General features: G+C 42.2%; 52 protein-coding genes, 1 tRNA gene and 1 other RNA gene (1 of these 54 running past the window's edge). 12 read left to right on the top strand and 42 right to left on the bottom strand.

Features of this window, described 5'->3' with window-relative positions:
* An RNA gene (gene ffs / locus LI074_RS08280) (signal recognition particle sRNA large type) lies at window positions 1-174 on the top strand (it extends 88 nt beyond the left edge of the window).
* Window positions 175-335: 161 nt separating this feature from the next.
* On the opposite strand, the gene LI074_RS08275 is transcribed toward ffs, so the two are convergent.
* The 3 genes from LI074_RS08275 to LI074_RS08265 all read right to left on the bottom strand — a co-directional run bounded on the left by LI074_RS08275 (window position 336) and on the right by LI074_RS08265 (window position 2,490).
* Window positions 336-1,703 (bottom strand): MATE family efflux transporter, encoded by a 1,368-nt coding sequence (locus tag LI074_RS08275; protein WP_173698080.1) that lies wholly within the window; start codon window positions 1,701-1,703, stop codon window positions 336-338.
* Window positions 1,704-1,811: 108 nt separating this feature from the next.
* Entirely contained in the window at window positions 1,812-2,327 is a 516-nt protein-coding gene (gene tadA, locus LI074_RS08270) for a tRNA adenosine(34) deaminase TadA (RefSeq protein ID WP_025578592.1), read from the bottom strand.
* 89 nt (window positions 2,328-2,416) lie between these two features.
* A tRNA-Pro gene (locus LI074_RS08265) sits at window positions 2,417-2,490 on the bottom strand.
* Between the two features lie 132 nt (window positions 2,491-2,622).
* On the opposite strand from LI074_RS08265, the gene LI074_RS08260 reads away from it, so the two are divergent.
* Window positions 2,623-3,666 carry a DUF6128 domain-containing protein gene (locus tag LI074_RS08260; protein ID WP_118574024.1) on the top strand — a complete coding sequence of 348 codons (1,044 nt, stop codon included), beginning with the start codon at window positions 2,623-2,625 and terminating at the stop codon, window positions 3,664-3,666.
* Here LI074_RS08260 and LI074_RS08255 read toward each other — a convergent pair.
* The 5 genes from LI074_RS08255 to LI074_RS08235 all read right to left on the bottom strand — a co-directional run bounded on the left by LI074_RS08255 (window position 3,637) and on the right by LI074_RS08235 (window position 8,910).
* On the bottom strand, window positions 3,637-4,332 hold the full coding sequence (locus LI074_RS08255; RefSeq protein ID WP_118593407.1) for an anaerobic ribonucleoside-triphosphate reductase activating protein: 696 nt from the start codon (window positions 4,330-4,332) through the stop codon (window positions 3,637-3,639). The genes LI074_RS08260 and LI074_RS08255 overlap by 30 nt on opposite strands.
* A gap of 171 nt (window positions 4,333-4,503) precedes the next feature.
* On the bottom strand, window positions 4,504-5,832 hold the full coding sequence (locus LI074_RS08250; protein WP_055152036.1) for a PcsB-like coiled-coil domain-containing protein: 1,329 nt from the start codon (window positions 5,830-5,832) through the stop codon (window positions 4,504-4,506).
* 348 nt (window positions 5,833-6,180) lie between these two features.
* Window positions 6,181-6,468: a septation regulator SpoVG gene (gene spoVG / locus LI074_RS08245; RefSeq protein WP_008706939.1), complete on the bottom strand. Its 288-nt coding sequence runs from the start codon at window positions 6,466-6,468 to the stop codon at window positions 6,181-6,183.
* Between the two features lie 49 nt (window positions 6,469-6,517).
* Window positions 6,518-7,636 carry a glucose-1-phosphate adenylyltransferase subunit GlgD gene (glgD, locus tag LI074_RS08240; RefSeq protein WP_161276135.1) on the bottom strand — a complete coding sequence of 373 codons (1,119 nt, stop codon included), beginning with the start codon at window positions 7,634-7,636 and terminating at the stop codon, window positions 6,518-6,520.
* Complete coding sequence (locus LI074_RS08235; protein ID WP_008706943.1) at window positions 7,636-8,910, bottom strand: glucose-1-phosphate adenylyltransferase; 1,275 nt, start codon at window positions 8,908-8,910, stop codon at window positions 7,636-7,638. Before LI074_RS08235 ends, glgD begins: the two co-directional genes overlap by 1 nt.
* A gap of 393 nt (window positions 8,911-9,303) precedes the next feature.
* Here LI074_RS08235 and murC point away from each other — a divergent pair, with 393 nt between their 5' ends.
* The 4 genes from murC to LI074_RS08215 all read left to right on the top strand — a co-directional run bounded on the left by murC (window position 9,304) and on the right by LI074_RS08215 (window position 14,772).
* The gene (gene murC / locus LI074_RS08230; RefSeq protein WP_020993254.1) at window positions 9,304-10,683 is read left to right on the top strand and encodes a UDP-N-acetylmuramate--L-alanine ligase; all 1,380 of its coding nucleotides are present in this window, start codon (window positions 9,304-9,306) and stop codon (window positions 10,681-10,683) included.
* A gap of 763 nt (window positions 10,684-11,446) precedes the next feature.
* Window positions 11,447-12,529, top strand: a complete 1,083-nt coding sequence (locus LI074_RS08225; RefSeq protein WP_173698081.1) for a DnaD domain protein — start codon at window positions 11,447-11,449, stop codon at window positions 12,527-12,529.
* 68 nt (window positions 12,530-12,597) lie between these two features.
* The gene (locus LI074_RS08220; RefSeq protein ID WP_173698082.1) at window positions 12,598-13,581 is read left to right on the top strand and encodes an ATP-binding protein; all 984 of its coding nucleotides are present in this window, start codon (window positions 12,598-12,600) and stop codon (window positions 13,579-13,581) included.
* Between the two features lie 3 nt (window positions 13,582-13,584).
* A complete protein-coding gene (locus LI074_RS08215; RefSeq protein WP_008706950.1) occupies window positions 13,585-14,772 on the top strand; it encodes a ribose-phosphate pyrophosphokinase in 1,188 nt (395 codons plus the stop codon).
* 163 nt (window positions 14,773-14,935) lie between these two features.
* Here LI074_RS08215 and LI074_RS08210 read toward each other — a convergent pair whose 3' ends face one another.
* The 9 genes from LI074_RS08210 to LI074_RS08170 all read right to left on the bottom strand — a co-directional run bounded on the left by LI074_RS08210 (window position 14,936) and on the right by LI074_RS08170 (window position 28,192).
* On the bottom strand, window positions 14,936-16,261 hold the full coding sequence (locus LI074_RS08210) for a hypothetical protein (protein ID WP_173698083.1): 1,326 nt from the start codon (window positions 16,259-16,261) through the stop codon (window positions 14,936-14,938).
* Between the two features lie 10 nt (window positions 16,262-16,271).
* Entirely contained in the window at window positions 16,272-17,324 is a 1,053-nt protein-coding gene (locus LI074_RS08205; RefSeq protein ID WP_055152030.1) for a metallophosphoesterase family protein, read from the bottom strand.
* 84 nt (window positions 17,325-17,408) lie between these two features.
* Window positions 17,409-18,800, bottom strand: coding sequence for an asparagine--tRNA ligase (gene asnS / locus LI074_RS08200; RefSeq protein WP_173679386.1), 1,392 nt, complete (start codon window positions 18,798-18,800; stop codon window positions 17,409-17,411).
* Between the two features lie 211 nt (window positions 18,801-19,011).
* Window positions 19,012-21,417: an InlB B-repeat-containing protein gene (locus tag LI074_RS08195; RefSeq protein WP_173698084.1), complete on the bottom strand. Its 2,406-nt coding sequence runs from the start codon at window positions 21,415-21,417 to the stop codon at window positions 19,012-19,014.
* A 193-nt stretch (window positions 21,418-21,610) separates the two neighbouring features.
* Window positions 21,611-23,101, bottom strand: coding sequence for a UDP-glucose--hexose-1-phosphate uridylyltransferase (gene galT, locus LI074_RS08190; RefSeq protein ID WP_008706957.1), 1,491 nt, complete (start codon window positions 23,099-23,101; stop codon window positions 21,611-21,613).
* A gap of 213 nt (window positions 23,102-23,314) precedes the next feature.
* Window positions 23,315-25,768 carry a hypothetical protein gene (locus tag LI074_RS08185; RefSeq protein ID WP_173698085.1) on the bottom strand — a complete coding sequence of 818 codons (2,454 nt, stop codon included), beginning with the start codon at window positions 25,766-25,768 and terminating at the stop codon, window positions 23,315-23,317.
* On the bottom strand, window positions 25,765-26,928 hold the full coding sequence (locus tag LI074_RS08180; RefSeq protein WP_008706963.1) for a class I SAM-dependent methyltransferase: 1,164 nt from the start codon (window positions 26,926-26,928) through the stop codon (window positions 25,765-25,767). The genes LI074_RS08185 and LI074_RS08180 overlap by 4 nt, the downstream gene beginning before the upstream one ends.
* An 87-nt stretch (window positions 26,929-27,015) precedes the next feature.
* Window positions 27,016-27,384 carry a hypothetical protein gene (locus tag LI074_RS08175; protein ID WP_022379846.1) on the bottom strand — a complete coding sequence of 123 codons (369 nt, stop codon included), beginning with the start codon at window positions 27,382-27,384 and terminating at the stop codon, window positions 27,016-27,018.
* Between the two features lie 109 nt (window positions 27,385-27,493).
* Window positions 27,494-28,192, bottom strand: coding sequence for a 5'-methylthioadenosine/adenosylhomocysteine nucleosidase (locus LI074_RS08170; protein WP_008706966.1), 699 nt, complete (start codon window positions 28,190-28,192; stop codon window positions 27,494-27,496).
* Between the two features lie 368 nt (window positions 28,193-28,560).
* Here LI074_RS08170 and LI074_RS08165 point away from each other — a divergent pair, with 368 nt between their 5' ends.
* Window positions 28,561-28,806, top strand: coding sequence for a TIGR03905 family TSCPD domain-containing protein (locus LI074_RS08165; RefSeq protein WP_008706968.1), 246 nt, complete (start codon window positions 28,561-28,563; stop codon window positions 28,804-28,806).
* 149 nt (window positions 28,807-28,955) lie between these two features.
* On the opposite strand, the gene LI074_RS08160 is transcribed toward LI074_RS08165, so the two are convergent.
* The gene (locus LI074_RS08160; protein WP_055057657.1) at window positions 28,956-30,572 is read right to left on the bottom strand and encodes an MBL fold metallo-hydrolase RNA specificity domain-containing protein; all 1,617 of its coding nucleotides are present in this window, start codon (window positions 30,570-30,572) and stop codon (window positions 28,956-28,958) included.
* Between the two features lie 425 nt (window positions 30,573-30,997).
* Window positions 30,998-31,438: a hypothetical protein gene (locus tag LI074_RS08155; protein WP_118569164.1), complete on the bottom strand. Its 441-nt coding sequence runs from the start codon at window positions 31,436-31,438 to the stop codon at window positions 30,998-31,000.
* A gap of 176 nt (window positions 31,439-31,614) precedes the next feature.
* On the opposite strand from LI074_RS08155, the gene LI074_RS08150 reads away from it, so the two are divergent.
* On the top strand, window positions 31,615-32,685 hold the full coding sequence (locus LI074_RS08150; protein WP_008706972.1) for an undecaprenyldiphospho-muramoylpentapeptide beta-N-acetylglucosaminyltransferase: 1,071 nt from the start codon (window positions 31,615-31,617) through the stop codon (window positions 32,683-32,685).
* On the opposite strand, the gene LI074_RS08145 is transcribed toward LI074_RS08150, so the two are convergent.
* Both LI074_RS08145 and LI074_RS08140 read right to left on the bottom strand, forming a co-directional pair.
* Window positions 32,686-33,219: an RNA polymerase sigma factor gene (locus LI074_RS08145; protein WP_008706973.1), complete on the bottom strand. Its 534-nt coding sequence runs from the start codon at window positions 33,217-33,219 to the stop codon at window positions 32,686-32,688.
* Between the two features lie 26 nt (window positions 33,220-33,245).
* Window positions 33,246-33,659, bottom strand: coding sequence for an HIT family protein (locus LI074_RS08140; protein ID WP_025578568.1), 414 nt, complete (start codon window positions 33,657-33,659; stop codon window positions 33,246-33,248).
* Between the two features lie 139 nt (window positions 33,660-33,798).
* Between LI074_RS08140 and LI074_RS08135 the strand changes: the two genes are divergently transcribed.
* Window positions 33,799-34,482, top strand: a complete 684-nt coding sequence (locus LI074_RS08135) for a sensor histidine kinase (protein WP_265107663.1) — start codon at window positions 33,799-33,801, stop codon at window positions 34,480-34,482.
* 7 nt (window positions 34,483-34,489) lie between these two features.
* Here LI074_RS08135 and LI074_RS08130 read toward each other — a convergent pair whose 3' ends face one another.
* The 13 genes from LI074_RS08130 to yicI all read right to left on the bottom strand — a co-directional run bounded on the left by LI074_RS08130 (window position 34,490) and on the right by yicI (window position 47,482).
* Window positions 34,490-35,080 carry a rhomboid family intramembrane serine protease gene (locus LI074_RS08130; RefSeq protein ID WP_020993258.1) on the bottom strand — a complete coding sequence of 197 codons (591 nt, stop codon included), beginning with the start codon at window positions 35,078-35,080 and terminating at the stop codon, window positions 34,490-34,492.
* A gap of 84 nt (window positions 35,081-35,164) precedes the next feature.
* On the bottom strand, window positions 35,165-36,634 hold the full coding sequence (locus LI074_RS08125) for a DUF6382 domain-containing protein (RefSeq protein WP_167338128.1): 1,470 nt from the start codon (window positions 36,632-36,634) through the stop codon (window positions 35,165-35,167).
* 30 nt (window positions 36,635-36,664) lie between these two features.
* Window positions 36,665-37,126: a TadE family protein gene (locus LI074_RS08120; protein ID WP_025578565.1), complete on the bottom strand. Its 462-nt coding sequence runs from the start codon at window positions 37,124-37,126 to the stop codon at window positions 36,665-36,667.
* The gene (locus LI074_RS08115) at window positions 37,123-37,548 is read right to left on the bottom strand and encodes a prepilin peptidase (RefSeq protein ID WP_226840026.1); all 426 of its coding nucleotides are present in this window, start codon (window positions 37,546-37,548) and stop codon (window positions 37,123-37,125) included. Before LI074_RS08115 ends, LI074_RS08120 begins: the two co-directional genes overlap by 4 nt.
* A 20-nt stretch (window positions 37,549-37,568) precedes the next feature.
* On the bottom strand, window positions 37,569-38,408 hold the full coding sequence (locus tag LI074_RS08110; protein ID WP_055053365.1) for a TadE family protein: 840 nt from the start codon (window positions 38,406-38,408) through the stop codon (window positions 37,569-37,571).
* A 24-nt stretch (window positions 38,409-38,432) separates the two neighbouring features.
* The gene (locus tag LI074_RS08105) at window positions 38,433-39,914 is read right to left on the bottom strand and encodes a DUF5702 domain-containing protein (RefSeq protein WP_173679383.1); all 1,482 of its coding nucleotides are present in this window, start codon (window positions 39,912-39,914) and stop codon (window positions 38,433-38,435) included.
* A 30-nt stretch (window positions 39,915-39,944) separates the two neighbouring features.
* A complete protein-coding gene (locus tag LI074_RS08100; RefSeq protein WP_020993262.1) occupies window positions 39,945-40,145 on the bottom strand; it encodes a Flp1 family type IVb pilin in 201 nt (66 codons plus the stop codon).
* Window positions 40,146-40,205: 60 nt separating this feature from the next.
* Window positions 40,206-41,240: a type II secretion system F family protein gene (locus tag LI074_RS08095; RefSeq protein WP_020993263.1), complete on the bottom strand. Its 1,035-nt coding sequence runs from the start codon at window positions 41,238-41,240 to the stop codon at window positions 40,206-40,208.
* Window positions 41,241-41,248: 8 nt separating this feature from the next.
* The gene (locus tag LI074_RS08090) at window positions 41,249-42,022 is read right to left on the bottom strand and encodes a type II secretion system F family protein (protein ID WP_055152002.1); all 774 of its coding nucleotides are present in this window, start codon (window positions 42,020-42,022) and stop codon (window positions 41,249-41,251) included.
* Window positions 42,019-43,209: a CpaF family protein gene (locus tag LI074_RS08085; RefSeq protein ID WP_055199838.1), complete on the bottom strand. Its 1,191-nt coding sequence runs from the start codon at window positions 43,207-43,209 to the stop codon at window positions 42,019-42,021. The genes LI074_RS08090 and LI074_RS08085 overlap by 4 nt, the downstream gene beginning before the upstream one ends.
* Window positions 43,210-43,244: 35 nt before the next feature.
* Window positions 43,245-44,270 (bottom strand): hypothetical protein, encoded by a 1,026-nt coding sequence (locus LI074_RS08080; protein WP_022380463.1) that lies wholly within the window; start codon window positions 44,268-44,270, stop codon window positions 43,245-43,247.
* Complete coding sequence (locus LI074_RS08075; protein WP_055199896.1) at window positions 44,267-44,782, bottom strand: prepilin peptidase; 516 nt, start codon at window positions 44,780-44,782, stop codon at window positions 44,267-44,269. Before LI074_RS08075 ends, LI074_RS08080 begins: the two co-directional genes overlap by 4 nt.
* 345 nt (window positions 44,783-45,127) lie before the next feature.
* Entirely contained in the window at window positions 45,128-47,482 is a 2,355-nt protein-coding gene (gene yicI, locus LI074_RS08070) for an alpha-xylosidase (protein WP_173698086.1), read from the bottom strand.
* Window positions 47,483-47,774: 292 nt separating this feature from the next.
* On the opposite strand from yicI, the gene bsh reads away from it, so the two are divergent.
* Complete coding sequence (bsh, locus tag LI074_RS08065; RefSeq protein ID WP_173698087.1) at window positions 47,775-48,752, top strand: choloylglycine hydrolase; 978 nt, start codon at window positions 47,775-47,777, stop codon at window positions 48,750-48,752.
* Window positions 48,753-48,981: 229 nt separating this feature from the next.
* Here bsh and atpC read toward each other — a convergent pair whose 3' ends face one another.
* From atpC to LI074_RS08025, 8 genes are all read right to left on the bottom strand, one after another.
* Window positions 48,982-49,395 carry an ATP synthase F1 subunit epsilon gene (gene atpC, locus LI074_RS08060; RefSeq protein WP_055053358.1) on the bottom strand — a complete coding sequence of 138 codons (414 nt, stop codon included), beginning with the start codon at window positions 49,393-49,395 and terminating at the stop codon, window positions 48,982-48,984.
* A 12-nt stretch (window positions 49,396-49,407) separates the two neighbouring features.
* Window positions 49,408-50,805 (bottom strand): F0F1 ATP synthase subunit beta, encoded by a 1,398-nt coding sequence (atpD, locus tag LI074_RS08055; protein WP_008706999.1) that lies wholly within the window; start codon window positions 50,803-50,805, stop codon window positions 49,408-49,410.
* A 5-nt stretch (window positions 50,806-50,810) separates the two neighbouring features.
* Entirely contained in the window at window positions 50,811-51,701 is an 891-nt protein-coding gene (atpG, locus tag LI074_RS08050; protein WP_008707001.1) for an ATP synthase F1 subunit gamma, read from the bottom strand.
* Window positions 51,702-51,709: 8 nt separating this feature from the next.
* Window positions 51,710-53,209: a F0F1 ATP synthase subunit alpha gene (gene atpA, locus LI074_RS08045; protein WP_044996912.1), complete on the bottom strand. Its 1,500-nt coding sequence runs from the start codon at window positions 53,207-53,209 to the stop codon at window positions 51,710-51,712.
* 16 nt (window positions 53,210-53,225) lie between these two features.
* Window positions 53,226-53,729, bottom strand: a complete 504-nt coding sequence (atpH, locus tag LI074_RS08040) for an ATP synthase F1 subunit delta (RefSeq protein ID WP_022380458.1) — start codon at window positions 53,727-53,729, stop codon at window positions 53,226-53,228.
* Window positions 53,710-54,210, bottom strand: coding sequence for a F0F1 ATP synthase subunit B (gene atpF / locus LI074_RS08035; protein WP_020993266.1), 501 nt, complete (start codon window positions 54,208-54,210; stop codon window positions 53,710-53,712). The genes atpH and atpF overlap by 20 nt, the downstream gene beginning before the upstream one ends.
* Before the next feature lie 40 nt (window positions 54,211-54,250).
* The gene (atpE, locus tag LI074_RS08030) at window positions 54,251-54,469 is read right to left on the bottom strand and encodes an ATP synthase F0 subunit C (protein WP_008707007.1); all 219 of its coding nucleotides are present in this window, start codon (window positions 54,467-54,469) and stop codon (window positions 54,251-54,253) included.
* A 262-nt stretch (window positions 54,470-54,731) separates the two neighbouring features.
* Window positions 54,732-55,394: a F0F1 ATP synthase subunit A gene (locus LI074_RS08025; protein ID WP_008707008.1), complete on the bottom strand. Its 663-nt coding sequence runs from the start codon at window positions 55,392-55,394 to the stop codon at window positions 54,732-54,734.
* 431 nt (window positions 55,395-55,825) lie between these two features.
* On the opposite strand from LI074_RS08025, the gene LI074_RS08020 reads away from it, so the two are divergent.
* Together LI074_RS08020 and LI074_RS08015 are read left to right on the top strand one after the other, a co-directional pair.
* Window positions 55,826-56,524 carry an SGNH/GDSL hydrolase family protein gene (locus LI074_RS08020; RefSeq protein WP_173698088.1) on the top strand — a complete coding sequence of 233 codons (699 nt, stop codon included), beginning with the start codon at window positions 55,826-55,828 and terminating at the stop codon, window positions 56,522-56,524.
* 100 nt (window positions 56,525-56,624) lie between these two features.
* Complete coding sequence (locus LI074_RS08015) at window positions 56,625-57,401, top strand: GNAT family N-acetyltransferase (protein ID WP_008707010.1); 777 nt, start codon at window positions 56,625-56,627, stop codon at window positions 57,399-57,401.
* Window positions 57,402-57,671 lie beyond the last annotated feature (270 nt).

Genomic DNA, 57,671 nt, shown 5'->3' with positions numbered 1-57,671 from the left:
TGCCCTCTATAAGTGGCGTTGACGTTTGGGTCTTACGCAACAGGAATCTGTGAACCGTGTCAGGACAGGAATGTAGCAGCACTAAGCAGAAGCTCTCGTGTGCCGTAAGGGTGCCTGGGCTGAGTTAACTGTAGAGGTAACGTCTGTGGGACCATTCCGAAGTGCGGCGCGCAAAAAAGAATATTCTTGATGTAGCTCATCATATAAAAAAGCATTCAGAATTTTATCTGTTGATAATTTTCTGAATGCTTTTCTTATTTTTGTGGTTTACAAAAGTCCATATATTAACAGAAGCGGGAAAGAGCCTTATACAATTTCCATCAGATAAAGAATAATTAATCCTCTACTACCTGTACCTGACTTTTGTTCTTATATTTCTTCATCACATGAAAATAATAAGGAATCAGTGGGATCAGTGCGGCGATCCATGCGGTCGGGTCAGCCATACAGACACCGGCAAAGGAAGTATGTCCCGCAATCAATACGACAATTCCGGTTCTCGCCACCAGTTCAAATACCCCGCCAAGCATTGGTACAAGTCCATATCCCATTCCCTGCAGAGTATTTCGATAGAGGAAAATACTTCCGAGAAACGGATATGCCCAGAATACTGTCCGGAAATAAGTAACAGACACATTTACTACGTCCTGTTCCGATGGATCTACGAAAAGATATGTCAGATATTTTCCGAAGAAAAACATCAGGAACATAACAAAAACGCTCCATCCCAGGACCATCATCTGCGTGTAACGGACTCCCTGTTTCACACGATCCATTTTTCCTGCGCCCCTGTTCTGACCTACATAGGTTGCTATGGTTGCACCGAAGGCTGTAAATACTGTGGCAAAAATATTCTGGATCTTACCGGCAGCAGAGAATCCGGCCATATGTACAGGTCCGTAAATATTGACCGCGCTCTGTACAATAATGGTTCCGATTGCTGTAATTGAAAACTGCAGTCCCATAGGAATTCCAAGCTTCAGAAGTCTGCCGAAACTGTCCCAGCATATCTCAAAATCCTTCTGTTCCAGATGAAGGATCGGAAATCTTTTTACAATATAAATCAGGCAACACACTGCCGAAATTCCCTGTGCGATCACTGTGGCATATCCGCATCCTTCTACACCCATTCCAAAGACTACAATAAAAACTACATCCAGAATAACATTGATCACAGCCGAAATGATCAGGAAATACAATGGCGACTTGGAGTCACCCAGCGCACGCAGGAAAGCCGCAAGTGCATTATATGCACCTGTGATAATAAGACCTGCATAAATAATTCCCATATATGCAGTTACGTCACCAAATACCTCTTCCGGCGAATTCATCAGATGCAGAATTGGTTTGTTCGCAAGACTGAAACCTATTGTCATGACAATGGAAAATGCAGCCATAAGGTAAATGGACATGGCAACATAATGGCGCATCCTGTCAAACTTTTTCGCTCCGAACATCTGGGCTACGATAATCGCAAATCCACTGCTGAGTCCATTCAGCCAGCCAGTCACAAAAAACATCAGTGAACCGGTGCTTCCGATAGCTGCAAGGGCATTTACTCCGATAAATTTTCCGGCAACAATGGAATCTGCAATATTATAAAACTGCTGAAAAAGATTTCCCAGGCACATTGGGATCATAAATTTTATTATCAGGCTCACCGGACTGCCGACGGTCATGTCGTTTGTTGTATCTTTTTTCATTCTTTTTATTCGCCTCTTTTTATTTCTACCTGTAACATTACTTCTGTTATTTTTATTACTCTTATTGCCTTTAAGATTCTTCCTGTTTTTATCTGTCTTTTACTTTTATTATTCCGGTTCTCCCTCTGGATTTTCCTGTGCAGCTTTAAGGGCTGCCTTTTCCTGCTTCTTTTTCTCACGAAGCTTTCTGAAAAACTCGGATAACATAGAAGAACATTCCTCTTCCAGAACTCCCTGTGTAATCTTTACCTGATGATTAAATCCATCCACCTGTAAAAGATTCATCACAGAACCTGCGCAGCCCGCTTTGGCATTCATACAGCCGATCACTACTTCATCTATTCTGGACTGGACAAGTGCCCCGGAGCACATCTGGCATGGTTCCAGCGTCACATACATAGTGCATCCCTCCAGCCGCCAGTCTCCAAGTTTTTTACTGGCTTTGCGGATTGCATTCAGTTCTGCATGGGAGAGTGTATTTTTATCTGTGTTTCTTCTGTTATATCCACGTGCGATGATCTTACCCTCATGCACGATCACACAGCCGATTGGCACTTCTTCCAGAGCTTCTGCCTTCTTCGCCTGACGGATAGCTTCTTTCATAAAACGTTCCTGATCTGTCAACTTTTCTTTTCCTTTCTGCTGTTGCATCACTACCAGAATAGCAAAAAGAAAGCCTGAAAACCAATTGGTTTCAGACTTCCTATGCGTAGTCGAAGCGACGGGATTCGAACCCACGACCTCTGCGTCCCGAACGCAGCGCTCTACCAAACTGAGCCACGCTTCGTCAATGCAAGTGCTATTATATTAATAAAATTACAGTTTGTCAATAGATTTTTTCAAATTTTTTTAATTTTTTCGAATATTTTCTTCTGATGGTCATATACATTATTGAATCTGGTTTTACGGAGGAAGGATTTTGGCTGGATATCGGCGTTTTATCGCATATGTATATGACTATGAAAGCGGAAAGAAAGGCAGCAATTGCGGATTTATTAAAGTTGAAGTAAAAGATCAGCAATGTTCTGTTGAGATTCATCTGCATTGTCCGGGGCTGCCTGAAAATGTAAAATGCAATATTTATGGATTTACACGAAAGGATGGCCTGATCAACGGAATTCTTCTGGATACCTGCGAGACAGAAAAAGAAACTGTAGAATGCCTGATCATAACAGATGCAACAGATATGAATGACTCCGGCGTTGCAATGGGTAAGTTGGGCGGAATGATCATTACTTCAGATACTGGCGGATTCTTTGGTACTGAATGGGACGATCAGCCTATACGTCCGGAGAATTTCCATGAAATAAAAGCTATGCCTGACGCAGATATTCCTGAATCTGCGAAAATCACTTCACAGAAACCCGAAGTTCCGGCAGGTATGGTATTACAGGAAATGCCCGAAGAACTTGAAGATATTTCAGAAAAACCCGAAGATATCTCGCTTACAAAAGTTCCTGACGATTCTTTATCAATTGAACCGTCTGCCAACATTCCGGCTCAGGGAACATCTGATAACAAGCCAGGAACAGAGTCATCCTATATCTCAGATAATACTGTTGAAGATTCCAATAGTTCTGAAAATGCCGGCAATCCTGTCCCGGAAAGAAATGCAGAAAACAGAAAAACCTCTGCCGAATTTTCCCCCTTCTCCGATGGCGAACTGATTTCTGCATGGAAGATACACCTTGATGACCTGAAGCATTTTCCGCGGCATTACTGTGCACTGCGCAATAACCGTTTTCTCCAGTATGGGCATTATAATTTCGGATATTTGCTTTTAGGACAAAGAAATAACGGACAGTATATCCTCGGCGTTCCCGGCGTTTATAATCAGCAGGAACGCTTTATGGCAAATATGTTTGGCTTTCCTTACTTCAAAGAAAGCAGCTATATAGAGATTCCAAAAATGCGCGGCGGTTACTGGTATCGTTTAATCGATGCCCCGGATTCCCACAGATAAAATCGTCTTTTGAAGGATCTTCTGAAAATTCTGAAGTTCTTCAAAAGTATAGCTTCCATATCCAGGCCTGAGGACTCCATCTGAGTCCTTATAAGCCTGCAGATAATATTCTTTCGCTCCTGCCAGCCACCCGGCGATTTCTTCAAAATCCTTTTGCGTATGCAGTTCCCGTACTACTGTTGTTCTGAATTCATAGTCCAGATTCCCATGCAGCAGAAAATCTGCTGTCTCAAAAATACTGTCCATATCAGGCTTTTCTATTCCGGTCAGATTTCCATAGTTATCCGGACAGGCTTTGATATCCATAGCTACTTTATCGATCAGTCCGGCTTCTGCCAGATGTTTTACAATCTTCGGACGTGAGCCATTGGTGTCCAGTTTAACAGCATAGCCCAGCTCTTTGATTTTTCCCAGAAATTCCTCCAGACCATCTGACAGTGTAGGTTCCCCTCCTGAAATGCAGACCCCGTCCAGAATCCCCTTTCTTTTTTTCAAAAAAGTCAAAAGTTCCTCCTGACTGTAATTCGGCTGTTCTCCGGGAGCCACAACCAATATACCATTCTGACAGAACGGACAGCGGAAATTGCATCCACCCAGAAATATAGTACTGGCTACCTTTCCCGGATAGTCCAGCAATGTCGTTTTATTAAAGCCACAGATTCTCATTGTTTATCTCCATTCCAATTATATTTTACCGTATATAAATCTGATATATCATTTTATCATCAGGCATCTGAATCCTCAAGTTAAACCACCTATGTTATAGCAATCCGGGCAAAAATCCGAAAAAAAGAACCCTGTTTTACCAGAGTTCTTAATCACATTATTGTTTTGTTATCAGTTCAACTGATAAACCTCAGCAGACTGAAGTCCGAAGCTTAATGCTTCTGAATGGCTGTCACAATAAATATCAACATGTCCATAAGGTGTTCCCAGATCCTCTACTGTGTATACATTTCCGTTGATCAGAAGCTGTGTTCCAAAGGGTACTCCCGCCATAGCTACAGTACGTCCTGCTGTCGGAACTGTTCCGCTGGCTGTCAGGTTACCTGCTGTACCGCAGCACTGTGCACAGTTGCAATATGCAGTCAGTGTAAAGTTGCCAAGGTATTTTCCCTGACCGGAAGAACTGTCTGAGGATGCCTGGCTGTCAGATGTATCTTCTGATTCATTGCTGTCAGAGTCTCCCTCATAGAAATCTGCATCGTTCTCTTCGTATGTATCTTCATCATCAGAATCCCCTGAATCTTCAGAAGTATCCTCAGATCCTTCAGTCTCCGAAGAATCCTGACTGTCCGAAGAGTCTTCCTCATAGGAATCTGTATCTTCTTCATAATCATCAGAACTCTCTTCTGCATCCTGTTCCTGTTCCTGTGCCGCTGCCGCCTCTGCTTCGGCCTGTGCCTGCGCTGCCTCTCTGGCTGCTTTTTCCTCTTCTGCCTGCTGCACAAGCTGAGCAATGCTGTTATCTGCATTGTTGATTTCTGCAGTCAGTGCTGCTGCTTCTTCCTGGCTTGCGCTGATCTGGCTTACATAGGAAGAGATGTTATCACTTGTGCTTGCTGCAAGATTCTGAACCTCCTGCTGTTTGGCCGCTCTCTCTTCAAGAAGCTGATCAATAGCAGCCTTCTCTTCCTCAGCAGTTGTTTCCTGATCTTTGATAGTGTTCTGAAGGTTCTCGCATTTCTCCAGCATAGTCCTGTCATACTGGGAAATCTTCGCAACACTCTCTGCATTGTTGAGGAACTCAGAAAGATCCTTAGATGACAGCAAAGTCTCTAATGCAGATGTACCACCATTCTCATACATATACTGGATGCGGAGTTTCATATCATCGTACTGTTTATTTAATGCTTTCTTAGCTTTCTTTAATTCTGTGTGAAGCTGTTTCAGCTCATTCTCTTTCTCTCCGGCCTGTATGCTGAGTTCAGAAATCGCATTAGTCAGGTCTTCATACTGTGTATTCAAATCAGACAGATAGTTCTCCAGCTCCTGCTTCTTGCTCTGAAGGCTGTCAATATTCGCCTGTGTCTGGGCAAGTCCGGCTTCTGCCTGCTGTTTCTGAGCCTGCATGTCAGCGATCGCATCTTCTGTTGCATATGCAGTTGTTCCCATAGAAAAAGTAAGCATTCCGGCCAGCAGTAATGAAAAAACTTTTTTCTTCATAAATTAATCACCTTTCTCGTTAATCTGAAACCCAGTATATCATATTTCGTAAAAAAATCAACACTTTTTATTAATTTATGTAATAATTATGTAACATTTTGTCGCTGTTCACTCCGTTCTCAGTAACACGCTTCGCGATGCACAGACTTTATGCTAATCGCATAAAGTCGCGCGGTATGTCTCGGGTTTTCTGTGACCTTCGCTCACAAAAAACACCTCGCGGGATACTGCCAGTGAACAGTAACAACATTTTATCTTCACTAATGCTCAGCAAAAACAGGCACTGCCCCTTTTTCAGAGACAGTGCCTGTGCTTCTTCTTATTTGTTTACAGTTCTTTATTCACCGGTTATTCCGCAGCTGCAGCTTCTTCCGGTTCCGCATCCATAACTTCCTGGAACTTGTCCAGAATGATCGTCTGGATCCTGTCACGTGTTGCAGAATTGATCGGATGTGCAATATCACGATATTCTCCGTCTGTTGCCTTACGGCTTGGCATAGCGATAAATAACCCTTTTTCTCCTTCAATCACCTTGATATCATGTACTACAAATTCATCATCGATCGTTATGGAAACAACCGCTTTCATCTTTCCTTCTTTTGCTACCTTCCTCACACGCACGTCAGTAATATTCATGATACAAATTTACTCCTTTCGATTTACCGAATCTATCCGGCTGTTTTATTTACAGTATATATCTGTCATTTTTCTCCACGACGATCTTCACTTCACCGTCGCCACAGTAATACGAATTTGCACGAATAGTATCCCGGCTTTCAACAATGCAGTTCTCAATATGAGTATTATCTCCCAGATATACATTGTTTAAAATCACAGAGTTCTTGATCACGCAGTTATTTCCTACAAATACGTCTTTAAAAAGAACGGAATTCTCCACCGTACCATTGATAATACATCCGCTGGCAACCAGGCTGTTCTTCACCTGTGCTCCCGGATTGTATTTTGCAGGAGGCAGATCATCAATCTTTGTCTTAATTGTCGGTTCCTGTTTAAAGAAATAGTTTCTGATCTCCGGTTTCAGGAAATCCATATTTGTCTTATAATATGCTTCTGCTGTGGAGATATTGCTCCAGTATGTGTCAATCTTATATCCATAGATTCTCTTAAGATTCTTGTAGCGGATCAGAATATCCTTTACAAAATCATGTCTGCCTTCCAGTGCAGCTCTCTCGATCAGTTCGATCAACTGTCTTCTTCGGATAACATAGATACCTGTTGAAATTGTATTATAAGAAGAAACCATTGGCTTCTCTTCAAATTCCTCAATCCTGCAGTCCTCATTCATACGGAGAACACCAAATCTCTCAATCTCACTGGGATTATCGCAGGTAGTGCATACTACCGTAACATCTGCACGTTTCGCAATATGATATTCAAGAACCTTGTTGTAATCCATCTTATAAATGCAGTCGCCGGATGCGATCACTACATATGGTTCATGACTGCTTTTAAGGAATTCCAGATTCTGATAAATAGCATCTGCTGTTCCCTGATACCACAGACTGTTCTCTTTTGTGATCGTAGGTGTAAATACAAAGAGACCACCCTGTTTTCTTCCGAAATCCCACCATTTGGAAGAGCTTAAATGTTCATTCAGAGAACGGGCATTGTACTGTGTCAGAACAGCAACTCTCTGAATATGAGAACTCGCCATGTTGCTCAGTGCGAAGTCGATACTTCTGTAGCTTCCGGCGATCGGCATTGCTGCGATTGCCCTCTTATTTGATAATTCTCTCATGCGGTTATTATTACCGCCAGCCAAAATAATACCTATCGCTCTCATTATTCGTCACCGTCCTTTGCTGTAATTACCTGTCCGCCGGCCAGCTCACCATCAGGATAATCCTCAGGAACAGTTATACCTGAGATTGCTGTATTCTTTCCGATCCTTACATTATCCGGGATCACGCTGCGTTCACCAACCGTAGCAATTCCAAATGCATAAACTGCAGGTTTCAGCACATTCGGAGCTTCCTCACCACATCCCAGTACAACATTGTTTCCAATAGTAACATCCTCGGCAATAATAGCCTTATCCATCTGTACGCCCTCACCAATGGTAGAATTGCGCATGATAATGGAATCACGGATCACGCTGCCTTTTCCGATCACAACATTTGGTCCGATCACAGAATTATGTATTTCCCCGTAAATTTCTGCACCCTCACCGATCAGACATCTGTCTGTAACCGCATCTGCTGAAATATACTGAGGCGGGATAATATCTCCCTTTGTGTAAATCTTCCAGAATTCTTCATAGAGATTAAATTCCGGAATAATATCGATCAGTTCCATATTGGCCTCCCAATAAGAACCCAGTGTTCCTACATCCTTCCAGTATCCATTGTATTCGTAGGCGAAAAGTCTCTCACCTTTCTCCTTGCAGTATGGGAGAACATGTTTGCCAAAATCACAGCTGTTCTGATCCTTCAGAGACATCAGTGCTTCCTTTAAAGCAGGCCAGCTGAAAATATAAATTCCCATGGACGCCAGATTGCTGCTTGGATGCTCCGGTTTCTCCTCAAACTCCGTAATGCGTCCTATGTCATCTGTTACCATGATACCAAAACGGCTTGCTTCCTCAATAGGTACCGGCATACAGGCAATCGTCACATCCGCTTTATTCGCTTTATGGAAATCAAGCATTACTTCATAATCCATCTTATAGATATGGTCACCGGATAAGATCAGGACATAATCCGGATTATACTGTTCCATGTAATCCATATTCTGGAAAATTGCATTGGCTGTTCCTGTGTACCACTCACTGCTGGTACTCTTCTCGTAAGGCGGCAGTACTGTTACACCACCTTCGTTTCTGTCAAGATCCCATGGAATACCAATTCCGATATGTGTATTAAGTCGCAATGGCTGATACTGTGTCAATACACCTACTGTATCGATGCCTGAATTAATACAGTTACTTAAAGGAAAATCTATGATACGATATTTCCCGCCAAAAGCAACTGCAGGTTTCGCTACTTTTTCTGTCAGTACACCCAGTCTGCTGCCCTGACCGCCGGCCAGAAGCATAGCTATCATTTCTTTCTTAATCATGCAATCACCTCTTGTTGTAGTTATGGTAACTATTCGTCAGTCTGCTGTTTCGCGAGGCACTGAACAGTTACAGGTTATGATTATTTAATTATAACACACTTTTATCTGTTAGTGAACATTATTTACAATTTTTGTTTCTCATTTTTTGTTTTTTTATGATTTTTGCACACATTTTTTATTGAGTCTGTATTTCCGCCGATATATTATTAGGCATTTTTTATATATCCAATGTCGTTTTTTGTAATTTTTTATCAACCAAAAGAAGTCCTTTTCATTTTAAGGCACAGGGAGTATAATAAACAGACAGATAAAACAGTTCCAGTAACTATGCGAATATGTTACAGTTACCGGATTTATAAAGATTTGTAAATAATTAATCAAGGAGAACATACTATGTATCAGATAGATTTTCACAAACCACTTCATATACATTTTATCGGTATCGGCGGCATCAGCATGAGCGGACTGGCCGAGATTCTTCTCGGCGAGGATTTTGTCATTTCCGGTTCCGATTCCAAATCCAGTCCTCTTACCCAGGCACTAGAGAAAAAAGGAGCCACCATCTATTACGGACAGCGTGCCACAAACATTACCGATGACGTAGATGTTGTGGTATATACCGCAGCTATCCATCCTGACAACCCGGAATTTGCCTGTGCAAAGGAAAAAGGACTTCCAATGCTCACACGTGCAGAGCTTCTCGGACAGATCATGAGGAATTATGATACTCCTGTTGCCATTTCCGGAACTCATGGAAAAACAACCACGACATCTATGGTATCTCACATTCTTCTTGCAGGAGACTGTGACCCGACCATCAGTGTGGGAGGTATTCTTCCTGCTATCGGCGGAAACATCCGCGTAGGCAATTCTGAGACTTTTGTCACAGAAGCCTGCGAATACACAAACAGCTTTCTGAGCTTTTTCCCGAAGATCAGTATTATCCTGAATATGGATGCAGACCATCTGGATTTCTTTAAGGATATTGACGATATCCGTCATTCCTTCCGCCGCTTTGCAGAGCTTCTTCCTGCTGACGGTACACTGATCATCAATGCAGATACTCCGAAATATGAAGATATCATCCGGGATCTTCCATGTAATGTGATCACTTATGGTCTGGAACATGATGCAGATTATCAGGCAGCAGATATCACTTATGACAAATATGGACATGCTTCCTTCTCCGTTCTGCGCAATGGCGTTAAGGTTGGCAGCTATTATCTGAAAGTGCCGGGCATCCACAATGTTTCCAATGCACTGGCAGCAATTGCCCTCGGTCATCTTCTTGGTCTTTCCGAAGAAGTGATCATCAAGGGACTTGGAAGTTTCACAGGAACAGACCGCCGTTTCCAGTATAAAGGAGAAGTTGCAGGGGTTACGATCGTAGACGATTATGCACATCATCCTACAGAAATTGAAGCAACTCTTCATGCCGCACACAATTATCCCCATAAGAAATTATGGTGTGTATTCCAGCCACATACATATACCCGTACCAAAGCTCTGCTTCCGGAGTTTGCCAAAGCACTCAGCCTGGCAGATCATGTGGTAGTTGCGGATATTTATGCAGCAAGAGAAACCGATACTCTGGGAATTTCTTCTGAAGATCTGCAGAAGCGTATTCAGGAACTGGGAACTCCCTGCGAGTATTTCCCTACCTTTGATGAGATTGAGAATTATCTGCTCTCCAACTGCCAGGAGGGTGATCTGCTCATCACCATGGGAGCCGGAGATGTTGTAAATATCGGGGAGCATCTGCTGGGTAAATAATGTTTCTGTCTGACATAAATATCAGCAATTTACACAGGACAATTCGGAAAATAATTTTTCAGAATTGTCCTGTTTTTTACAACCGCCCAATTTATAGCACTTATAGCAATAGAAGATACTGAACACTTGTGTCTCTGTCGACAATTTCCATTAAAAAGTTATAAACATTTTATCCCCCTCAATTCTTCCTTTATTTATAACAGTTTAGATCACTTATCCACATTTTCCACATCGTTATACACATTTTCATCTGCCTGCATATGTGGATGTGTATGTGCATAAATCACTTAACATAATTCGACATTATTCGTCCCCGTAATACTCCGTTTTTCCCTGAAATTCAACATTTTTCAGGTTTCCAATAATATATACCACATTTCACCTTTCCACATTATCCACATTATCCACATTCAAATGTGGATGAAATCTTCGACAAAAATCCCCTATTCTCTTTTAAAAAATGTTGTGCTATAATTCATAGATATCAAGTCAGAGGAAAAATATCTTTTTTTACTCTGACATCTTATTATTATGATATCAGGGTCAAAAGGTCAAAAAGTCGTTCGTGCTTGCACGATAAGACTTTTGAACTTGGGACCCGCCAAACATGAGAAAGTAGCGATTTACGCAGTAAATCAGCGGATTTCGAATGTTTGAGAATTGTGGGAGCTGCTTTGCAGCGGAGCAATTCGTGGATATCAGGTTAGGGGCAAAATACCTTTTGACCCTAACATCTTATTATTATGAAAGAGAGTGGAAATTCATGGCTATGATCACTTTACAGAATTCCCGCAATGCGGAAGTAACTGTATTAACCAACAATTTCATAGACAACTATATGCCTGGGGCCAATGGAGAATTTGTGAAAGTATATATCTATCTTCTGAGGCTTCTTTCTGACACCTCTGTACCCTTCAGTCTGGAGCAGATGGCTGATCATTTCTTCTGTACAGAACGTGACATTATCCGCGCTCTGAAATACTGGGAGAAAGAAAAACTCCTTACTTTAACCTACAGAAATAACGAAGATATAGCAGATATCATATTGAATGTACCACCTGTAAAATCTGCTGCTTCCGACACACCTGTTTTGGCAGCCCCTGTTACAAAAACAGAAACCCAGACTTCTTCTGCGCCGGCACAGCCTGTGAAGCAGACCACCAGATCAGCCACTGCACTGTCTCCTGACCGTGTAAAAGAATTAAAGCAAAATGATGAGATCGTACAGCTCCTCTATATCGCAGAACAGTATCTCGGCAAAACGCTCACTCCTACCGAGATGAAAAAGATCCTGTTTTTCTATGATGAGCTGAAATTCTCGCCTGATCTGATCGAGTACCTGATCGAATACAGTGTCAGCCGCGGGCATAAGAGTATGCGTTACATAGAAACCGTTGCTCTTGCCTGGGCAGATGAGGGAATCACCACTGTCACCATGGCAAAAGAGGCAAATTCCCGTTATGCCAAAGAATACTTTACTATTTTTAAATCAATGGGAATCAGCGGACGAAATCCGGTAGATACAGAGATTTCTCTTATGAACACCTGGCTGAATGATTATGGTTTTACCATGGATATCATCCAGGAAGCCTGCAGCCGTACAGTTCTCTCTACCGGACAGCCAAGTTTCCAGTATGCAGATAAAATCCTTTCCGGGTGGAAAGATAAAAATGTCCGTACACTTGCAGATGTCCGGCTCCTCGATGCTCAGCATCAGCGACAGAAGCTGGAAAAGAATACCCAGCGAAAAGCAGCTTCCAAACCGGCTGCATCAAACCGGTTTAACAATTTCCATCAGCGACAGTATGACTTTAACGAATATGAAAAGAAATTACTGAATCAGTAACGGCAGTGACATAATCGTCTGAAAGTCACTGAACAGCTACAAAAAAACAAACGAAAGGGTGTGAAGTCATGCCTTTACAGAATTATCAGTATGATACGATCATGCGGGAATACAGCAAGACCCAGTCTCAGAACAGACGTATTCTGGAGGAGCGTACTCAGGAGATTTATAAAAAAATCCCGCGCATCCACGAAATAGATGAAGAGGTTGCTACCTTAAGCGCCAAAAAAGCAAGAGCACTCTTAAGCGGAGAATCATCAGGTCTTGAGGACCTTAAAGCTGCAATCTCTCTTCTGTCCCAGGAGCGCAATGCCCTGCTGGTATGTAACTCATATCCGGAGGATTATCTGGAACTTCCATATAAGTGTCCGGTCTGTCAGGATACCGGTTACGTCGGAAACCAAAAATGTACCTGTTTTAAGAAAGCAGAGATAGAACTGCTCTATACGCAGTCCAATTTAAAAGAAATTCTCAAAAAAGAAAACTTTGACCACTTTTCTTTTGATTATTATTCTGATACAATGAAGAACGAAGCTACCGGACTGACAGAAAGAGAGACGGCCCGGAGAGCTTATGATATTGCCAGAGGTTTTGTGAGAAATTTTGACAGTTCCTTTGAGAATCTGTTTCTTTACGGTGATACCGGTGTGGGTAAGACTTTTCTTTCTCACTGTATTGCTCATGATCTTCTGGAATCAGCACATTGCGTTATGTACTTTTCCGCATTTGATCTGTTTGAACTGCTGGCAGACTCCAAATTCTCCAGAGATAAAACAGAAGGACAGGAATTTGTATTTGACAGCGATCTGCTGATCATCGACGACCTGGGAACTGAACTTACAAACAGCTTTGTCTCTTCCCAGTTGTTTTTGTGCATAAATGAACGCATCATGCGCAGGAAGTCTACGATCATATCAACAAATCTGAAACTGGAAAATTTCTCGGATACTTATTCCGAACGAACCTTTTCGAGAATCGCCAGCAACTACCGTATGGTGAAGCTGGAAGGAAAGGATATCCGTATACAGAAAATTTTTTTAGGAGGAAAATAAAACATGGCACAGGCAACAACTAAAGATTTAACTACACTTCCGGTGGGCAGACTTGGTCTGATCCCCCTGATCAGCTGTAAGGATCTGGGTGAAAAAGTAAATGAATGGCTGATACAGTGGCGTAAAGAGCGCAGCCACGAAGAGCTTGATTCTTTTGCATTTGAGGGTTATCAGAGAGAGTCCTATCTGATACCGGTCCAGACAGCACGTTTCGGTTCCGGTGAGGCGAAATGTACGATCATGGAATCTGTACGTGGTGACGATATCTATCTGATGGTTGATGTATGTAACTACAGTCTTACCTACAGCATCGGACCATACGAGAATCTTATGTCTCCTGATGACCATTTTCAGGATCTGAAACGTGTGATCGGCGCAATCGGCGGCAAAGCCCGCAGAGTAAACGTGATCATGCCTTATCTGTACGAAAGCCGCCAGAATATCCGCAGCGGCAGAGAATCCCTGGACTGTGCAACAGCACTTCAGGAGCTTGTAAGTATGGGTGTGGAAAACATCATCACTTTTGACGCACATGACGCGCGCGTGCAGAATGCAACACCTCTGCATGGATTTGAGACTATACAGCCATCCTATCAGTTTATCAAAGCTCTTCTCAATCATGAGAAAGGACTTCACATCGACAACGATCATTTCATGATCATCAGCCCTGATGAGGGAAGCATGAACCGCGCAATCTATCTTGCCAATATCCTTGGTGTTGATATGGGTATGTATTACAAACGTCTGGATTACTCCAAGAGAATCAATGGACGTCACCCAATCGCAGCTTACGAATTCCTCGGTCCAAACCTTAAGGGCAAAGATATGATCCTGATCGATGATATGATTTCTTCCGGTGATACAGTTCTTAAGATTTCTTCTCTCCTCAAGGAAAGAGGAGCAGGCAGAATTTATATCTGCTCTACTTTCGGACTGTTTACAAACGGACTCGAGAAATTTGATGAGGCTCATAAGGCAGGAGTGTTTGACAAACTGCTCACTACAAACCTGATCTATCAGTCTCCTGAGCTTCTTGCAAAAGATTACTATATCTCCTGTGATATGAGTAAATATATTGCCCTGATCATTGATACTCTTAATCATGATCAGTCTGTAAGCTATCTGCTCAACCCGGTTGACAGGATCAACCGCTGCGTAAGCAATTACATGGCTCAGTATGATGAGAAATAAATAACTTCTGTAAAATTTATAAAAAGAGATTTCATGTTCTGTTCCGGCTGTTTCATCCGAAATTCCTGCAGTACATGAAATCTCTCTTTTTGTTATATATAATGCAATCCACTCTTCTATGCGGCCCTACACTGAATAACTGCTTCGCAGTCTGGTTAAAAATTCAGGAAATAATTTGCTTCCCATAAGGGATTCCCTCTCTGTCCAGAAGTTCCATCTCGCGTTTACTGCAGGTACTGATGATAACCTGCTTTTTCTCCTTATACATCCATCCAAGAACTGCCTCAAGATCTTCTTCCTCATACATCCCAAAGATATCATCCAGTATCACCGGCAGACTTTCTTCCTGACACAGAAGCTCTCCTGCAGCCATGCGCATGGCAAAATAAATCAGCTCCAGAGTGCCGCGGCTGAGACATTCCAGTGCTTCCACTCCGTTCCCGGTAGTTACTGTCATATGGGATGCCGCATCCATCTGTACGTCCTGATATTCACCATCTGTAATCTCACTCAAAATCTGAGAAGTTCGTATCTGCAGCTTTCGTCCCACCTGAAGATGAATATTTCCTGACATTCTCTCTATGGTTTCCATCGCCATATTCAGAGCCTGTACCTCCCGCTCTTCCGATGTAAGCAGAAAAGAATTTTCTTCGTATTCCCGGTATTCTTCCTTAAGGTTACAAAGTTCTGTTTCTTTCTCATCATAGTCCTGTCTGAGATTTTCTTTACTGCATCTGAGTTTCTCCTGCCTGGATACCCAGCGTTTCTTCATCCGTATTCTCTTCTGAAATTCCCTTGCATACTTCAGCTGCTGTTTTCCACAAAATCCCACCAACGCAGCTGCAATAACCGCTACGATCAGACTTACCGAAACACTGTCCGCTATAATCGCAGTCAGAATCAATCCAAAGATGCCGGCAGCGGCCGATATCAGCATTCCCATTGCAAAGCTGTTTCTTTTTGCCTTTGCCTGTGCCATTCTCTCATCCAGAATAACCGCACCATTTTCATCTCCGGGATGCATCCGTAACGACTCCTCTTTCTCATTAATCTGATCCAGCTTTCCATTCAGATTATTCAGATCACTTATGATATCATCCATCCTGGTCAGAAGTTTCTGCCTCTCCTGTTCTGTCTCTTTCTGTTTTCTGTCTGCCTGGACCAGATAACCCTTTCTGGACATCTTGAGCATCTGCATGGCCCGTCCCAGATCCATGGAGCTGTCTGCAGTTCCCTGATAGCCGGTCATAAATTTTTGCAGCTCCCGAGCCAGATCCTGTTCTGTCGGACTCTTTAACTTCGCAGCAAAAACTGTATTATCGTAGATTGCTTCACTGATATCTCCGAGAAACATATTTTTAATATACGTATGTACTATCGCTCTTTCGCTTTCATTCTCTCCATACAGAACATTAATTCCCGGAGAAAACTCTAAAGTTTTATCATGGATTTCTCCAGAGTTTTTAATATTTAACTGTCTGATAATCATATTCTGTCTATCACCTGCTTGTTTCCAGTAAAGCCTGAAGACCATAATATAATGCCTTCTCCTCCACTGCATTTCTGTCTTTTTCAAGAAAATAACTGATATAGTCACCGATCAGTGTTCCACTATATTTTTTTTGAAGTGCTTCCAGATCATAGGAAGGCTTTGATTCATCCAGAACCTCTGTTACGTAGCCAAAAGACTTCAGTCTCTCGGGAAGCAGCAGAAGCTCCGGTGCCCTGGTTCCCTGGATCACGATCCTGTAGATATTCATGCGTCCTTTATTCGCCAGATCCGCCTTCAGCATATCTTCCAGAGATGCCTGTGTAGAATCTTCACGCAGCATCAGAAGAATCTGCTCATAGGAACGGCAGGCAAAAGGAACAAAATTTGTCTTAAGCCTTCCGTTTTCCAGATGTCCTTCTATGTATCCATGATCACCCAGATCATTTCTGTCAACAGGCTCCAACGCACCTGCATAAGCTACATTATCCCGGATCAGAATCTGGGGTTTATGAATATGTCCTAATGCAATATAATCAAATCCTGACGCAGCAATTGATTTGATATTCATGGGGATATGCTTCGCATCTCCACCATGAGCCAGTAAAATGTGAACCCCCTCTCCCTCTGCAGGATGTATAGAATCATACAGAGGATTCTCTATTTCCTGATGTTCATAGCTCAGTCCATATACATAAACATCCAGTTTCTCATCTTTCACACAGGTAAGCTGTTCATTCTTAAAAAATGTCACATTCTTTTCCCACTGAAAATCCCGGTAAAAAGAATCAGCCTTAATATAGTCATGATTTCCTGCCATCAGATAAACCCGGGTATCCGGGATGGTGGAAAACAGGTTATTTACTTCTTTCAGTTCCCGTAGAAGAGGCTGGCGGTGGAACAAATCTCCTGCTATAAATAACAAATCCACCGGATTCTCGCGGATACCCGCAATAACCCGGCGGAAAGTTTCCCAGATTTCTTCCTCCCGCCTGCTGCTCCATGGACAGCCCCTGTCAGGAACTGCACCAAGGTGTACATCTGCAAGATGAATAAATCTCATGCCAATCTCTCTTTCTATAACATTTTTGATATCTGCGGATTGCCCTGCAGCTTCAATGCTCCCACAATACTGATATCAGTCAAATTATAAATCACAGTTTTTAACAGTTCTTGGGAATGGAATTACGTCGCGGATGTTGCCCATGCCGGTAAGGTACATTACGCAACGTTCAAATCCAAGACCAAATCCTGAATGGCGTGTGGAACCATATTTACGAAGATCAAGATAGAAGTCATAATCCTCTTTCTTAAGTCCCAGCTCGTCCATACGTTTCTCAAGTTTCTCAATGTCATCCTCTCTCTGGCTTCCACCGATGATCTCACCGATTCCAGGCACCAGACAGTCCATAGCTGCAACAGTCTTGTTATCCTCATTCATCTTCATGTAGAAAGCTTTGATCTCTTTCGGATAATCTGTTACAAATACAGGTTTCTTAAAGATTTCTTCTGTAAGATAACGTTCATGCTCTGTCTGCAGATCGCATCCCCAGAATACTTTGTAGTCAAATTTATCGTTGTTCTTCTCCAGAAGCTCTACTGCTTCTGTGTAAGTAACATGACCAAACTCAGAATTGATCACATGGTTCAGTCTGTCCAGAAGTCCCTTATCAACAAAAGAATTGAAGAAATTCATCTCTTCCGGTGCATTCTCCAATACATAACGGATCACATATTTCAGCATTGCCTCTGCAAGATCCATGTTGTCATTTAAATCTGCAAATGCGCATTCCGGCTCGATCATCCAGAACTCTGCCGCATGGCGGGTTGTGTTGGAATTCTCAGCGCGGAAGGTTGGTCCGAAAGTATAAACATTGCGGAATGCCTGTGCAAAAGTCTCGCAGTTTAACTGTCCGCTTACTGTCAGATTAGTTTCTTTTCCGAAGAAATCCTGAGAGTAATCTACAGCACCCTTGTCATCTGTCGGAACGTTGTTCATATCCAGAGTAGTTACCTGGAACATCTCACCTGCACCTTCACAGTCGCTTCCTGTGATCAGCGGAGTATGCACATAAACAAATCCCTGCTCCTGGAAGAAACGGTGAATCGCATAGGCACACAGAGAACGTACACGAAATACTGCCTGGAATGTGTTTGTTCTCGGACGGAGATGTGTGATGGTTCTTAAGTATTCAAGACTGTGGCGTTTCTTCTGAAGCGGATAATCAGGTGCAGAATTACCCTCTACTGTAACTTCTGCTGCCTGGATCTCAAATGGCTGTTTTGCCTGTGGCGTAGCTACCAGTGTACCTTTGACGATAATAGCAGCACCTACGTTTAATTTGCTGATCTCAGCAAAGTTCTCCATTGTATCATGATAAACTACCTGCAGAGTCTCAAAGAAGGTTCCGTCATGAAGCACGATAAATCCAAAAGTCTTGGAATCACGTACGCTTCGTACCCATCCTCCTACTGTAACCTCTTTGTCCAGATATTTCTCTCTCTCTTTGTAAATCTCTTTTACTGTTGTTAACTTCATATCTATGTTTCCTCTTTCTCCTCATCGTTCTGGATGTTACACATAAAAAGACGAAACGCTGTTCTCGTCTGACAGCCGTCTCGTCTTTTAGTATAGACTATTCCCTGATTTCACGCAAGGAGTAATCTGGTATTTACTGTGTTTTTTATTCGTTACCGGGTACGAAACGAATAGTAACTTTTATCCTGATAATATTTAAATAACATCTATCCTATCTTGGTACCCTCAGCGAATCTATACACTTGGCATAAATTCGCTTGTATGTTTTTGCCGTATAATGCAGACCATCATCGATAGTTCCTGCTCCATAGTGATCACTGGCAAAGCTGTAGCCTGTGGATTTCAGGTAGGAGTACATATCGATATAAGTATATGCAGAAGAAAGATTTGCTTTCATATAATCGTTAAAGGATCTGACTGCCGCTTCGCTTCGGTCTGCTCGTCCTGTATTTGAAAGCATCGTACGGTTCAACGGATTTACTGACATGAAATACAGTTCGCATCCTTTACTTTTAAGCTGCGGTGCAATCCAGTTATAATATTCTACATAATCTGCATAATCTGACAGATCATTTACTCCAAAGTTAAAAATTACCGCTGTTTTCTTAGAAAGAATACTGTTGGTGTCCTTCTGCACCATAGCATAAAGCTGTGACCATCCTGTGGTAGTAAGCCAATTTAATTTCTTTCCCGCAGAGCAGACAAACTTCACATTTTTAATTGCTGATTCTCCCATTCCCTTCAGAACATTCTCCATAAATTCTGTACGGGAATCGCCCACAAAGATTACCTGTTTGTATTTATAGATATCTACCTGCGGGAGCTCAGCTTCTGTAAGATCTTTTTCTGTTGATCTGTTAAATACTACTGCATACAGGTTCATATTACCGTTTACTGTAATCTTCTCTTCTGCCTCATATTCCGGATTCACAGACTGCATTGGTTTTGATGACCATCCCATGAAAGTATAACCTTCTGCATCTCTTACTCCTGGCAGAGAATAGGTAGATCCTTTCGCCAGAGTCGTTTTCTGCCAGGTGCTACCGTCACATCTGTGAAAAGTCAGCTGTACTGCCTTCTTCTGTACCGCATAAAGAGTGATATTCTTGTTGACTGTACATTTCGCCTTTGCTGTTGCTTTCTCAGAATTTTTCTTACTTGACCATCCCTGGTTAACATAACCGGTTCTTGCCGGTACTTTTGCAAAGGTAACAACCGTTCCCTCTTCTACTGTCTGAGTAAGTTTTTGATAAGCCGCATTAGTGCTTCCATTTCCCAGATAGTAGCTGACCGTATAATAATTACTCTTTCTGCGCACTGCATAGAACCGAGTTGCCTTTGTAATCTTTACTGTATCACCGGCTGAATATTCCGGTTCTGTTTCTCCCTTTTCAGTTGTCCAGCCCAGATTTGTATAGCCCTTTACTTTCGGCACATCAGGCAGTGTCACTTTCTGGTTTTTTGACGCATACATGGTGAGCGAAGTATAAATTTTGCTGGTACTTGTTCCATTATTGTTATTGAAAGTAACTGTGTAAGGCAATTTCTTATATACAGCATAGAGAGTCAGTGTTTTTGATACAGTCACATTCTGGCCTGCTTTATAGTCAGCTTTAGAGGCTTTTTTACTCTTTGACCATCCCAGAGACTGATATCCTGTCTTGACAGGCACCTGCGGCATTGTAACTGTAAGTCCTTTTCCGACTTTCTGATTCAGTCTGGTAAATTTACTGTTGCTTGCCCCCGTATTGGTCTTAAAATTCACCTGAAGTGCTGTACGGCGCACAATGTAAAAATCTGTGTCACCGGTCACTGTAAATTCTGAATTCAGTTCATATTTTACAGCAGAACTTCCCTTTGTATCTGTCCATCCATAATTAATGTATTTAGATGATGGCATATCCGGAAGTATGACGTTTTTTGTCTCATATGCATGCAGAATTCCATTGGAAAACACACTGGTTCCTGAATTATTATAAAGGGAAACCGTACATTTCTTTGGCATATAGAAGTTCAGGATGCCTTTTTCGAGAAACAGATTCCAGCTCTCGCCTTTCTTCAGAGTAAGAATATCTCCACCCTTCAGAGTGATCGCATCTCCAAGTTTTTCATTTTTTTCCAGTTTCCACATATCCGGTGCACCTGTATCCGGTACATTGGGAAGGATCAAAGATTCACCCCAGGACATCACTGTTCGCAGCTGTTCACATTCATTTCCTTCTCCGTCTATAAACCGGAGCATTACCTCTTTCTCCGGATTAATCGTCGGCGTGGGAGATGGTGATGGTGTGACTGAAGGAGTCGGTGTTGAAGACGGCATCGGTGTGACCGAAGGAGTCGGTGTTGAAGACGGCATCGGTGTACCCTCCGGTGTCGAAGTCACTGTTGGTGTTGGTGACAGTTCCGATGCCATTACTTTCTCCGAATCAGAAGCTGCCGGCAAAGTATTTTCTGTATCAGTTATGCACGAATCTTCTTCCCCTGAACTGAAAATCTCTTCAAAACTGTCCGGAGTGCCGAACTCTGCTGCCTGTACGGGAACTGTTGCAGTGATCAGTGCCACAGTCAGAAACACACTTGCCAGACGCTTTCCTCTTTTGTGTCTTTTTCTGTACATATTTACCTCCATTTTGCAAAAACGTCCCAACATAAAATATGCGGGACGTTCTCTATGCATTCCCAATCATTCAAAAACATCTTCAGACTGCCCGGCTTTTGATCAGAACCGTCACAACCTGCTCATATGTAAATAATACCAGATTTGTCATCCTGCTATGTAAACACTGTTTTCTTATGGTTGAAAATATTCCTTATAATTTATTGATAAACCTCATAAATGCTTCTCTGCCTTCAGCAGTACATTTATATACGCCGGCATCCTCAAGTACATGAACGAATACATTACCGACTTCTTTTCTGAGAACATCCTGAATGTTGTCTTTATCAAGGTTGTCATATTTCGGAAGGAATTCTGCAACCCACGCTGCATGTTTCTCAATCTTCTCATTGGAAGAAATGTCTTTTCCCTCCAGAATATATTCTGCCAGAAGTTCCAGTTCTTCTTTTAATCTTGCCGGAAGTACGGCAAGTCCCATTACTTCGATCAGACCAATATTCTCTTTCTTGATATGGTGATACTCTGCATGCGGATGGTATACACCAAGAGGATGCTCATCAGTAGTAATGTTATTTCTAAGTGTGAGATCCAGTTCAAACATATCTCCGGATCTGCGGGCGATCGGTGTGATCGTATTGTGCGGTTCTCCATCAGTTTCAGCAAAGATAAACGCACTTTCGTCTGTATAACCTCTCCACGCTTCCAGAACATGTGTAGCAAGCTCTATCAGTCTCTTCTCATCCTTATGACGGATCCTTAAAACTGAAAGAGGCCATTTAACAATACCTGCTTCTACATCCTCATATCCCGGAATAGTCACATGTTTCTCGATCGGTGCTTTTGCCATTGCGAAAGTATAATGTCCGCCCTGGAAATGATCGTGACTTAAAATAGAACCGCCTACGATAGGCAGGTCTGCATTGGATCCCAGGAAGTAATGCGGGAAAAGTTTTACAAAATCAAAAAGTTTGATAAATGTATTCTTCTCAATCTTCATCGGAACATGCTGACTGTTAAAGACGATGCAATGCTCATTGTAATACACATATGGGGAATACTGAAATCCCCAGGGACTGTCATTTACAGTGATAGGAATGATTCTGTGATTCTCTCTGGCAGGATGATTAACTCTTCCTGCATATCCTTCGTTCTCCGGGCAAAGAAGACATTTCGGATAACTGCTGGATTTTACAAGCTTGGCAGCAGCGATTGCCTTCGGATCTTTTTCCGGTTTGGAAAGATTGATGGTGATATCGATTTTACCATATTCACTGTCTACTGTCCATTTCTGATCTTTCTTTACACGATAACGACGAATATAATCGCTGTCCTGACTGAGTTTATAGAAGTAATCGGTTGCTTCCTGTGGATCTTTCTCATATCTGCTCCAGAACTCATTCTGTACCTGTGCCGGACGCGGCATCAGACAGTTCATAAGTCTGGTATCAAAAAGGTCTCTGTACACAACACTGTCTTCTATGAGATTTCTCTTCACAGCCTCATCCAGAAGTGCATTTAATACCTCTTCAAGATCGATATCCCTGTACTCTTCCTCAGGTTCCACATATTCGTCTTCTTTAAAGACATCCAGAAGAAGATTTATTGTATAATTCTTCTCGCAGGCCGGTGTAAGTCCTGTTTCTACTCCGTACTGTACTAATTTTTTAATGTTCTCATATAACATCTGTACGTTCCTCCGTTTCGCTGTTACTGTTTCACTCTTACAGTAACGTGTTTAAACAATAAATTTCTCTGCCACTGTTTGTCCTTTTTAGAATACTCAAATATCAGCGAAATGTAAAGAAGCATTTTTACAATTTTTTGGATGAATAACCGGCAGGTTGCTGTCGCGTTACTGTTCGCTCCGTTCTCAGCTGCCTGCCGGTTATGTTTTTCATCAGTAATTTACTGTTTCTATATAGGTGATAAACACATTTCCGGCTTTCTGGAAAAGATCCGTACTGTCATTCATTCCATACGGATAGGTCTCTTTTTTAACCGGATCATACAGCCAGGTATTATATTCATCATATCCTACGATCACTACGCTTGTATCTGCTCCCGTTTTGGCAATTACCGGACGCTGTGCACTTATCTCGTACAGCACACTGTCCAGACTGCAGCCGGAAAGATCGATCACAGTTCCGGTCTTTTTGAGGCTCTTTTTCAGGGTTTTAATATCATAGGTTCCCTGAAGCACACTCTCCGGAATCCCTTCTGTATCTATCTGCATTTTTGTCTTTTTATTTCCACGTTCCCATACATACTGCTGTGTACGGTTCAGCACTACACCTCCCAGCGTATCTGCACGCAATACAGCCTTCGCCGGATCTGTATAGATACCGTCCAGTCCGCCCTGTCCGTAAACATAATATGCTGTTTCCTGAGGAATCTGAGTGTCCAGAACAATGTCTTTCCGATCGGAACTGCTTACCTTTGCATACATAGTCAGCGGAGAATCTGTCTGTTTGGTTGTGTTAAATACCAGTTTCACACGAACACCTGTCCTGGATGCAGAAATAAGTTCGATTTTTACTGTATTTGCCGCTGCCTTTTTATTATTCATGATCGTATCTTTCTTCTGGGCAACATAAGAGGTTTCTCCGGATTTTGCAGAAAGTTCAAACTCGATCAGAGTATTTCCTACTGAAATATCAGTGATATAAAGTCCGTCTTTCCGGTATTCTTTTTTTACATTTCCTTCAAAATCTTCAATGCGCAGAATGCGGATCCCAACAGATTTATGTCCCTCCTCATCTGTAAGAATATCTTCTTTATTCAGCATTCCATAAATCAGATCTTCATTCATAAATCCAACTGTACGAAGTCTCTGGCCTTTCTGCGGTGCGATCAGTCGGGTTTTACAGGTATCAAAATCAATTTCCTTGATATTTCCCTTTTCATCCCCCTCTGAAACCAGCCAGGCTGCATGGTCATTATTATCGGAAGATACAAAATTCGCATTTTTTATTCCTTTTTCAAGAATTTCACTGGAGTTCTCTTCGATATTGATCCTGTAAAGATTCTTCGCCAGAATCAGAAACAGCTCATTCTTTTCATTGACATAGGACAGTTTTTCAAGATCTTTTTTCAGAAATTCAAATGATTCCGAAACAGGGATAAAGGCTCTTTCTTCTGCCACGTTTTTATCACGATTGTAATGGTAAACTGCAATTCCTTCATATCCTTCATGGCTTCCTCTGTTCATATATCCATAAAGTACGAAATCAATATCTCCTTCATCAGTTACTCTGACGATCTTGATGTCATGCTGAGTTCTGGAATCACGGAAATCTCCGTCCTTCAATTTTCTGAAACTGAAAACCTGATTTACCTTTTCATTGCCCGGTGAATAGGACCACAGATCTCCCTCCTGCACAAAAGCTATCACAGTAGCAGCATCATTCATCATATATTCTACATTCTTATCGCGCACTCCAAGGATAATCCCATCATCCTCATAAACAGGCAGTGTACCATCAAAGACCTGATTTGCAGAACGCTGGAAATCCAGCAGATAAATCCTGGTATCCTGATATTTCATTCTGTAAAATTCTTTTACGTCATATAATTCCGTTTCCTCATCATCATTCTGCGAAGTCAGCTGATATTCCAGCACAACGCTGGCAGTTGTCTCATTGATCTCTTTGATCACAGGAATTCCCTCCTGACACAGCTGCGGAGCAAGATTCCCCCAACTGATCTCACTCAGGGAAGAATTAATATTAATTCCCGAGTAATTCGTTGCTGCTCCTGTTGTCTGTGGTTCCAGATAACTTCCCAGTGCATCTGCTGACTCTTTGTCAAGACACGCTTCATAAAAATATTTTACAAAAGCTGCATAATCTGATGCATGTACCTGTGACCTGGAAACAACTCTCGTATAATAATATGCTGTACCCTCATCCAGTTCCAGGGCAATCTGCATGGAATATTCCTGATTCATACGCAGATCACTGCCAATCTCCACGTCTACGGACAAATACTGATCTTCTTTTACAAGATTCTTAATCTTCTTATTTTCAAGGACTTTACTTCCATCAGATGTACGGATCTCATAAGAAAAACTCTTTACTTCCGAATCATAGGGATTCACTTTAAATGTCAGTTTTTTTGATGTATCCAGAGGAGTCACACTGTCTCTGCTAAAATCCGCCTGCATAGGCTGCGCATATCCATACATCCGGTTTATCAGCGTATCATTCATATCCACCATGACTTCCGGAAACACTGCGTCATTAAAATCAGAACGGTTATCTGTGGATTCACTGTTAAGAAGCAATGCAGTACCTGCTGTACCAAGCAGAAATACCAGAAGAAGAATACCTGCTTTTTTCAGTATCCTTTTCATCGCACACTCCCTTCCTGTTCTTTTTCATTCAGAAGCCTGTCCAGTGTGGGATGGATATTCAGGGCTGCAAGCATTTTCTCCACCTTACCCTGGTCTGATCTTTTCCCTGTTCTGACTGCTCTGATCAGGAGATTCTTAGGTGTATGTTCCATATCAATAAACTCCAGGATCTGGGTATCATAACCTTTGCTCTCCAGAAGATCTGCACGCACAGCATCTGTGATCAGCGCAGACATCCTTTCTTTCAGGATTCCATAGCGCAGAACCGGCTCCAGCATTTCATTTTTGATCTGTTTATTAACTTCATGCTGACAGCAGGGTACGGAAAGAATGACTTCAGCTCCCCATTCCACTGCCTTGGCAAGTGCATAATCGGTAGCTGTGTCACAGGCATGAAGCGTTACCACCATATCCACACAGGATACACCTTCATAATCTGCAATATCACCATGATAGAAATGCAGCTTCTCATATCCGTATCTGAGTGCCAGAGAATTACATTTCTCAATTACATCTGTTTTCAGGTCAAGACCTATGATATTTACATCATATCCTTTTAGTTCTCTTAAATAATAATACATGGCAAAGGTAAGATAACTCTTTCCACAGCCAAAATCCAGAATCGTTATTTCTCTGTCTCTGGAAAGTCTGGGAAGTATATCTTCAATAAATTCAAGGAAACGATTGATCTGTCTGAATTTGTCATATCTGGCATGGATAATCTTTCCCTGTTCATTCATAACTCCCAGATCGATCAAAAACGGAACCGGAACACCTTCTTTAAGAATATATTGTTTCACCCGGTTATGTGCCTGGATCTGAACTTTTTCTTTCTGTTCATGGTGTTTCTGTTTAATAGTCATTTTCCCCTTTTTACTGACAAGAACAACCCCGTCTGTTACTGCACCCTGTGCCTGAAACTGTCTGAAATTCTCTGCAAGTTCTTTTTCCACATATTCAATCAGTTCCGTACGCCCGTAGTTTTTATGCAGAACTTTCTGTCCTTCTGTGGCAGATGCCTGATAACAGATCTGTCCTTTCAGCCGGATCGGACGAATCTTTATTTTTGATATGCCATCTTTATTTCTGCCGGCACTCAGAACAGCCTGTATCAGATTTTCATTTATCTGTTCTTCTAAATATTCTCTTAAATTTTTCATTGCTCTTTCTGTCTGTTAATGTTATATAATCTGTTGTAACTGTCCGGTGTACCAGCAAACCGATTTCCCGAGCAATTACAATCTGTTTTAAAAGTATCTCCTGCAGCGATATCTGCGGCATCTTCTTCTGGATATTTCCTGACAAAGCATTACCTGTATCAGTTCATCCAGAAAATCCTCCCTGATAGCCTGAGTGCTTATTTCCGGTTCCATACTCTCCCTGATCTTGCAGCTTAAATGATAAATCATATATTTATCCGGATATTCATCATAAAGGCGGCTTCCCTCATAATCCATGAGATCACATTCCTCTTCTATTTTCTCCTGAATATGCTGTACAGTCCCCGGATAATAGGATTTCATCAGGTTAAATTCTTTATCCTGCATCCGTTCTCCTTCATACAGAAGAGGATTTGCATATGTGGTATAAAACGGAAAATATTCTTTCAGATACATCGTACGATCCTGCATTCTTTTCGATTGTCTATTTCAGTATATGCAAAGTTCTGCAGACTGTGCCGAAATACAGTTCACGTGCCGCTTTATTTCATCTACTTCTTGCAGATTACAATTCCTGGATCATTCTTACAGTTAATTTGACACTGTGTTCAATTGCCGCCATCTCAAACTCAGCGTAATCCATGTGAGCACTTCCGTCTGCCTTATCAGAGATTGCTCTTACTACAAGGAATGGAATATGGTTCAGATAAGCAGCCTGACCGATAGCAGCACCTTCCATCTCTACTGCAAATCCGCCAAATTCTGAAATGATGGCATCTTTAACGCTCTTATCTGAGATAAACTGATCTCCGGAACAGATTCTTCCTTCAAATACACTGATCTCAGGATTTACTTCTTTACATACTTTTGCAGCCAGTTTACGAAGTTTTTCATCAGCAGGGAAGGAAAATTCATCCATCTGCGGAATCTGACCTTTCTTATATCCGAAGCCGATTGCATCCATATCATGATGCAAAACATCTGTGGAAAGAACAATATCCCCAATATTTACATCATTATTCAGACTTCCTGCAATTCCTGTATTGATCACCGCTTCCACACCAAATACATCTGCAAGGATCTGTGTGCACATACCTGCGTTTACTTTTCCGATTCCTGAGCGTACAACAACTACTTTCTTTCCTTCCAGAGTTCCCTCATAGAAATCCATACGGGCTCTGGATGTAATTGTGACATCCTGCATTTTTTCCTTGATTTTTGCAACTTCCTGTTCCATTGCTCCGATAATTCCGATACATTTCATTATTAAAACACCTCTTCTTTGTATATTGTAATTTTTCATTTTCATGGTATCAGGTTCAGATGTGTAAACAGTGACAAATGTTCCTGACATTTCTTTATTATAGCAAAACTTTATTTATATGGAAACTTTTTTTATCCTCTGTTATAATACAATTGCTATTTTATGTTACTGTTCATATATCACTATTCCGCGAGGTGTTGTGGCATGAATATGCCAAAATCCCGAGACATACAAGCCAAAATTCCATTGCCGCAGGCAATCTGGAATAAATTTTGGCTACGTTACTGAGAACGAAGTAAACAGTAACGTAGTGGTATATGAACAGCAGCATTTATAGTTACATTTTTTCACACAGGAGGAAACATATCATGACGTATAAAACAAAAGGTGTCTGCGCCAGCCATATTGAATTTGAAGTAGATGACAATAAGAAAGTCCACAATGTCCGTTTCATCGGCGGATGCAGCGGAAATACCCAGGGTGTAGCCAGTCTTGTAGAGGGAATGGATGCAGAGGAAGTGATCAGCAGATTAAAAGGAATCAAATGCGGATTTAAGAATACCTCATGTCCGGATCAGCTTTCCACTGCACTGGAGGAAGTTCTGAACAAATAAACAACTGTGGAAATACTGAACAGTTACGCAGGTGACCATATAAAATATCCCACGAAAACTATAGCAAGCCTCTTAAATAATGTAAATTGAATCAATATATTATTTACAAAGATTGCTATAGATAAAGTTTCGTGGGATATTTTTTTAATTTACATATCTGTCCTGTCCCATTTATCACACAGGGACTGAACATCTCTTGAAAATCTTTCCAGATCTTTATTCGGCGTTCCTTCATTTTTCCTGATAACCGTAATAAGCCTGTAACCAAGTGCCAGAAGTTTCTCGAAAGCTCTGGCTGCTCTTGTTGCCTTCGGTGATGCAGATGCTTTCTGGATTTTCACACCCTTTGCCTCATACAGACATACATCGTCTGCCAGATCATAAACCGTACCGCTGAACGGAGCCATTGTATCATACCCCAGTTCATCTGTCAGACGTTTTGCAAAAATCTCTGTGACTGTATCATCTCCATGAGTAACAAAGACTTTCTGCGGTTTCTCCTCAAATGCCTTCGCCCAGTCTAAAAGGCCATTCACATCCGCATGACCGCTGATTCCCGGCATCTGGCAGATATGCGCTGCCACATGAACAGGTTCACCAAACAGTTTCACATCTGCAGCCCCCTCGATCAGTGCTCTTCCAAGAGTACCGACCGCCTGATATCCTACAAAAAGAATCGTATTCTTCTCATTCCACAGATTATGTTTCAGATGGTGCTTGATACGGCCTGCATCACACATACCACTGGCTGAAATGATTACCTTGGGCTCCTCATCATAATTGATCGACTTCGAATCATCACTGGTGACGGAAATCTTCAATCCAGGGAAACTGATTGGATTAATTCCCTTTTTGATCAGTTCCATCGCTTCTTCATCAAAACAGTCATACTGATGCTCCGAGAAAATCGTGGTAGCTTCATTTGCAAGAGGACTGTCCACATATACTTTAAATCCGTCATGTCCATACACCAGTCCGTCTGCCTTGATCTGTCTGATAAAGTACAGCATTTCCTGCGTACGTCCCACTGCAAAAGAAGGAATCACAAGATTTCCTCCTCTGTCAAAGGTTTCCTGGATGATTTCTGACAACAGTTTCACATAATCAGGCTTTTCTCCATGACTGCGGTCACCGTAAGTGGATTCCATAACTATATAATCTGCATGGTGCAGATACTCAGGATCCTTAATCAAGGGCTGGCAGGTATTTCCAATATCTCCGGAGAATACAATCTTTTTCTCTGTATCCTCCTCCCTGATCGTCAGCTCAATACTTGCAGAGCCCAGCAAATGGCCTGCATCAATAAACCGGGCTGAGATTCCCTCTGCAGGAGTGATCATCTTATTGTACGGGCATCCCACAAAGTTTCTGATCACTCCCATAGCATCTTCCATTGTATAAGCCGGAACAAATTCCGGTTTGCCCTGTCGTCTGCCTTTACGGTTTCTCCATTCTGCTTCAAACATCTGAATGTGCGCACTGTCTCTGAGCATAATATCGCATAAATGGCTGGTGGCATCTGTGGCATATACCGGTCCTCTGAACCCCTTTGCATAAATAGCCGGAAGATTACCTGAGTGATCTATATGTGCATGTGTCAGAAGAACAAATTCTATCTCTCCCAAAGCCACTGGTATTTCTGCATTTTCATAATAATCCGGTCCCTGCTCCATTCCGCAGTCTACAAGAAACTTGTGACCTGCTGCCTCCAGATAATAACAGGATCCCGTAACCTCATGAGTTGCCCCGATAAATGTAATCTTCATATAAAAACCTCCCTTCAGATTTTGATGTACTCTCGGAATCTTTTTGATATCCCCAATTGTTTTGCTGCATTTTGCCTGTTTAACCCGGCAACTTTTTACTGCTTTTATGATCCTTCTATATTGTATTAATTATACACTACAATGAAACAAATTAACAATATCTTTTCTGAAAACAAAAAGCAGAAACAGTTTTTTTTCGACTGTTCCTGCCTTTCTTTGCATCTGCCACGTAAGAATTTTAAAAATTTGCCGATATTTTAATGATTCTCTGTCGGTCAGTGCATAAATATATAACGTTTTGTTCCGAGCCTTTGATCCGCACCCTTATCCGAAGAATAAAATGCCGGATTTCTGCTTCGCAAACTTTCATTACATATACTATGCGAATCAAATCGGCAAATATCACACAAAAAAATAAAATTTTTTTATTTTTTTTCAAAAACGGATGTTTTCTGATATGTCTGCGTATTTTTATCCGGATATCGACAGTCAGCTATAGCAGTCATTCCCACCAGCGCAGTCAACATAACTACTGCCACTGCGGCAGCTGCAGATTTCAGGATTCTGTGAGTCCTGTTCCAGTCATACTCAAGAATTTCAAGTTTTTCCTTTGCTGCCCTGGTGCTTCCTGTCTTTTCAGCCCTGGCTGCTTCATTGAAATCCCCTGTTTCTCTCAGTCGGGTGATCAGCCGATCATACCCCGCCCGGATCTTCTCCTCGGATTCTTCCGGAAATTCATCCCATGAGGTTTTGCCTGCTACGTTCAACAATGCGGATTCAAGTATTTTGGTTTCCGCATCATACTGCTCTTGAAGTATTTGGTCTATCTGCTGATTTTTTGTCTGTATATCTGTTTTGTTCTTCATAATATTTAACTTTCCTTGACAAGTTCTCCCCCTGGGTTCATATTAAATAGTAACGTATAGCAATTCCATAAAATAATGAATCCGGACATTTTCGCAGGATTTCACATATTCCCGGATTCCCTGCAGTCTTTTATAGAATTGTTGTAACTATTCAGAATAAAACAGGAGGAATCTCTATGAAACATATTGTGCTCACCGGCGGCGGCACAGCCGGACATGTGACTCCGAATATTGCTCTGATCCCACGCCTTAAGGAGCTTGGATACGAAATTTCCTATATCGGATCCTACGATGGAATCGAAAAAAAGCTTATTGAAGAAATGAATATTCCTTATTACGGAATCTCATCCGGAAAGCTGAGACGTTATTTTGATCTGAAAAACTTCACAGATCCATTTCGTGTACTGAAAGGATTCGGTGAGGCCAAAAAATTATTGAAACAATTAAAACCAGATGTGGTTTTCTCCAAGGGTGGCTTCGTGACTGTCCCGGTTGTAATCGCTGCCGGTCGACGTAAAATTCCTACCATCATTCATGAATCAGATATGACTCCCGGACTTGCAAATAAGATCTGCATTCCATCTGCCACAAAAGTATGCTGTAACTTCCCTGAGACTGTAAAAAGTCTTCCTGCTGACAAAGCAGTACTTACAGGTACTCCTATCCGTCAGGAATTATTAAACGGAAGTAAAGAGGCAGCCCGCGAATTCTGTGGTTTCACAGATGACAAACCGGTTCTTATGGTGATCGGCGGAAGTCTTGGTGCTGCATCTGTCAATGAAAATATCCGCAAAATCCTTCCGGAACTTTTAAAAGAGTTTCAGGTTATCCACCTGTGTGGTAAGGGAAAAATGGATGAAAGTCTCAAAGACACAAAAGGATATGTACAGTATGAATATATTAAACAGGAGCTTGCCGATCTGTTTGCTCTGTCTGATATCGTTATCTCCCGCGCAGGTGCCAATGCAATCTGTGAACTGAATGCTTTAAAAAAACCCAATCTTCTGATCCCGCTTTCTGCAAATGCCAGCCGCGGTGACCAGATCCTCAATGCACGTTCATTTGAACGCCAGGGATTCAGCATGGTACTTGAGGAAGAAGAGATTACAGAAAGCACACTTTTAAACGCAATCCGCGAACTGTACCAGAACAGAGAGTCCTATGTTCATGCCATGTCAGAAAGCAGTCATATGAATTCTATTGAAAAAATCACCGGGCTGATCGAAGACTGCGTAAATAAACAGTAATCACCGGGTTATTTTCTTATATTCCCTGGCAAGCCAGCGTCTCGTCCTCATGACTCTGTTATTCACATTATTTTCTGTGATATGATAATGTCTGGCAACGAGACGCGTTGGTATGTCATATAACGTTACACTGACATAGATTTCATAATTTGTCCTGTTCTTTTCTCTCAGTTTTTCAAATATCGACTGCAGGTATCCTGCTGCCTCCAGATTCAGAACAATCTCATCTACACGATTACCTTTTCTTACCCGCATATCTGTCATTTCCAGAATCGCATCTGAGTTCGCATATTCATATTTCCTGAAGGCCTTTTTGCGATGATCGGATGCCTTATGGTAGCTGATTCTGACAATCAGATTCTCCAGTTTCTTTTCATCTGAAAAATCCACACTCCGGCCCATATGAAACAAAGTCTCAAATACATCCTGACAGACATCTTCTGCTTCATCTTCATCGCCAAGGATAAATTTTCCAATATTGAACGCCCGAGAGCGGTATTTCCTGTAGATACTTACAAAATCTATATTCTCCATCTTTTGCAATGTGCTGTATCAGAATATCAGGACAGCTGCTCCTTTACTTTTAACAGGATTTCTTCTTTATCTGCATCACTGAGTTCACCCGGGTGCCATGTGATTCCCACCTGATCTCCTTTATATCTCGGAATCAGATGCATATGAAAATGAAATACTGTCTGCCCTGCACACTCGCCATTATTCTGTACAATATTAAATCCGTCACATTTCAGTGCTGCTGTCATTGCTGTCGCCATTTTCTTTGCAAGAATCATTGCCTTTGCAGCCATTTCATCCGATAATTCATAAATATTGGCAGCATGCGATTTCGGAAGGATCAGCGCATGTCCCTTACTCGCCGGGCCCAGGTCAAGAATTACCCTGAAATTCTCATCCTCATAAAGTGTTGCAGCAGGAATCTCTCCATTAGCGATTTTACAAAAAATACAATTTTCCATCTTTAAATCCTTCTTTCTTAAAATTCAAGATTTTGATTTGCAATAATCAGTAATACTTGTCGTTTTATTGCGAATTTTTCAGGACGAAATCAGTTGCGGCTGAAAGTTCACAATGATACACTTTTCCTGAGGTGATAATATGCAGATTGAAATAACAAAACAATCAGAAAAAGATTTTCGTTTTCTTTTATCCAGACTTTCACATGAAATCCGTAATCCGGTCACGCTGATCAACAGTGAACTTCAGTTGATGGCTTCCTCTCACCCGGAACTGTGCAGTTACAGACAATGGGACAGTCTTATGGATAACCTTGAATATGTAAAAGAACTGCTGAAAGAACTCTCTGACTTCAGCCATGCGCAGACAGTTACTCTTGTTCCCGTAAATCCCGCGGAATTTCTGACCACTGTTTTATCCTGTCAGAAAAACACTCTGGACTATCTGGGAATCCGGCTGGAAATACATGTGGAACATACTTCTTCACCTGTTTTTCTTGACCGGATAAAAATGCGTCAGGTCATATTTAACCTGATCAAAAATTCCTGTGAAGCCATCGATCAGCTAGGCGGAAAGATTATTGTAAATCTCACCCCTGCAGATTCCGGCATCTGCATCTGTATTAAAGATAACGGATGTGGTATGACGCATAAGCAGACTGAGAATATCTTTCATCCCTTCATTACATATAAACCGGAAGGAACCGGTCTCGGGCTTGCAGTAACAGCAGAAATCATCTCTGCACACCATGGTCAGATCAGGGTTTCCAGCACTCCCGGTCAGGGTTCTGCCTTTTATATTTATCTGCCGGCATCCCCTGAATAAAGGTCGGTTATCCTGCACGCTGCGAAGGGTGATAAAGCAGAACTGCAAGCAGGAATCCACAGATAAGACCGCCTACATGTGCCGCATTGTCCACCCCTTCGCTTGTAAAACCAAAATAAAGCGAAAAAGCAGCCATGATCACTACCTGTCTGGCAGAAAGATCTTCAATATGACCTCTGCCCCTGATCACAGCATAGATCATTGCACCCATCACAGCAAACACTGCACCGGATGCACCTGCCGAAACTGCAAAATCCGCACTGTCCAGTTCCAGGAACAGACACAGCAGATTTCCACCCATTCCTCCCAGAAGATAGATCAGCAGATATTTCAGTTTTCCAACTGTACGCTCCAGTCTGCCTCCAAGCACAAACAGTACCAGCATGTTATTTCCAAGATGCTGCGGTCCAAAATGAAGGAACATACTTGTAAAGATCCTATAGTATTCTCCCTGCATAATGGCGGGAGTATATGCCGCTCCGCACTGAAGCATATGCATGGTATCCTCTGATCCTCCGGTAAATTCCACTGCAGTAAAAACAAGAATATTCGCCAGAATGAGAAGCACTGTAACCGGTGCCTTTTTCAGTTCTTCCAAGTTTTACCTCTTTTCTGTTTCTTTATCTCAAAAACAATGTACCATTACTAATTGTAGCAGACCTCCTGTATTTTGTAAAAACATTTATTCCAGAAATATATATCTTGCCTGTGCAAAATCCACTTCATCTTCCGGTTCAAGCTGATATTCCTCATCCGGACGAAGTAATCTTCCATTTACAGACGTTCCGTTTCTGGAATTCATATCACTAAGGAAATAGTTTTCTTCTTTTTTTCGTATTTTTGCATGGATACGGCTTACGGTAGGCAGGCTGATCACCGCATCACAGGCAGTTTCCAACTTTCCGATCACAGTCAGATCTTCATTGAGATAAATGGTCGCCAGTTCTCCCGGTTCTTTGCTCACCAGACTTGCAGGTCCGCTTACTGTTCCGGCAGATAGTACTACTGTTTCACCATAGTCCATATGTATCCGGGATGATTCGGAAGTTTTTTGTCCACAGTCTGACATTTTCTGCCCATTCACCGGCTGACTCTGATTTGTTTGCTGATTTCTCTCCACTGTCTGGGACAGGTTTTCATATAATCTGTCCTCCCATTTCTGCTCTGACACTTTTCCTTCTGCTTCTTTCCATCCTGATCTTTTCCCTGATGTTTTCTTTTCTGTTTTATTCCATGATGGTATATTTCTTATTTTTTCTATGTGTCCCACTGTTTCTCCTGATGCATACGGCTGTTCCGGGAAATGCGAAACTTTTTTTGTCTTTATAATACGCAGGCCCAGCATGATACCCGCTATAGCTATAACAATTACACCAAGTATGGTTTCCATTTCCACATGTGGCAGATATCCCTTCAGGATAGCAGCTGCCAGTCCACAGATCAGAACAGCAGCCGGCACAATAACACCGACCGGGTTCAGTCGGCCGGGTTCTTTTGAATCTTCTCCTTCTCTTACAAATTCATTCCGGTTTTCATTATCTTCCGGGAAAGTCTCTTCTTCTGCAAACTCCATCTCCTGCTCTGTCTTTTTTGCATTTATTTTTTCTTTCTTCTCCCCATTTACATCTGAACTCTGAGTTTTATATAATTCTTCTTTAATATGCTCCAGATGAAAACTGTCTTCCATTGCTCTTTTATATACTCCATATCCAAGGATTACCGCATCCTGATCCTGATGGTCTATTTTCGGCAGAATATATTCTGTCAGAAGCTGAAACTGTTCTTTAATATCCTTCTCATATCCGGGCATCATACAAAAATAAATCTGTCTTTTTTCAATATCTGTATAAATATATTCCGGCGACATTATAAACTGTCCGGGATTGATCAGATATTCCGCCGCATCTTCCATAGCCTTTACAAAACCACCGAAAATAAGCCTGAGATCTTCAACTCCCATCTTCTTTTCTTCATACAGCACATTCACCGCCTGTTTCGAAGTAATATCAAAATAGATAAAAAATCTGCCATCCATCCCCTGTATCCTGCACTTCAGAAGAGAGGGAATCACATTTCCCGCAAGCATCCTTACCTGATAGGAATCTGTATTGATCTCATTCTCACCATAGACAATGAGATAATTATGATTCATATCCCTCTTATATTCTGTCCGCATACTATTCTATTCCCCCATTTCTCTCAGTACCGCCTGCGCCGCCCGCAGTCTGCGGATATGTTTCACCGGATTTATCACTGCGGATTTCCCTTCTGTCCTCAAATGCCAGCTCAGATTGCCATACGACGAGATCGTGTCCAGGTCATAGGTTACCTGCACTTCTTTTCCCACATTTGTCTGGGTACCTAAATTCTCCGCCCCGAAAAAGCCAATACTCCCCAGCTCCTCACTGCGCATCCTTGCAGTATCATATATTTCTCCATTTTTCTTAATCCCTTCCATGCTCCCGCTTACTGCCGATTCATAAGCTGCCGCTGTCAGCCATGCCCTGTTATGTACAAAAAAGCTCAGATAGATAAGTCCCATCAACACCAGCAGGATCAACGGCATGACACAGGCAGTCTCGATTGTAAAACTTCCCTTACGAATTATACTGTATTCATTTGTTATACAAAAATTATCTTTCATATCAAAAATCCTCCCAGATATCCTGCCAGCAGAAATGGCACAAACGGTATCTCCGTACTTCCCTTTCTGCAAAATCCCATCATCATGATGCCGGACCATACTGCACTGCAGATCATTCCTATAAAAAGTGTTGAAAAAAATTCTTCCGGGTACAGCACTGTCCCCAGTGCCATAAGCAGCCAGCCATCGCCCATTCCCACAGCACCTTCTGTAAGGATGCTGATCAGCACAAAGAGAAAACCTGTCCCCACGCACATAAGAACCTCCGGAACATTTCTTCTGCTATATATTGTCCACACAGTTCCGCAGACTGCAAATATTATGATCAGCAGAAGAGAAACCTGCTTTTTTCTGATATCTATCCATGAATTTATTCCCAGAAATCCAAGTACACATATTTCTTTTACGCCATTCATCTCCATATACATCTCTCCGGCAAAATTCAGCCACACCTGCTACATGCTCCCATTTCCGAAACAGAGGAAGCTTTTACCAGTCTTACCGAACGTTTCAGCCCACTGCAGGACTCCAGATTATGGTATCTGTTTCCCTGTTCCGTAACATATACCACTCCTGCCGGATTCTGATTCCTGCTGCAGATTTCACAGGCTGAATAATGCTCCCCGTACTTATTGGATGCAGATTTTGCGGAACTTCCGGGAATTTGTTTTAATGAAACATTCAGATAGCTGCAGCCCGGATTTTTATGGTACACACTGCCCGAGTCAGTTACATAAACCATCGGTTCTGTTTCTCCCTGCTCTCCTCCATTGTCAGGAAATTCGGTTCCTGTCCATGCATGGACTTTTACATGGTTATAAACTACAACATCCGGAAGAGGTATCAGTCCACCAAAGGGTTTATACGTGTAGATATCCGGCAGCGTAATATCATCAACACTGTCCCCACCCGGAAGATACGCATACATTCCCGCCTGTTTTGCCTTCGTACACAATGCAGTCAGATGTTCCGTCTGCAGTTTATATATATCCATAAACGAAATCAGCGTAACCATTCCCAGGAAGAACAGCGGCAGTACAAGTGCTGTTTCTACTGCCAGACTTCCCTTCTTAATCTTTCCCCGAAAAGAGGTGCAGAAAGATACTTTTACAGAAGAAACTTCTCCAATATGTTCTTTTGCATTTGTCCGAAAATATTTCCGACTCTTTTGGGGGAATAAAAGATCGTAAATATTGCTTAGAGAGACTTTTCTCCTTTCATAAATTTTTTTATCTTTTTTTCCGATTTCTTCAATGCTTTGTTTTTCTTTCTGTAAAAGCATCTTTTCACACCTCTTTTCAGCAATTCATTCATAACAATACTGACGTATCACCTGAAATTCCTTTTTCCTGTTTGCTTTTACCTCCGCAAATGCCTCCAGAGCTACAACACAGGAATCCATATAAAAATTTGCCCTGCCTTTCTTTCTTATCGCATCTTCGATCATATCCATAGCTCTCATCACTTTCTTTTCCTTTGAAACAGGCAATATCAGAACCTGAAGGTAATCCTCATAGGACAATCCATGTTCATTGTTTTTCCGCATGGAATCCAGTCCTTCCATCAGACTTGAAAGATTAGACAGCGAAATCTGCCAGTCTGCGGAAGTTTTTACAAGGGGAATCTTCCCTCCTGCAAAAAGCTCTCTCACATCCAGTACGCTCTCCGCAAATGCCCAGCATAAAAGCAATGCAGACTCTATCACTACCGCTGCCGGAGGAACCAGAAATCCCGACGCAATGGCTGCAGCGAGTGCCTGTGCCTCTGTTCTTTTTACATTATCTGCCATCAAACATGCAAAGTTTACGCCTTCTCTGATGAACAAAAGCTTTGATGCCACAGATTTAAGGTTATCTATATCATTGTCTCTTCCTCCAAAAACATATTCCATCTGATATGCAAGACTTTCTTTTGACGGATCTGTGTAATTTCCCAGATGATTCATCAGATACTGCTGAAACAAAACCCCGGAAGTATAACTGCTATCTGCTGTCACTCCGTCCGGCATCTCCATTCCCTGTTGCAGCTGTCTTCCCGAAACCATTGTGTCTTTGCTGACTGTCCGGGTGGAAATTTCCCGTCCGGGTGGCAAAACCAGCTCCAGTATTCCCATTTTCATAATTCTTTTTATAATACTGATGGGATTGTCAGCCTGTGGCTGCGTCGGTGCTGGCTGGGTTGATATTTGTCCTTCCTGTTGCTGCCTGTTTTCAGCTCCCTGTGCTGCCTGCCGGCTTTTCTGAGAAGCCTGATTCATTTCTGAATCATATCTGTCGATGGAGCCTCCTGTCTCCGCCTGTTTCGCTTTCAGATCCGCCTCTTCTGTTTTTCTCTCTCGATCAGACATTTTGTTGAGAAGGAGCTGTACCCCCTGACTTCCAAGAGTTTCCTGCATATACTGCACAATCTGCTGATAAAAAACCTCTCCGCACTCATCTGTCAGAAGCCGGTAACCGGTAAGTCCGCTCTGATGCAGTTCAAGTTTCTGACTGTTCTGCTTTAACACCGGTTTCATATAGGATTCCAGATTATCGCAGATCTTTGCGAGATTAAGCTGCCCGCCTCCCATGGAACCATCCAGCGCAAACAGATCATATTCCTCAAGAAGTTTCCTGTCATACTGTCCAAATACAGAATAAAGTCCGATATCCATACTGTTGAGTATTTGGGTTCTGGCCGATGCCATACGTACAGATTCTATACTTGTACATACAAGAGACAAAAGCAGACTGAGTATTAATGCAAGAAATAATGTAATGCTTCCTCTTTCCTTTCCGCAATATTTCATACAGGAAGTACACCTCCTTCTCTTTTCATCTTAAATAGAATTACTCTGTTTGGCGATCTTTGAAAGAATGCTCTGCACCAGTTCGGTCAACTGCTCTTTGAAAATAATGACAAGCCCGATCAGGACTACAAGAATCAGAATGATCTCCACAACACCTACAGCGTCTTCTTCCTCTGCGAATCTTCGTATCAGTCCGTTTTTCTTTTTTATCTGTCTTATCAATTGTCCCATTTTTTCCCTCCATATCCAAAAGCACCCTTTACGCTGCACAGAATTTACTGCAGCACCTTATCATGTTTCTCCGTAGAAAGACATAAAAGCAGGAATCATGACAATTGCCATAACGACAATAAGCATCATGATCATCGGCACCAGAAGTTTTGTGGCTGCAGCCTCTCCAAGAACACGTGCTTTTCTCTTTCGTTCTTCCCATGCTTCGGTTGATTCTCTTTCAAGCATATCAGCCATCTGTCTGCTGCCCTTCTGGAGATTCTGGATAAGAAGCGTGGCAAATGTTTTATACTTTGCCTGACCACATCTTTCTCCAAATCTTCTGTATGCTTCACTTTCAGAAACTCCGCTTTCCATCTCATAGCAGACAATCCGTATCTCTTCATACGCAGGTCTTGGATTCCGCTTTCTCTTTCTTCCATAATCCAGAGAAATTTTCTGGAATGCCTTTCTTACAGTCATCCCGGCCTGAACCAGAAGTGTAAATTTCATGATCAGTCCCGGATAATCCATAAGAAGTTCTTCATACCGTTTCTGAAGCTGAACCTGTTCTTCTCTCCCTTTCATCACAAGAATTGCCATTGCCGCAATAAGAAACAGTCCTGTCAGAAGCATTCCGGAAGTGTCTGCCGGACTTTCCCATTTTACCTTTTTTCCATTCAGCTTATCCGGAAGATAATAATAATCCGGATCACTGCGCTGCTCGTTATACCGGGATACTGCCTCTGCAATACTTTTTTGTGCCTGTTCTTTTCTGGTCAGCTTCTTATTCTGTTTCGGTTCTTCCTCCTGCTCTTCCAGTTCCTTCTCCGGTACCTGAATGTACATGGAGACCGGTTCTTCTCCGTCAACGGATACCATAAATTCCTTCTCATATGATCCTGTATCCTCCTTTTCCAGACGGTATCCCTGAGGATACACCTGTCCACCGTTTTGCAAAGTAAGGATCATGCCCAGCAGATTTCCGGCTATCGCTACTACCGCAAAAAGTCTGATACCATCCTTCCCTCCGATTCCGGAAGATGGAATCCATCCTTTTTTCCAGCCGGTCAGTGCACACAGGATCATAACAAAAATGACAACATGTACCCACATTTGTACTGTCACACCTCAATATCTACAATCCTTCTGCCAAGCCAGTATGCCGCAGCATAAATGACAAGACAGATACTCATTGCTGCAATTCCAAAGGGATTTCCATAAAGAACACTTAAGAAGCCCGGTGAAGTCATCTGCAAGTACAGGATAATTCCCACAGGCATAAGACTCATGATCATCTGTTCTGACTTCTTTGCTGCCAGTGTAGCCTCAATCTCTTTTTTAACGTCAATCTTATCTCCAAGCATACGAGACACCTTCTGAATTACCCGGTTCATATCACCACCTGTACGCTTGGCTGTATAAAATACAGAGGCAAAATTTTCGATATCTTCTATCTGACTTCTTTCTCCAAGATCCAGAAACAGCTCTTCCAGCGGAACACTGATATGCTGCTGGCTTTCAATATAGCGAAATTCCTCCACAATATCCGTTCCCTTTCCGTAGAGTCTCTCCAAATCTCTGACACAGGTTTTTACCGCGCTTTCCACCGAATATCCAGCCTGAACCGCAACACTCAGCGAAGTAAGTGCATCCTTAAACTGATAATTCAGATTCTTCCGTCTTTCCCTGATCATACGATTTTTCTGCCATTTCAGATAAAACACAGGAACGGGAAGCATAAGAAGCAACACCCATTTACTTTTGTAAAAAAGATAATCTGCCATTATGCACAACGCCAGTGCCTGTCCCATATATTTCAGAAGTTCTTTCATAGAAAAATGATAATGATCATAATTACGTTTCTGATAAAGCTGTTCTTTTTCTTTCCCTTTCATAGTTCAATCCCCGCTCTTTCCAGTTTTTCCACATGAAGGAGGGATGCTGTCTTTACAAGACCTTTCCCTTCCTGCCATTGATACAGCGGCCGGATACGGATTTCTCCATTTTCAAAGCCGCACACCTCAGTTACTTCCAGCAATTTCCTTGATTTATCCCTCATTCTTCCCAGATGTACCAGAATATCCACTCCGGAAGCAATCTGTCTTCTGATTGCTTCCAATGGAAGATCAACGCCCATCAGAACCATTGTTTCCAGTCTGGATAACATATCCCTGGCAGAATTGGCATGGGCAGTAGACAGCGACCCTTCATGCCCTGTATTCAATGCCTGAAGCATATCCATTGCCTCTCCGCCGCGGACTTCTCCCACTATGATTCTGTCCGGACGCATTCGTAATGCAGATTTGATCAGATCTCTGATTGTAACAGAAACTGCTCCTTCCATGTTTGCCATCTTTGCTTCCAGCCGGACCAGATTATCAATTCCCCTGATACGAAGTTCTGCATTATCTTCTATTGTGATCAGTCTTTCGTCCTTGGGGATATATTCCGACATTGCTGCAAGAAATGTAGTCTTTCCGCTTCCAGTTCCGCCTCCTATGACCATGGAATATCTGGCCTTCACAAGCTTCTCCAGAAATTCTGCACATTCCTGTGTGATACTTCCCAGTGCGATCAGCTTTTCCATTGTAATGGGGTGTTCAGGAAAACGCCTTATAGTGAGAATCGGACCATTTAATGCAACCGGATAAATTACAGCATTTACCCTGGAACCATTTTCCAGTCTTGCATCCACGATCGGCATGGATTCATTGATCACACGATTACATTTTCCAACAATCTGCTGGATCACATCCTCCAGTTTCTCAGCAGAAGTAAAACTTTTATGCCATTTCATAAGCTTGCCGGCCCGTTCTACAAAAATGGTATCCGGCCCGTTTACCATGATCTCAGTCACTGTCTCATCATCCACCAGTTCCTGAAGCACATCCAGTTTGCGGACAGAATAAAACAGTTCCTGACGAAGCTGTACCTTTTCTTTCAGCGCAAGACGGACATCTTTTATCTGGTTCAGAATCAGCTCATCAATTACATCAAGGATTTCTTTATCCGATAATTCTCTGGACAGATCCAGTTCTTCCATCAGCATCTGTCGCAGCTTTCTAAATACATCTTTGTTCATCCTTTTTCCCTTTACAGCATCTTTCCGGAACTTTTTTAATTTTCTTTTTTCTGGCTTTCTTTCCTCAGAAGGTTCCGCACATAATCTCCCAGTTCACTCCACATCAGCTGTTCAACATACGCAGGTGACAGGCAGGTTGCCATATGAAACGGTGGATTTATCTTTTCCGTCTTTTCCAGAATCTGAGGATAATCCCAGATTCGGACCAGATTCTCAAACTGCGCAATCTTACACTGTGAAACAGCATCAGACAATACAGGCATATAAATCTTCTTACACATATCCAGCAACTGGAAATTTTCATCAATCCCACATCCAATATCCAGCACAATCACTTCATAAGAACTGTCAAGTATAAGCATCTGAAAAAGCCGTTCCCAGTCCTGCCAGGCTGTTGTACGGATATCTGCCGGCATCTGCACAGGTGGAACATAATCCAGATTATTGATCGTCTGTATCATACTGTTCATCTTATAGAGAAGATTCTGATTATCTTGTCTCACATAATAAAGAAGATCACTCAGATTGTGGGCAAAACCTTTTCCCATCAATTCTTCAAATCCGGAATATTCTTCCATATTCAGATAAAGAACGGCTCGTTCTTTGGCAAGTATCTGTCCAAGTGTCAATGCAAAAGAGGTTTTCAGACAACGTCCCAGAGGTGAAAATATTCCAATAATTTCTGTTGTCTTTTTTAATACAGCAATCTGATCTGCCACTGTCTTTTTTTCGGCGCCATAACATGCCATCACTTCCCGGAGAACATCAGAAGAAGACTGATATTTATACACACTTGGATACTGGTCAAGTTCCGGAGGGTGTACCCCTTCCGACAAAATGATGATCTTCCCGATATCCAGATCCCGGACTTCCCGGCACATAGCCCGCCCGGAAATCAACAGCAACTCTATATGTGTTTGTTTCCCATAGGCGATCAGGTTCTCTACAGATGTAAATGCCTGTATCTCAAAGGGAATATTCTTCTTCCGGTTCATATAGTCCATAAAGTTCAGCGCATAATCCACTTCCAGATCGCATACTGCAAAAATATTTCTTTTCAATAGATACCTCCTGCATATAACAACACACTTATAAAAACAGGAATCGTAAAATGGAAATTTTCAGGAGCAGCAATACTTTTTCTCCGATAGGAACTAATCTTTCCCGTACTGACTGTACATTTCACATATTCAATAAAATAAAGGATACGTTCACAGAAATTGTGGTTAAAGATCAGAAGTGCGGCCGAAATGCCTGCACCTGTCAGAAAAGAAATAAAGATGCATTTTATGATAGATTCACAGCCCATTATCCCTCCCAGTGCGCAGAATAGTTTAATATCTCCGGCACCTATCATCCCAAAAGCAAAGAGGATCATAAGAAATAACGGAATTACGCTTCCCATTATAAAAAATCCAATTCCCGTAATATTCTTTTGCCATATACAGACAAACAGTCCCACAGACATGGAAAAAATAATCCATCCGTTATCAACTTTTGCTGTACGGATATCCATGATCATGGCAATCCCGGCAACCGCTACAGGAAAAAGGTGAAAAAATGCATATTGCATCACCTCCAGTCTTATATTTTTCGCAACTGTTTCGATACTGTTCATACAATAGGAAACAGTCAGTCTCTTCTTTGGTATTTTAAAAAAATAAAAGTGGAATTAACCGCCGAACTGACGGGATTGAATCACCAGAAGAACTCTGGTGAGTATTATTATAGGACCGGACAATTGATTTGTCCAGTCCTATTTTTTGTCGAATTTCTAAAATATTTATAAACTTGTTACCTGTCCACACGCTGCTATCCCGAAATATACTATGCGAAGTGTATTACTGAGAACAAATTGAACAGTAACATAAACCCGGCTATAATGCACTTCACAGAAAGAATATCATACACCTGTCAATTAGAGTTCGATTTCCTGTCTGCATCCTTCCGGTACAATGATAATACCATTTTCTGTATCTTTCACTATGCTTCCACCAGTAACATCGGCTATTTCATGAATATTTCTCAGCAGATAGGTCATACCTCCATTTTCTGCTGAAGCTTCCAGAGTGAGTTTATTTCCCTCTCTTACAGCTTTTACTGTAAAAGCTGTCTCTCCTTTACGCGTCACTACCTCACAGGATGCAGTTTCATTTACTTCATAAACCTGAATCTGTACATCTTTCTCCAGTTCATAATCAACGGTAGTATCTACAGCACCAATCGGAAGCAGAGTATTCTCTCTTACAAATACAGGCAGTGAAGAAAAATCATAATCTTCTTCATACCATCTTCCGCCTTCTTTGACTTCTCCGCTTAAAAGATGAGTCCATTTTCCTGCCGGCAGATAATATTCTGCATGACCTTCTTTGTTGAAGATTGGTGCAACCAGAATACTGTCACCTAACATATACTGCATATCCAGATATTTGGTTGCAGGATCATCGTTAAATTCCATGATCATTGCACGCATGGACGGAATACCTGTCTTGTGTGATTTTACGGCCATAGAATACAGATATGGGAATAATCTTAATTTCAGCTTTGTAAACTTACGGCATACATCTACAGCTTCTTCATCAAACAGCCACGGTACACGATAACTCTTGGAACCATGGAGACGGCTGTGTGTGGAAAGAAGACCAAACTGCAGCCAACGTTTGTATACATCCGGTGCTGCTGTCATTTCAAATCCGCCCATATCATGACTCCAGAAAGAGAATCCTGATAAAGTAAAGGACAGACCACCTCTTAAGCTCTCAGCCATGGAAGCATAGGTTGCAGAACAGTCACCGCCCCAGTGAACCGGGAACTGCTGTCCGCCTGCTGTAGCACTTCTCGCAAAAAGGATTGCTTCACCTTCACCCTTTACTTCCTTCAGCAGATCAAATACTGCCTTGTTGTAAAGGTATGTATAATAATTATGCATAGAAACCGGATCTGAACCGTCATAATATTTCACATCGACCGGAATTCTCTCGCCAAAGTCTGTCTTGAAACAGTCAACACCCATATCAAGCAAAGTTTTCAGCTTATTCTGATACCACTTCACTGCATCCGGATTTGTAAAGTCAACCAGGCCCATGCCAGGCTGCCAGTTGTCGATTTGCTTGATTCCTCTTCCGTCTGCACGCTGTACCAGGTATCCGTTCTTCAGACCCTCTTTAAAGAAGTTAGTTCCCTGTGCAATATATGGATTGATCCATACACAGATCTTAAGTCCTTTATCCTTATAACGTTTCAGCATTCCCGGTACATCCGGGAAGATTCTGGAATCCCATTCAAAATCACACCAGTGGAACTCTTTCATCCAGAAGCAGTCAAAATGGAATACACTCAATGGAATATCTCTGTCTGCCATTCCCTGGATAAAGGAATTGGTCGTCTCTTCATCATAGTTTGTTGTAAAGGATGTGGAAAGCCATAATCCAAAGGACCATGCAGGCGGCAATGCCGGTTTTCCTGTAAGATCTGTGTAGTTCTCGATCACACCCTTTATGTCATCTCCGTAAATAATATGATATCTGATCTCTTCACCTTTCACAGAGAATCCCACATTCTCAACCTTTTCACTTGCAACTTCGAAAGAAACATAATCACTGTGGTCTACGAATACGCCATAATGTTTGCTTGTTACATAGAACGGAATATTTTTATAAGAAATCTGAGAAGCTGTACCGCCATCTTCATTCCAGATATCAACAACCTGACCGTTCTTTACAAACGCTGTAAATCTCTCACCCAGACCATATACACATTCTCCAGGTGCAAGAGAAAGCTCTGTCACCATATATGGCTGATACTGTGCTGCCATATAGTTCGGTTCCGGGAATTTTGTCAGCGTAGCTCTGTCATATTGCATATAGCCAAGATTGCGGAATCCGATGTTTGTGAGAACTTTTCCGTCTGCTTCATATGTAATCTTAAAGTCTTTCAAGTCCACTCTTACTGTCATTCTTCCGGCTTTCATCACAGCTTCATCTTCTGTAATCTCAACCTCTGTTTCCTGTGGATCCTCATTCAGCTCATACCTTGGCTCACCTTTTACATAACCTTCATAATGATAACTTCTTACACTTATGATATCTTTACGTACAGAAATAAATTCTGTAGTGATAGTTCCGACATCCAGAGCACCGCCTCTGTCTGTGATCTGGCGGAATGGAGAAACAATTCTCATTCCTCCCGGAATTGCTTCCGCAGTAAAAGCCTGCATCGCATAGGATGCGTTTGCGCGTTCATTTTTCTCCCAGTAACCTTCTGTGAACTTCATTCCTGATCCTCCTTGCTTTTAATCTTATGATTTGCTTATTTTCCGAAATTGAAACTCTTTCAGTACCTCGCGGGATAACGGACTGCTGAATAGTTATCTGATACCAGTATACATCATGATTTTTTTTCTTACCAGCAATATAACCCAAATTTTATCTGTGCAAAAACAAAAATCTGTATATTGCATAAAACCAGAAGATTATGGTAATATTCTTCAAAATAAAGCAGATACGTAACTGTCCGGTGCCGTATTGAAGACTATAGATAAATATTTTTTTGCAGGAGGTAAAAACATGTGTACAGCAGCAACTTATAAAACCAAAGATTTCTATTTCGGTCGAACTCTTGATTATGAATTTTCTTACGGCAATGAAATTGCTATTACTCCAAGAAACTACCCATTTCATTTCCGTCACTCAGATCGGGTTCTGGATAAGCACTATGCAATCATCGGTATGGCTCATATTTCCGACAGCTATCCACTTTACTACGACGCGATCAATGAAAAGGGACTCGGCATGGCCGGACTGAACTTTGTCGGAAATGCCGCATATGCCAATCCTGTCTCTGATAAAGAAAACGTAGCCCAGTTCGAATTCATCCCATGGATTCTCAGCCAGTGCGCTACTCTGAAAGAAGCCCGTCGAAAACTCTCCTGCATGAATCTGACCAACACACAGTTCAGCGAAAACTTCCCCTGTGCTCAGCTCCACTGGATTCTCGCAGATGCTTCCGGCTGCCTTGTCATCGAATCCATGAAAGATGGCTTCCACATCTACGATAACCCTGTAGGTGTCCTCACCAACAACCCACCATTTCCACAGCAGATGTTCCAGCTCAATAACTACCAGTCTCTCTCCCCACGCCAGCCAGAGAACACATTCGCCCCTGGATTAGAACTTCAATCCTACAGCCGCGGCATGGGTGCCCTCGGCCTCCCCGGAGACCTCTCCTCTGCCTCCCGATTTGCCAAAGTAGCCTTCACCAAAATGAACTCCAGATCCGGCGACTCCGAACTCGAAAGCGTCAGTCAGTTCTTCCACATCCTCGGCTCCGTAGATCAGCAGCGTGGCTGCTGCGAAGTAGCAGAAAACAAATACGAAATTACCCTCTACACCTCCTGCTGTAATGCAATAAAAGGAATTTATTACTACAACACCTACGAAAATCATCAGATCAATGCTGTCGATATGCATCGTGAAAATCTGGATACAACAGCCTTAATCCGATATCCAGTCCTTGAAACCCAAAATATCCTCTTTCAAAACTAAACACATACCCGAAACACCGTAGATCCATCCCACAATCCCCTAACATCCAGTACCGAAAAAAAAGCCACCGCGAACACGCGGTGACTTTTTTGACCCAACCCGGCAAATCAGCCAGGTTAATAACTTTCCACACAAAAAAACCTTGCGCTCCTAAAAAAGCGCAAGGGGTGTCCAGAGGGGACGCTGCTCAAGCGTCCCCTTTGGGATTTTCCTACCGTTTATCAAAACGCTAAATTTCTTTATGACTCGTAACCCTAAGTCGTGCCATAGCTCTGGACAGAGCCAGCTGATTCATATGATACTCCTGAATACTCTGCTTCTGTCTCATCTGCTCTTCTGCTCTCTCCTTCGCTTCCTGCGCCCTGCGGATATCAATCTCCTCAGGACTCTCTGCCGTCAGACAGAACAGCTTCACACGGTTATTGATCATCTCCACAAACCCACTGCTCACAGCCAGAATATGCTTTGTGCCATCAGCTTCCTCGAAACGCATTTCTCCCGGAATGATAGCAGCAACAATATTCTCATGCTGTGCCAGAAAGGCCTGCTCACCGTCAACAGCCGGGATTGTCAGGGTTTTGGCACGTCCTGCAAACGCCAGCTTATTACTGGCATAAATCTCAAGACCAAATGTATCTGCCATAAAATCCGCTCCTTATTCCTGACCCATCTCAGTCTTTGCTTTCTCGATGACATCCTCAATTGTACCAACATTGAAGAAAGCATTTTCCGGATACTGATCCATCTCACCATCAACGATTGCCTTGAATCCACGGATGGTTTCTTTCAGAGGAACATATTTACCCTTGATACCTGTGAAGTTCTCAGCTACATGGAACGGCTGAGAAAGGAACTTCTGGATCTTTCTTGCACGGAATACAGTGCTCTTATCCTCTTCAGAAAGCTCTTCCATACCAAGAATAGCAATGATGTCCTGAAGTTCTTTATATTTCTGAAGGATTTCCTGTACTTTACGTGCTACTTCATAATGTTCTTCACCTACAACATCCGGCTCCAGGATACGGGAAGTAGATTCCAACGGGTCAACGGCCGGATAAATACCCTGCTCTACGATCTTTCTGGAAAGAACGGTTGTTGCATCCAGATGAGCAAATGTAGTTGCAGGAGCCGGATCAGTCAGGTCATCGGCAGGTACATAGACAGCCTGTACAGATGTTACAGAACCATCCTTAGTAGAAGCGATACGTTCCTGAAGTTCACCCATCTCAGTAGCCAGTGTTGGCTGATAACCTACGGCTGAAGGCATACGTCCAAGAAGGGCGGAAACCTCGGAACCAGCCTGTACAAAACGGAAAATATTATCAATGAAAAGAAGCACATCTCTGTGTTCCTCATCTCTGAAGTACTCAGCCATTGTCAGTCCGGTTTCAGCAACACGCATACGGGATCCCGGTGGCTCGTTCATCTGTCCGAACACTAAGGCTGTTTTTTCAAGAACACCGGACTCTTTCATTTCTGACCATAAGTCGTTACCTTCACGGGAACGCTCTCCAACACCTGTGAAAATGGAATATCCGCCATGCTCTGTGGCAATGTTCTGGATCAGCTCCTGAATCAGGACTGTCTTACCAACACCGGCACCACCGAACAGACCGATCTTACCACCTTTTGCATATGGTGCAAGAAGGTCGATAACCTTAATACCTGTTTCCAGGATTTCTACAGCCGGTTTCTGATGTTCGAAATCCGGCGGATCTCTGTGGATGACCCATTTCTGTTCTCCCTCAAGGGAAGGACCGTCATCTACTGTATCACCAAGTACGTTAAATAAACGTCCCAGTGTCTTATCACCTACAGGAACCTTAATGCCGCTTCCTGTGGCGATGACTTCTCTGTCACGCTGTAAGCCTTCGCTTGCGCTCAGCATAATGCAGCGTACCATATTGTTTCCCAGATGATGGGAAACTTCCATTACACATCTTTTACCGTTGTTCTCTACCTCAAGGGCATCCTTGATCTCAGGAAGATTTCCATCTTCAAAAACAACGTCTACAACAGGTCCCATAACCTGTACAATTTTACCTTTGTTCATCGTCGTCACTTCCTTTTTTGTGCTTTTGCACCGCTGACAATCTCAGTGATTTCCTGTGTGATGGCAGCCTGACGCGCACGGTTATACTCAATGGATAACTCCCTGAGCATCTTCTTTGCACTGTCCGTAGAGGACTGCATTGCCATCATTCTGGCATTATTTTCACTGGCATAGGCTTCTACAAGACATCCATAGATCAGACCAGTCAGGTAATTTGGGATCATGGTATTCAGAAGTACATCGGCTGATGGTGACAGCACGATTTCCTCCTGTGGCATGTCCGCAAGCATTGCCTGATTTGGCAGGAACTCTGCTTTCTTCAATGGAAGAAGCTGCATATTCACCGGCTCCATGGCAACTGCACTCTGCATCTCCGTATAGAAAATACGGACTTCGTCCAGTTCTCTGTCCAAGAACGCTCTGACAATCTCCTCTGAGATCAGACGCGCTCTGTGCATGGTCGGTTTCTGTACTGTATATGGAAAGTTCTCTGCGATATCCATATGTTTCTTCGTGAAATACTGACGGCCTACCATACCCAGCACATAAAGCTTGCAGTGCTCATGCTCTGCCATAAACTGTTCTGTCATTTTCTGGATATTATGGTTATAGGCACCTGCCATACCCTTATCACCGGTAACTACGATACAGCCGATCTTACGGTCTTCCTCCGCAATCTTATGACGGATACTGAAAAAAGGATGCTCTGTATCCGGCATATGACGCAGGATTCGGGAAATTGCTGCCTGCATATTATAGTAATACGGCTCTGTATCGGACAGGATTCTTTTGGCCTTCTGCATCTTGGATGAAGAAATCATATACATGGCATTGGTGATCTTCATGGTGTCCTGAATGCTTTTCATTCGAGTCTGAATCTCTTTCGTACTGCCCATATCAACACCTACCTGCTCTTATCTGCAAATTCTTCTGCCACTTTCACGATCTTTTCTGCCAGTTCATCCGGAAGCTGTCTCTTCTCCTCGATCTCTCTTCCGATTTCCGGATAAGCACTGTCAAAGTAGTCCAGCATATCTCTCTGATACTTCTTCATCTTCTTAGTTTCCACATCCATCATTGCCTTGTGTGTTGCCGCACAAAGAGTGATGACCTGCTCATGAAGACTTAATGGGCTTGAAAGCGGCTGTTTCAGAAGTTCCATAAGTCCGCTTCCGTATTTCAGCTGCTGAGTTGTAGCCTCGTCCAGATCAGAACTGAACTGTGTAAAGATTTCCATCTCACGATACTGAGCCAGATCGATACGGACACTTCCTGCTGCTTTCTTCATGGCTTTTGCCTGTGCAGCACCACCAACTCGGGATACGGAAAGACCTACGTTAACCGCCGGACGCATACCGGAGTTAAACAGATCACTCTCCAGGAAGATCTGACCATCTGTGATGGAAATAACGTTTGTAGGAATATATGCGGAAAGGTCACCTGCCTGTGTCTCAATGATAGGAAGTGCAGTGATAGAACCACCGCCGGCCTTTTCATTCAGACGGCTGGAACGCTCCAGTAATCTGGAATGGAGATAGAATACATCTCCAGGATAAGCCTCACGTCCTGGTGAACGTTCCAGAAGCAGTGACAGTGCACGATATGCAACCGCATGCTTGGATAAATCATCATAAACCATTAATACATCTTTTCCCTTATACATAAAGTACTCAGCAAGTGCAGTACCTGCATAAGGAACAATATACTGAAGCGGTGCACAGTCACTGGCTGTAGAGGAGAATACTGTTGTATAGTCCATAGCACCATGTTTCTCCAGAGTAGATACGATCTTAGCTACTGTGGAAGCTTTCTGTCCGATTGCAACATAGATACAGATTACATCTTTGCCTTTCTGGTTCAGAATGGTATCCAGTGCAACGGAAGTCTTACCTGTCTGTCTGTCACCGATGATCAGCTCACGCTGGCCACGGCCGATGGGGAACATGGAGTCAATAGAAAGAATACCTGTTTCCAGAGGAACTGTTACAGATTTTCTGTCAATAATTCCAGGTGCCGGATTCTCTACCGGACGATACCCGTCTGCCTTGATCTCACCTTTACCATCGATTGGCGCTCCCAGAGCGTTTACGATCCTTCCGATAAAAGCGTCACCTACAGGCACACCTGCCTGCTTCTGGGTTCTTGCTACCTTTGTTCCTTCTTTGATCCCTGTATCTTTACCGAACAGGATACATCCGATGCTGTTTGCACGGATATCCTGAACCATACCTTTCAGACCATTCTCAAAGGTTACAACCTCGCCATACATAGCATGATCAATACCATGTACCGTGGCGATACCATCTCCGACGGAGATGACTGTTCCTACTTCCTGGTCCTTGCTGATTTCGTCATAATTCTTAATTTCTTCTTTCAGAATCGAAATGATTTCATCTGGATTCATTGCAGCCAACTTTTATTCACCTCCGTGTCAATTTCTGTCTTAAATTGTTATAACGTCCGCGGAGACTCCAGTCGAACTCTTTGTCTCCGGCAGAAAGAATGAAGCCTCCGATCAAAGATTTGTCTTCTCTGAGAGTAAGGATTACTTCCTTTGCTCCAAATTCCCTGCGAAGGAAATCTTCCATCTTCTCTTTCTGGGCTTCTTCCGGTTTTGTTACATATGTGAGAACAGCTTTCAGGATTCCTTTCTGCTTGCGGCTGTAATTGCCATATGCTTCCAGGATATCATAAATGCTGCTGATTTTCTGATATTTACAGGTCACCTTCAGGAAATTTTTCATCTCCTGTGGGAATACCCTGTCAATTACATGTTCTTTTTCTTTTAAAGAAACCAGCGGATTCTCAAGAGCACCCTTTAACTGCGGGGTACTCCTGAAAATCTTTTCTGTCTCCAAAACAGCTTCTTCCGGGACAGAAAGCTCATATAATGCTTTTGCATAATTAATGCTTGTTTCCGTCATTGGAATCACCTGCCTCTTTTATAAACTGGTCATAAAGGGACAAATCCTGCTGACTGCTGTTTTTCTCTCCCATGATCTTTGAGGCTGCATCCAGCGCGATCTCTGCCACTCTGCTTTCCATAGCCTTCATAGCATTTTCCTGCTCTGTCCTGATATCTGCCTTTGCTTTGTCAAGCATTGCACCAGCCTGTGTGTTTGCATCTTTTACAATACGCTCAGCCTGTACTTTTGCCTCATCCTTTGCCTGGTTTACAATACGCATGGATTCGTCTTTCGCAGATTTCAGTGCATCTTCATATTTGCCTTTCAGTTCATATGCCTGTTCTTCTGTATCTTTGGCACTTGCGAACTGCTGGTCGATCATGTTTTTTCTCTGCTCCATCACATTGAGGATCGGACCAAATAAGAACTTTTTCATTAAAAGATAAAGAACAATCAGGTTAATAATTGTAAAGACCAGGTTGATGTTAATCTCGATCACCTGTCCCACCTGCCTTTCTTAGTTATTCTTTATCCATTAATTAGCCAAGCATGATAACGATCAGAAGACCGATAACGAAACCGTAAATAGCTGTTGCCTCGGCAAGGGCACATCCTAAAAGAAGGGATTTGCTGATCTTGCTTTCTGCTTCCGGCTGTCTTGCGATTGCTTCTACTGCTTTGGATGTTGCCATACCAATACCGATACCAGCGCCAATACCTGTTAAAACTGCGATTCCTGCTCCAATAGCTACTAACATAACTTTTTCCTCCTGTTGTTTAACTGAAATAAACTAAATATTACAAATCTTTCTTCACAATATGCTATCCTGTCGATATTCCGATGAGATCATTTGATGTCTGTGCAACAGATGTCTATACCAACGGTTGTTTATGACCGTTATGACCCACCGAATATCCGGACAGCATTTAAGTGCTGTTCATAACTGCTGTCTTATCCCTTATGTCCCGCGTCTCAGGTCTTATATAGGTGTCATATTCCTGTATGAACAGTAATCTTTTTTATTCAATAGCTTCTTTGATAAATAAAGAAGTTAAGAATACAAATACATACGCCTGAATGAATCCGTCAAAGAAATCAAAATACAGGCTGAATGGAATAGGAAGAACTGCCGGGCATATAAACTCAAGAAGTTTCATAACCACATAGCTTCCTAACACATTACCAAAAAGTCGCATACAAAGTGATGTCGGTCGAATAACGACCTCCAGAATATTAATCGGCAGCATGATCGGTGCCGGCTCTGCGAAGCTTTTAAGAAAGCCTTTCAGACCTTTCTTATGAAATCCTGCATACTCGATCAGAAAAATACTTGTGATCGCAAGACCGATCGTACAGTTCAAATCCTTTGTAGGCGGTACAAATCCAAACACACCGAAAATGTTTGCAATTCCAATGTAAATGACAACTGTCATCAGATAGGGAATATACATTTTTCCCTCTTCTCCAAGGATATCCTTAAAGAAGTTATGAAGAAAACTGACACCGGTTTCCAGCAAAAGCTGTTTCTTACCGGGGTTTTCCACACTCAGGTTTCTTACGAGCACCAATGACAAAATTAAAAGCACTGCCATGATCACCCATGTCACTGCTACTGACTCTGCAACTGGTATTCCTCCAAACACCGGTATGGTAAAAACTGTCTTACATTGAAGTTCTTCCATTAACGTGTCTGCTAAATTACCCGTTTCTTTTCCCTCCTTTTTCTATTTAAATCTCCGGAAGATATTCTGGCTTTTTATGCTGTCTGCCTCAGATGCCTCAGCCAGGATTCCTAAACTTATGTCTGTAAAATATTTCATAAGCTTTCCATCGATTCAAGATTTTGAGATTATTATATTAAAATCCGTTAAAAAGTCAACAATTATTTTGACTATTTCTGGCAAAAATAGATTTTCTTTTTGTGCATTTCATCCAGACATTTTGATTGAAAAATAGATTTTCATAATTTTTTTAATGCATTTTCACGAAAAAAAGGCAATTTTCATTGACCGAACTGTAAGCAGATGATATTATTTTATATGGTTTTTATATAAATTTTATATCTCTGCACTTACCAATCCTTATATTGGTAATACCAAACAGGAGGTTTTTTATGCAAATCATTTGTCTGGGAGACAGCATTACGGACTGTAATCATTTATTTGAAGATTTTCCTCTGGGAAATGGGTATGTACAGATACTCTCAGAAATGTTCCGTAATCAGACTCCTTCTTTCTCCATATCCGGAGATACTATCGGACGCTCATCAAGCGCTGTACAGTTAACAGATAAATCAACAGGTGCCATACATTTCAGGAACTGTGGCATAGATGGCTTCACTGTGACAAGAGTCCTTGAAAATATCCGCCAACACCGTATTTCTTTGCATCACTCTCCTGTTGTAACTCTGCTGATCGGCATCAATGATATCGGTCTGATAATGAACACAGACCGGACGGCTTCTCAGAAAGAACAGATGATGAGAGAGTTTGCCACTCATTACAATGAATTATTGAATCTGCTCACTGCAGATGCCAGGCAGGTAATCCTTATGGAACCCTTTATCTTTCCACATCCGGAAGAATATGAGACATGGATTCCCTATGTCCATACTATGTCTGATATTATCCGACAGCTCTCTGTCAGATTCAGACTTCCATTTTTGCCTCTGCATGACTATTTTAATAAGGAAGCAACTCAATCGGGATTTGATACCATAACAACAGACGGGATTCATCTTACTTTGTATGGACATAGGCTTCTGGCCGAGAAACTGTTCCCTCTCCTTCAAAACATTGATAACAATCCCTGAACAGATAAGCTATTGCGCATTTTCCCGGAACTTTGTATAATAAATCACTGTCCTCGCTCATATCTGCGGACTTATTATGGAAAGGAGTCTTCCTTATATTATGGAAACTACAATTAAACAGATCGAAGATATGTCTCTGAATGCCTGGCCATCTCACAAGATGGAATTATATGACGGCTGGATCCTGAGATTTTCTTATTTTTATACACACAGGACCAACAGTGTGGAACAGTTCGGCAATTCCACCCTCACCTGGCGGGAAAAAATCCCATATTGTGAAAGCGTATATAAGCGTCTGGGAACCCCCGCTGTATTTAAGATCAGTCCTCTTGTCTCTCCTGACTTTGATTATGTTCTGGAGAATCGGGGATATGCCATCCAGCATACCACCAATGTCATGGCAATGAGCATGAACGCCGCACATCTGGATACTCCATATCCTGATGTAACATTCTACAATAACATTCCGTCTGAATGGATTGAAAGTCTGTTCAATCTAAAAAATACTATAAATCCGATTCACAGAAAAGTTGTACCATCCATGTATCAGGCAATTCTCAAAGAAACCATTTGCGCCTGCATCCGCATAGACGGGCAGATCATCGCAACCGGGCTTGGTATCCTGGACAGAGACTACATCGGTATTTACGCCATCCATGTCAAAGAAGAATACCGCAAACATGGCTATGCCCGTCAGATCTGCACAGGACTTCTGAAAGAAGGAATGAAAAAAGGTGCACAGAATGCATATCTTCAGGTTGTAGAGGGAAATGACAATGCCCGGGCATTATACAGATCACTTGGATTCCAGCAGCTTTATACTTACTGGTTCCGCGTACAGCCGGATGAAAACGGAAATTTCCCACCTGAGAAATAAAAAGAACTATCTGTAAAGCATTTTTATTTTCTGCTTTTACAGATAGTTCTTAATTTTTATAGATTTTAACTTTTCTTTTTCGGGGAATCAGTTGATTCATTTAACATAGTTCGCGCCAACTATGTTGTATATCATTTTAATTTTAATATTCAAGTCTTATTCTGTATTTTATCTCTGCCTCAATTATGTTACTGTTCACTCCGTTCACAGTAACGTAGCCAAAATTCATTCCAGATTGCCTGCGGCAATGGAATTTTGGCTTGTATGTCT

The sequence above is a fragment of the Blautia sp. MSK18_10 genome, assembly GCF_020553185.1.
GTDB lineage: Bacteria > Bacillota > Clostridia > Lachnospirales > Lachnospiraceae > Blautia_A > Blautia_A wexlerae.
The sequence above is the reverse complement of the archived record's forward strand: the minus strand, read 5'-3'. Positions and strand labels throughout refer to the sequence as shown.

Coding starts and splice junctions, on each gene's coding strand:
- LI074_RS08275 (WP_173698080.1), bottom strand. CDS start 1,703: ATGAAAAAAGATACAACAAACGACATGACCGTCGGCAGTCCGGTGAGC.
- LI074_RS08255 (WP_118593407.1), bottom strand. CDS start 4,332: ATGAGAATCTGTGGCTTTAATAAAACGACATTGCTGGACTATCCGGGA.
- LI074_RS08250 (WP_055152036.1), bottom strand. CDS start 5,832: ATGAAGAAAAAAGTTTTTTCATTACTGCTGGCCGGAATGCTTACTTTT.
- spoVG (WP_008706939.1), bottom strand. CDS start 6,468: ATGAATATTACTGACGTGCGTGTGAGGAAGGTAGCAAAAGAAGGAAAG.
- glgD (WP_161276135.1), bottom strand. CDS start 7,636: ATGAGAGCGATAGGTATTATTTTGGCTGGCGGTAATAATAACCGCATG.
- LI074_RS08235 (WP_008706943.1), bottom strand. CDS start 8,910: ATGATTAAGAAAGAAATGATAGCTATGCTTCTGGCCGGCGGTCAGGGC.
- murC (WP_020993254.1), top strand. CDS start 9,304: ATGTATCAGATAGATTTTCACAAACCACTTCATATACATTTTATCGGT.
- LI074_RS08225 (WP_173698081.1), top strand. CDS start 11,447: ATGGCTATGATCACTTTACAGAATTCCCGCAATGCGGAAGTAACTGTA.
- LI074_RS08220 (WP_173698082.1), top strand. CDS start 12,598: ATGCCTTTACAGAATTATCAGTATGATACGATCATGCGGGAATACAGC.
- LI074_RS08215 (WP_008706950.1), top strand. CDS start 13,585: ATGGCACAGGCAACAACTAAAGATTTAACTACACTTCCGGTGGGCAGA.
- LI074_RS08210 (WP_173698083.1), bottom strand. CDS start 16,261: ATGATTATCAGACAGTTAAATATTAAAAACTCTGGAGAAATCCATGAT.
- LI074_RS08205 (WP_055152030.1), bottom strand. CDS start 17,324: ATGAGATTTATTCATCTTGCAGATGTACACCTTGGTGCAGTTCCTGAC.
- asnS (WP_173679386.1), bottom strand. CDS start 18,800: ATGAAGTTAACAACAGTAAAAGAGATTTACAAAGAGAGAGAGAAATAT.
- LI074_RS08195 (WP_173698084.1), bottom strand. CDS start 21,417: ATGTACAGAAAAAGACACAAAAGAGGAAAGCGTCTGGCAAGTGTGTTT.
- galT (WP_008706957.1), bottom strand. CDS start 23,101: ATGTTATATGAGAACATTAAAAAATTAGTACAGTACGGAGTAGAAACA.
- LI074_RS08185 (WP_173698085.1), bottom strand. CDS start 25,768: ATGAAAAGGATACTGAAAAAAGCAGGTATTCTTCTTCTGGTATTTCTG.
- LI074_RS08180 (WP_008706963.1), bottom strand. CDS start 26,928: ATGAAAAATTTAAGAGAATATTTAGAAGAACAGATAAATGAAAATCTG.
- LI074_RS08175 (WP_022379846.1), bottom strand. CDS start 27,384: ATGTATCTGAAAGAATATTTTCCGTTTTATACCACATATGCAAATCCT.
- LI074_RS08170 (WP_008706966.1), bottom strand. CDS start 28,192: ATGAAATGTATCGGAATTATCGGAGCAATGGAACAGGAAGTTGCAAAA.
- LI074_RS08165 (WP_008706968.1), top strand. CDS start 28,561: ATGACGTATAAAACAAAAGGTGTCTGCGCCAGCCATATTGAATTTGAA.
- LI074_RS08160 (WP_055057657.1), bottom strand. CDS start 30,572: ATGAAGATTACATTTATCGGGGCAACTCATGAGGTTACGGGATCCTGT.
- LI074_RS08155 (WP_118569164.1), bottom strand. CDS start 31,438: ATGAAGAACAAAACAGATATACAGACAAAAAATCAGCAGATAGACCAA.
- LI074_RS08150 (WP_008706972.1), top strand. CDS start 31,615: ATGAAACATATTGTGCTCACCGGCGGCGGCACAGCCGGACATGTGACT.
- LI074_RS08145 (WP_008706973.1), bottom strand. CDS start 33,219: ATGGAGAATATAGATTTTGTAAGTATCTACAGGAAATACCGCTCTCGG.
- LI074_RS08140 (WP_025578568.1), bottom strand. CDS start 33,659: ATGGAAAATTGTATTTTTTGTAAAATCGCTAATGGAGAGATTCCTGCT.
- LI074_RS08135 (WP_265107663.1), top strand. CDS start 33,799: ATGCAGATTGAAATAACAAAACAATCAGAAAAAGATTTTCGTTTTCTT.
- LI074_RS08125 (WP_167338128.1), bottom strand. CDS start 36,634: ATGAATCATAATTATCTCATTGTCTATGGTGAGAATGAGATCAATACA.
- LI074_RS08120 (WP_025578565.1), bottom strand. CDS start 37,126: ATGAAAGATAATTTTTGTATAACAAATGAATACAGTATAATTCGTAAG.
- LI074_RS08115 (WP_226840026.1), bottom strand. CDS start 37,548: ATGGAGATGAATGGCGTAAAAGAAATATGTGTACTTGGATTTCTGGGA.
- LI074_RS08110 (WP_055053365.1), bottom strand. CDS start 38,408: ATGCTTTTACAGAAAGAAAAACAAAGCATTGAAGAAATCGGAAAAAAA.
- LI074_RS08105 (WP_173679383.1), bottom strand. CDS start 39,914: ATGAAATATTGCGGAAAGGAAAGAGGAAGCATTACATTATTTCTTGCA.
- LI074_RS08100 (WP_020993262.1), bottom strand. CDS start 40,145: ATGGGACAATTGATAAGACAGATAAAAAAGAAAAACGGACTGATACGA.
- LI074_RS08095 (WP_020993263.1), bottom strand. CDS start 41,240: ATGTGGGTACATGTTGTCATTTTTGTTATGATCCTGTGTGCACTGACC.
- LI074_RS08090 (WP_055152002.1), bottom strand. CDS start 42,022: ATGAAAGGGAAAGAAAAAGAACAGCTTTATCAGAAACGTAATTATGAT.
- LI074_RS08085 (WP_055199838.1), bottom strand. CDS start 43,209: ATGAACAAAGATGTATTTAGAAAGCTGCGACAGATGCTGATGGAAGAA.
- LI074_RS08075 (WP_055199896.1), bottom strand. CDS start 44,782: ATGCAATATGCATTTTTTCACCTTTTTCCTGTAGCGGTTGCCGGGATT.
- yicI (WP_173698086.1), bottom strand. CDS start 47,482: ATGAAGTTCACAGAAGGTTACTGGGAGAAAAATGAACGCGCAAACGCA.
- bsh (WP_173698087.1), top strand. CDS start 47,775: ATGTGTACAGCAGCAACTTATAAAACCAAAGATTTCTATTTCGGTCGA.
- atpC (WP_055053358.1), bottom strand. CDS start 49,395: ATGGCAGATACATTTGGTCTTGAGATTTATGCCAGTAATAAGCTGGCG.
- atpD (WP_008706999.1), bottom strand. CDS start 50,805: ATGAACAAAGGTAAAATTGTACAGGTTATGGGACCTGTTGTAGACGTT.
- atpG (WP_008707001.1), bottom strand. CDS start 51,701: ATGGGCAGTACGAAAGAGATTCAGACTCGAATGAAAAGCATTCAGGAC.
- atpA (WP_044996912.1), bottom strand. CDS start 53,209: ATGAATCCAGATGAAATCATTTCGATTCTGAAAGAAGAAATTAAGAAT.
- atpH (WP_022380458.1), bottom strand. CDS start 53,729: ATGACGGAAACAAGCATTAATTATGCAAAAGCATTATATGAGCTTTCT.
- atpE (WP_008707007.1), bottom strand. CDS start 54,469: ATGTTAGTAGCTATTGGAGCAGGAATCGCAGTTTTAACAGGTATTGGC.
- LI074_RS08025 (WP_008707008.1), bottom strand. CDS start 55,394: ATGGAAGAACTTCAATGTAAGACAGTTTTTACCATACCGGTGTTTGGA.
- LI074_RS08020 (WP_173698088.1), top strand. CDS start 55,826: ATGCAAATCATTTGTCTGGGAGACAGCATTACGGACTGTAATCATTTA.
- LI074_RS08015 (WP_008707010.1), top strand. CDS start 56,625: ATGGAAACTACAATTAAACAGATCGAAGATATGTCTCTGAATGCCTGG.